A 57,047-nucleotide genomic window follows, 5' to 3' on the forward strand; every position below is an offset into this window, starting at 1 on the left:
GCTCCGCGAGGCCAAGCCGTGGGGCGGGTGGTACCTGGTGGGGGCCCGCTGGGTGGCGGTCAGCCAGAAGCCGACGCTGGAGTCGCTCCGCACGGACCTCGGCGGAGAGATCGTCCAGGGCGACCACCACGGCGGCGGGCACGGCGGCGGCCACAGCGGCGGGCACAGCTGAGCCCTGCGGCGCGGGCGCGCCGGCCGGACCTGTCAGCCGGGCGGGCCCTCCTCGCCGCGGACCAGCAGGACGCTCCAGCGCTCCAGGGCGGGGCCGGCGCGGGCCAGCACGCGCCGCGCGGCCAGTCCGCGGCCGATGACGCCCGGGTGCCACAGCGGGTGCCCGGGGCCGTCCACGACGACCCGGACGGCGGCGACCGGCAGCCCGCCGGCCCGCGCGGCGACGATGGCCGACTCCATGTCGGCGACGCGCGCGCCCCGCGCGGCCAGCACGGCCCGCTCCCCGCCGCGGACGACGTGGTCGGTGGTGACGAGGGGGCCGACCTGCGCGCTCAGCCCGTCCCTGATCAGCTCCCCGGCGAGCAGGCGCGGCGCGCTGCACGGCACCGCGGCGCCGCCGGGGCCGCGGATCTCGTCGGCGACGAGGACGTCGCCCGGCCGCAGCCGCTCGTCGAGCGCCCCGCCGAAGCCGACGGTGACGAGCGCGGCGCACGCGTCCGGCAGCCGGGCCGCGCGCCGCGCGCGGTACCCGACGACCACGACGGGCGTCCGGCTGAGCCCGCGCCGGACCGCGCGGGCCTCGATCCGCAGCGCGGCGCACACGACCGGGCCGACCACCGCGGCCTCCACGGCCCCGTCCCCGCTCACCGGGGCGCTGTCGGTACTCACCCGGCCAGCGAAGCACGGTGTCACCGGGTAGATCCAGCCGCGTCACCGCGCGGTACCACATTCGCGCCGGACGGATCCGCCTCGGGGAGGGTCCGGGCCGCCCGGCGCGCCCGTAGACTCCGCGGCATGACCTCCTTTCCCCTCCGGCGGAAGCTGGCCGTCCTCCCCCTCGTCCTGCTGCCGCTCGGCGCGCTGGCCGCGTGCGGCGGCGAGAACAGCAAGACGTCCTGCGGCGTCGACTCCTGCACGGTGACCTTCGACCGGGGCGTCGACGCGAGCGCGTCCGTCCTCGGCGTCAAGGCCGAGCTCGTGAAGGTGCAGGGCGAGACGGTCACCCTCAAGGTCGCGGGCCAGACGTTGACGGTGCCGGTGGGCGACGGCGAGCAGGCCGAGGGGTTCAACGTCTCGGTCCAGTCGGTCACCGCGGACAATGTGGTGGTGAAGATCTCCAACAGCGGCTGAGCCGGTCTAAGCTTCGTACATGCGTTCGATGAACACGGCGGAGCGGCGGGCCCGGCTCGCGCTCCGCCACCGGCTCGCCCCGCACGCCCGGACCGACGACGTCCTCGACATCGCGCGGTCCATGGTGGTGCTGCACGCCACCGATCCCGCCACGGTGTTCCTTTCCGTCGCGGCCCGCAGCGCCGGCGCCGTCCCCGCCGCGGTCGAGCGGGCCCTGTACGACGACCGCACGCTGCTGCGCATGCTCGCGATGCGGCGGACGATGTTCGTCGCGCCCACCGAGCTGGTGCCGGTGCTCCAGGCGTCCACGGCGAACGGGCTCGCCGTCAAGCAGCGCGCCGTCTACGCCCGGTTGATCGAGCGCGGCAGCGACATCCGGGACGTCCCGTCGTGGTTCGCCGAGGCCGAGGAGGCGGCGCACAAGGCGCTGCTGGCGCGCGGCGAGGCGACGGGCGCCCAGCTCAGCGCCGACGTCCCGCTCCTGCGGACGCAGGTCGACCCGGCGCCCGGCAAGTCCTACTCGCGGCCCACGAGCGTCACCACCTGGATCCTCGTCACGCTCGGCTGCGCGGGCCGCATCGTGCGGGGGCGGCCGAACGGGTCGTGGATCAGCAGCCAGTACAGGTGGTCGCCGGTCGAGGCGTGGCTGCCCGGCGGCGTCGCGGACGTCCCGGCCGCCGAGGCCCGCGCCGGGCTGGTCCGCCGCTGGCTGCGCGCGTTCGGCCCCGCCCCGGTCGCCGACCTCAAGTGGTGGACGGGCTGGAACGCCGGCGACGTCAAGAAGGCCCTCGCGCTCCTCGACGTCACCGAGGTCGACCTCGGCGGCGGCACCACCGGAGTCGTCCTATCCGACGACCTGGAGCCCGCGGCCGCGCCGGAGCCGTGGGCGGCGCTGCTGCCCGCGCTCGACCCGACGCCGATGGGCTGGCAGGAGCGCGGCTGGTTCCTCGGCGGGCACGGCCCGGCGCTGTTCGACCGCAACGGCAACATCGGCCCGTCGATCTGGTGGGACGGGCGCGTCGTCGGCGGCTGGGCGCAGCGCAAGGACGGCGAGATCGCCGTCCGCGTCCTGGAGGACGTCGGCGCCGACGCCGAGGCGGCGATCGAGCGGGAGGCGGCGCGCATGGCGGCCTGGTACGGCGACGTCCGCGCGACCCCCCGCTTCCGCACCCCGCTGGAGCGCGAGCTCACGTCCTGACCCGGCCGGGACCCTCAGTGCCCGGCCGCGGCGGCGCGGCGCTCGGCGGCGCCGCGGCGGACGAAGGCGACCGCGAAGCTCAGGCCCGCGAGCCCGCCGAGTCCGAGGGCGGCGAGGACGGCGAAGCCGAGGTAGGCGTCCACGGTGTCGTCCGGCGCCACCAGGATCGGGCCGTCCGCGCCGCGGCAGGTCAGCAGCCCCGCCCCGGTCACCGGCGCGGTGAACGTGGCCGTGTACCGGTGGGCGGGGCGCTCGGCCGCGCTCCAGGAGTTCTTGCGCGTCAGCCGGAGGGGCCCGGACCGCTCGCCCACCTCGACGCCGCAGCGGTAGGGCGTCGAGCCGCCGGTGCGGACGTAGAGGAAGTAGCCGTGGCCCTCGGAGAGCCTGACCCGCACCCCGGCGACCGGGTCGCCGGCCGCCGCCGGGCCGTCCGCGGCACGGGAGTCGTCCCACAGGAGCGCGAGCGCCGCCAGGAAGCCCGCCGCGGCCACGAGCACCAGGACGGCGGGCAGCGCGTACCAGCCCGCGCCCGGCGAGACGGGCCGCCGCTCCGGGGCCCAGGGGCGCCTCGCCTGCCCCGGCTCCGTGCGCGGAGGTCCCATCGGCGGGTTCGGCCCGGGCCACATCTCGTGTTCGCCCCCTGGGGGTCGGGTGGTGGGAGGGCAACGATTCCAGAGAACGCCGTCCACCGCCAAGGACGAGGCCCGGTAAGGGCCCGCTGACGGGCGGCCGGGGGCGCGTCGGTAACGTCGCCCCGAGACCGAGGAGGCGCGCGTGGCCACACCGTCCGGACTGGAACCGGGGACGTTCCCCCCGCAGACCGCCGAGCTGCGGGCCGCGGTACGGGAGTTCCTCGCGCGGACGCCGTTCACGGCCCGCTGCGACAGCTGGCTCACCGGCGCGGACCCCGGGTTCAGCCGGCGGCTCGGCGAGCGCGGCTGGCTCGGCATGACCCTGCCGGAGCGGTACGGCGGGCACGGGCGCTCCCCGCTGGAGCGGTTCGCGGTGATCGAGGAGCTGCTGGCGGCCGGGGCGCCCGTGGGCGCGCACTGGATCGCCGACCGGCAGACCGGGCCGGGCATCCTCGCGAACGGGACCGAGGAGCAGAAGACGCGGTTCCTGCCGGCGATCGCGCGCGGCGAGTGCTTCTTCGCGATCGGGATGAGCGAGCCCGACTCCGGGTCGGACCTCGCGTCCGTCCGCACCCGCGCCGTCCGCGCGGAGGGCGGCTGGCGGCTGCACGGCACCAAGGTGTGGACGAGCGGCGCCCACCTCGCCCACGCGCTCCTCGTCCTGGCCCGCAGCGCGCCGCGGACCGGCGACCGGCACGCGGGGCTGACCCAGTTCATCGTCCCGCTGCCGGACGAGCGGGTGGCGGTCCGGCCGATCCGGGGCCTGTCCGGCGAGCACCACTTCAACGAGGTCGTCCTCGACGGCGCGTACGTCCCCGACGCGATGGTGCTCGGCCGCCCCGGGGACGGCTGGCGGCAGGTCACCGCCGAGCTGGCCTACGAGCGCAGCGGCCCGGAGCGGCTGCTCAGCACGTTCCTGCTCGTCCGGCTGCTGCACGGCCGCGCGGACGGCCCGGCGGCGCGGCGCGCGCTCGGCCGGCTGACCGCGCGGCTGTGGTCGCTGCGGCAGGCGTCCCTGGCGGTCGCCGGCGCCCTCGACGCCGGGCTGACCCCCGACGTGCCCGCGGCCCTGGTGAAGGACCTCGGGACGCGGTTCGAGCGCGAGGTCGTCGAGGTCGTGCGGGAGCACGCGGGCGTGGAGCCCGACCCCGCCTCCCCCGACCCGCTGGCCCGCGCGCTGGCGGAGTCGGTCGTCCAGACGCCCGGGTTCACGCTGCGGGGCGGCACCAACGAGATCCTGCGCGGAATCGTCGCGCGCGGCCTGGGAGTGCGCTGATGGGGCTGCTGGAGGAGACCGCGAACGAGATCCTCTCCGGGGACGGGCCGTGGGCGGCGCTGGTGGAGTCGGGCCTCGCGCTCGCCGGGGTGCTGGAGGAGGCGGGCGGCAGCGGCGGGACCTCGGCGGACGCCGCCGCCGTGCTCCGCGCGTCCGGGTACCACGCCGTCTCCGTCCCCCTCGCCGAGACGGGCGGGCTCGCCGGGCGGCTCCTCGCCGACGCCGGGCTGCCGGTCCCGTCCGGCGTCCTCACGGCGGCCGCCGGCGACGTCCGGATCGGCGGCGGCCGGACGCTGACCGGGACGCTGCGGCGCGTTCCCTGGGCGCGCTCCGCGCACCGCCTCGCCGTCCTGGCGGACGGGTTCGTCGCGGTGGTCGATCCGGCGCGCGCGCAGATCACCGAGGGGGCGAACGTGGCGGGCGAGCCCCGCGACGACGTCGTCCTGTCCGGGGTCGAGGCGGAGGCCGTGGCGCCGTGCGGCGTCGACGCGGCGGAGCTGCGGCGGCGCGGGGCGCTGGCGCGGGCCGTGCAGCTCACCGGGGCGATGGCGCGGGCGCTCGACCTGTCGGTGCGCCACGCGGGCGAGCGCGAGCAGTTCGGGCGGCCGGTCGGGCGGTTCCAGGCCGTCCAGCAGATGCTCGCCGAACTCGCCGGCGAGGCCGCGGTCGCGGACGTCGCGGTCCGCGCCGCCGTGCGCGCCCCGGACGACCCGGTCGCGGTGGCCGCCGCCAAGGCGAACGCGTCCCGCGCGGCGGGCACGGTCGCCGCGATCGCGCACCAGGTCCACGGCGCGCTCGGCGTCACCGGGGAGCACGTCCTGCACCGGGTCACGCTGCGGCTCTGGTCCTGGCGGGACGAATACGGAAACGAGACCGCATGGGCGGACGAACTGGGCGCCTCGGCGGCCGCCGCACCCGATCCATGGGCGTTCATCACCGGCCCCTGACGGTTGCGGCCCCCGTCCGCGGTTACGTTGCTAGTCGGCAGTGAACCCCGGACGGAGGCGGCATGGCGCTTGGGCTCCCCCACCCGCGAGGGCTGTCGCGTTACACCGTCGAGCGCGACCTGCCGGCGGTCATGCCGGACGGCGTGACGCTGCTCGCCGACCGGTACGTCCCCAGCGGCGTCGAGCGCCCGCCCACCATCCTCGTGCGGACCCCCTACGGGCGGCGCGGACCGGCCGCCCTCGCCAACGGGCTCCCGTTCGTCCTGTTCGGTTTCCAGCTGGTCGTGCAGAGCGCGCGCGGGACGTCCGGCTCCGGCGGCGAGTTCGACCCGCTCGGCAGCGAACGCGACGACGGGCTCGCCACCGTCGAGTGGATGAAGCGGCAGCCCTGGTTCCACGGCACGTTCGCCACCTTCGGCCCCAGCTACCTCGGCTACTCGGCGTGGGCGATCGCCGCCGAGGCGGGGCCCGAGCTGAAGGCGATGTCGCTGCAGATCACCGCGTCGTCCTTCCGGGACGCCGCCTACGTGGGCGGGTCGTTCGCGCTGGAGTCCACGCTGTCCTGGACCGACCTCACGCACCGGCAGCAGCGGCCGCTCGGCATGCTGACCGCGCCGCTCACGTCCCGGCGGCGCGCCGTCCGGGCGGCGCGGTCCGGCCGCCCCCTCGCCGAGCTGGACGTGCTGGCCGGCGGCAGGCCCATGCGCTTCTACCAGGACCTCCTCGCCAACCACGCCGCCGCGCGCGGCTACTGGGACCGGCGCGACTTCAGCGGCGCCGTCGGCCGGGTCGCGGCGCCCGTCACCCTCCTCGGCGGCTGGTACGACGTGTTCCTGCCGTGGCAGATCAAGGACTACCTCGCGCTGCGCGCCACCGGCCACGACCCGTACCTGACCATCGGCCCGTGGTGGCACACCGACGCCCGGCACGGCCTGCCGAGCATCCGCGAGTCGCTCGCCTGGTTCCGCGCCCACCTGCTGGGCGACCCGTCCGGGCTGCGCCCCGACCCCGTCCGCGTCTACGTCACCGGCGCCCGCGAATGGCGGCACTACACCGACTGGCCGCCGCCGGGCGCCCGGCAGGTGCGCTGGCACCTGCACGCGGGCCCGCCGGACCGGCGCGGCCTCGGCGAGGACGGCCCGCAGGACCACCCGGCGAGCACCTACACCTTCGACCCGGCCGACCCGACGCCCGCGCTCGGCGGCCCCACCCTCCTCGGCAGCTCGCGTCCCGTCGACAACCGCCCGCTGGAGCGGCGCCCGGACGTCCTCGTGTTCACCTCGCCCGCCCTGTCCGCCGACCTGGACGTGATCGGCCCGGTCGGCGCCGACCTGTTCGTCCGCTCCGACCGCGAGCACACCGACTTCGTCGTCCGGCTCTGCGACGTCGCCCCGGACGGGACGTCCCGCAACGTCTGCGAGGGCGGCCTGCGCCTGCCCTCCCCCGCCGAGAAGCCCGCCGGCGCGGACGGCGTCCGCCGCATCGCCGTCGACCTGTGGCCCACCGGCCACCGCTTCGCGCGCGGCCACCGGGTCCGCGTCCACGTCACCAGCGGCGCCCACCCCAAGGTCGCCGCGAACCCCGGCACCGGCGCGCCCCTCGCCACCACCGCGACCCGCATGCTCAAGGCCCGCCAGGAGGTCTTCCACGACCCGGACCGGCCGTCCGCGATCATCCTCTCGTGCCTCTAGCGGCGGCGATCGCCGCAACGCCCCGGCGCCGCGCGCGCCGGCCCGCGGCCCCGGGTCAGAGGCGGGCGGCTATCGCCTTGGCGAAGCGGGCGGCGCTGCCGGGGCCGTGCTGGAGGTAGAGGTTGGGTTCGGTCAGTTCGAGTTCGATGATGAGCGGATCGCCGTCCGGGCCGGGGACGAGGTCGACGCGGGCGTAGAGCAGATCGCGGCCGCCGGGGACGGCCGCCAGGGCGCGGTGCGCGACATCGAGTTCGGCCCCGGTCGCGGCGGACGCGGTGACCCGGCCGCGCGTCGCGTCGCCGCGGACGGAGCCTTCGACGCCCGCGCCCGCGGTGAGGATCCGGGCCTTGCGCCCGGCGTGGCTGTACTCGCCGTCGCAGAAGACCAGGGCCGTCTCGCCGGCGGTGTCGACCGCGGACAGGTACGGCTGGACCATCGCCGTCCGGCCCGCCTCGCGCAGCGAGCGCAGGTGGGCGCGGGCCCGCTCCTCCTCCCCCGCCCCCCAGCGCGCCGTGTCGCCGGACCCGACGGACACCGCGGGCTTGATCACGTACTCGGGCCAGCCGGACGGGACGTCGTCGGGGTCCCAGAGGGTCGGGACGACCGGCAGCCCGGCGGCGGCGAGGTCGCGTAGGTAGCGCTTGTCGGTGTTCCAGCGGATGACCCCGGCCGGGTTCAGGACGCGCGGCAGGCGCTCCGCCCACGCCGTGAACTCGTCGCGCCGGGACGTGTAGTCCCACGTGGAGCGGACGACGACCAGGTCGTAGCGGGACCAGTCGGCGTCGCCGTCCCAGATGACGGGTTCGGCGGCGACGCCCAGGGCGGCGCACGCGGCGATCAGGGTCCGGACGTCGTCGCTTCCCTCGGGCAGCAGCGAACAGGTCGCGAACGCGATGGTCATGCGGGGGGCTTCCTTCTCAGCGGACGGGGCTGCCGGCCTCGCGCAGGGCCGTCTTGACCTCGGAGATCGTCAGCTCCCCGAAGTGGAACACGCTGGCGGCGAGGACGGCGTCCGCGCCCGCGGCCACCGCCGGCGCGAAGTGGGCCGCGGCCCCCGCGCCGCCGCTCGCGATCACCGGGACCGTCACCGTCTCCCGGACGCGGCGCAGCATCTCCAGGTCGAACCCGGCCTTGGTGCCGTCGGCGTCCATCGAGTTCAGCAGGATCTCCCCGACGCCCAGCTCCGCGCCGCGGCGGGCCCACCCGATCGCGTCGATGCCCGTCCCCTCGCGGCCGCCGTGCGTGGTGACCTCGAAGCCCGACTCCGTCCCGGCCGCGCGGCGCGCGTCCACCGACAGGACCACGCACTGCGATCCGAAGCGGTGCGCGGCCTCCCGCAGGAACTCCGGCCGCGCGATCGCGGCCGTGTTCACCGACACCTTGTCGGCGCCCGCGCGCAGCAGGCGGTCGACGTCCTCGACCGTGCGGACGCCGCCGCCGACCGTCAGCGGGATGAACACCTCCTCGGCGGTGCGGCGCACCACGTCGTAGGTGGTCGAGCGGTCGGCGCTGGACGCGGTGATGTCCAGGAACGTCAGCTCGTCGGCGCCCTCGGCGTCGTAGCGGCGCGCCAGCTCCACCGGGTCGCCCGCGTCCCGCAGGTTCTGGAAGTTGACGCCCTTCACGACGCGCCCGGCGTCGACGTCCAGGCACGGGATGACCCGCACGGCAACGGTCACTTCACGGCCTCCACGGTCACTTGACGGCCTCCAGGGCCTCTTCCAGCGTGAACGCCCGCGCGTACAGCGCCTTGCCGACGATCGCGCCCTCGACGCCGTCCGGGACGAGCCCGGCCAGCGCCCGCAGGTCGTCGAGCGAGGAGACGCCGCCGGACGCGACGACGGGCTTGGCGGTCCGCGCGCAGACCTCGCGGAGCAGCCCGGTGTTGGGGCCGCGCAGCGTCCCGTCCTTGGTGACGTCGGTGACCACGTAGCGGGGGCAGCCGTCGTCCTCCAGCCGGGCGAGGACCTCCCACAGGTCGCCGCCCTCCCGCGTCCAGCCGCGCGCGGCGAGCGTCGTGCCCCGCACGTCCAGCCCCACCGCGATCTTGTCGCCGTGCGAGGCGATGATCTTGCGGCACCACTCGGGGTCCTCCAGCGCGGCGGTGCCGATGTTGACGCGGGCGCACCCGGTGGACAGGGCCGCCTCCAGCGACGCGTCGTCGCGGATGCCGCCGGACAGCTCCACCCGCACGTCCAGCCGCCCGGTCACCTCGGCGAGCAGCTCCCGGTTGGAGCCGCGCCCGAACGCGGCGTCCAGGTCGACCAGATGGATCCACTCCGCCCCCGCCCGCTGCCAGGCGAGCGCCGCGTCGAGGGGGGCGCCGTAGGAGGTCTCGGTGCCGGCCTCGCCCTGCACCAGGCGGACCGCCCGGCCGTCGGCGACGTCGACCGCGGGAAGGAGCGTCAAAGTCATGCGGAAACCCTATCGAGGCAGATGGGACGGGGCGGTGGGGCGGTCTCAGGCCAGCGTGCCGAGCCAGTTGCGCAGCAGGTGCGCGCCGGCGTCGCCGGACTTCTCCGGGTGGAACTGGGTGGCGCACAGCGGGCCGTTCTCGACGGCGGCGACGAAGCGGTCGCCGTGCTCGGCCCACGTGACCAGCGGCGCCGGGATGGTGCCGGTCGGGTCGGCCGCCAGGTCCCAGCTGCGGGCGGCGTAGGAGTGGACGAAGTAGAACCGCGCGTCCGCGAGGCCGTCGAACAGGACGGAGCCCTCGGGGGCGTCGACCGTGTTCCAGCCCATGTGCGGGACGACCGGCGCGTTCAGCCGGTCGACCGTGCCCGGCCACTCGTCGCAGCCCTCGGTGGTCACGCCGTGCTCGATGCCCTTGCCGAACAGGATCTGCATGCCGACGCAGATGCCGAGGACGGGGCGCCCGCCCGCGAGGCGGCGGCCGATGAGCTGGTCGCCGCGGACCGCGCGCAGGCCCGCCATGCAGGCCGCGAACGCGCCCACGCCGGGGACGACCAGGCCGTCGGCGGCCAGCGCGGCGTCCCAGTCGGCGGTGACGGTCACCTCGGCGCCGGCGCGGGCCACGGCGCGCTCGGCCGAGCGCAGGTTGCCGGAGCCGTAGTCCAGGACGACGATCTTCGTCACAGCCACATCACGCCCCCGGCGAACACCAGCCCGGCGAGCACGAGCAGGATCAGCGCGCCGACCTTGATGCCCTGCTTGATGAAGCTGTAGACGCCGGCGAGCAGGAACACCGCGACGGCGAAGACCACGGCGTTGCCGTAGGTGAAGTGCAGGTCACCGATCTCCACGGCTACAGGGCCCCCTTGGTGGACGGGACGCCGTGCACCTTCGGGTCGAACGCCACCGCGTCGCGCAGCGCGCGGGCGAGGGCCTTGAACTGGGCCTCCACGATGTGGTGCGCGTTGCGCCCGTACGGGACGTGGACGTGCAGCGCCACCCGCGCGTTCGACACGAACGACTCGAAGACGTGCCGGGTCATCGTGGTGTCGTACTCGGGGCCGATCATCGGGGCCATGCCGTCCGGCTCGACGTGCACGAGGTAGGGACGTCCGGACACGTCGACCGTGACCTGCGCGAGCGCCTCGTCGAGCGGGATCGAGGCGTCGGCGAAGCGGCGGATGCCGACCTTGTCGCCGAGCGCCTCGCCGAACGCCTGGCCGAGCGCGATGGCGGTGTCCTCGATCGTGTGGTGGCTGTCGATGTGCAGGTCGCCGGCGGTCTTGACGGTCAGGTCGAACGACCCGTGCTTGCCGAGCTGGGCCAGCATGTGGTCGAAGAACCCCACGCCGGTCGCGACGTCGACCCGCCCCGTCCCGTCGAGGTCGATCTCGACGAGGACCTGGGTCTCCCCGGTCCCCCGCTCGACTCGTCCCTTGCGCGTCACAGACTCTCCTTCAATGCGGTGCGGAAGGCGGCCATCTCGTCCGGGGCGCCGACGCTGACCCGCAGCCACTCGGGCGGCCCCACCTCCCGGATCAGCACGCCGCGGCCGAGCAGGCCCTCCCACACCGCGCGGCGGTCCGGGAACGTCCCGAACAGGACGAAGTTGGCGTCGGAGTCGGCCACCCGGAACCCCTCGCCGCGCAGCCACGCGACGGTCTCGTCGCGCTCGCGGCGCAGGGCGCCGACGCCGCCGAGCAGCTCCTCGCCGTGGGCGAGGGCGGTGCGGGCGACGGCCTGGGTGACGGCCGACAGGTGGTAGGGCAGCCGGACGAGCAGCAGCGCCTCGATCACGGCGGGGTCGGCGGCCAGGTAGCCGAGCCGGGCGCCGGCCATCGCGAACGCCTTGGACATGGTGCGGGTGACGATCAGCCGCGGGTGGCCGTCCAGCAGCGTCAGCGCGGACGGCGTCTCGGCGCGGCGGAACTCCGCGTACGCCTCGTCGACGACGACCATGCCCGGCGCCGCCGCCAGCACCGCCTCGATCGCCGCCGGCGGCAGGGCGGTGCCGGTCGGGTTGTTCGGCGAGGTGAGGAACACGACGTCGGGGCGGTGCTCCTCGACGGCCGCGACGGCGCGTTCGGGTTCGAGGCCGAAGTCCTCGTCGCGGGAGGCGTCCACCCAGCGGGTGCCCGACACCGCGGTGATGATCGGGTGCATCGAGTAGGACGGCTCGAAGCCGAGCGCGGTGCGGCCCGGCCCGCCGAACGCCTGCAGGATCTGCTGGATGATCTCGTTGGAGCCGTTCGCCGCCCACACCCGGCCGGCGGTGAGCCCCGCGGCGGGCGTGTCGGTGTTCAGGAACGCGGCGAGGTCCGCGCGGAGCGCGGCGGCGTCGCGGTCGGGGTAGCGGTTCAGCGTCCCGGCGACGTCCATGACGGCCTCGCCGAGCGCCTTCACGAGCCGCCCGGACGGCGGGTACGGGTTCTCGTTGGTGTTCAGCGCGTACGGGACGTCCAGCTGGGGCGCGCCGTAGGGCGCCCGGCCGCGCAGGTCGTCCCGGAGCGGCAGGTCGTCGAGCGAGGTCACGAAGGGACCCCCCACTCGAAGCGCGCCTTCAGGGCGGCGCCGTGGGCGGGCAGGTCCTCGGCCTCGGCGAGCGCGACGACGCGCCCGGTGGCCTCGGCGAGGGCGTCCCGGTCGTACTCGACGACGTGCACGCCGCGCAGGAACGACTGGACCGACAGCCCGGACGAGTGGCAGGCGCACCCGCCGGTCGGCAGGACGTGGTTGGACCCGGCGAGGTAGTCGCCGAGCGAGACCGGCGCGTACCGGCCCACGAAGACCGCCCCGGCGTTGCGGACGCGGGCGGCGACCGCCGCGGCGTCGGCCGTCTGGATCTCCAGGTGCTCGGCGGCGTAGGCGTCGACGACCTTCAGGCCGTCCTCGACGCCGTCCACCAGGACGATGCCCGACTGCCGCCCGGCGAGCGCCGCGGTGATCCGCTCGGCGTGCCGGGCGCGGGCGACCTGCGCCTTCAGCTCGGTCTCGACCTCGTCGGCGAGCCGCGCCGAGTCGGTGACGAGGACGGCCGCGGCGAGCACGTCGTGCTCGGCCTGGCTGATCAGGTCGGCGGCGACCTCCACCGGGTCCGCGGTGTCGTCGGCGAGGATCGCGATCTCGGTCGGGCCGGCCTCGGCGTCGATGCCGATCACGCCCTTGAGCAGCCGCTTCGCGGCGGCGACGTACACGTTGCCGGGGCCGGTGACCAGGTCGGCGCGGGGGCACTCGGCGGTGCCGTGGGCGAACATCGCGATCGCCTGCGCGCCGCCGGCCGCGTACACCTCGTCCACGCCGAGGAGTGCGCAGGCGGCCAGGATCGTCGGGTGCGGCAGGCCGCCGAAGTCCTGCTGCGGGGGCGAGGTCACGGCGAGCGAGCCGACCCCCGCCTCCTGCGCCGGGACGACGTTCATGACCACGCTGGACGGGTACACGGCGCGGCCGCCCGGCACGTACAGCCCGACGCGGCCGACCGGGATCCACCGCTCGGTGACGGTGCCGCCCGGCACGACCTGCGTGGTGACGTCGGTGCGGCGCTGGGCGCGGTGCACGGCGCGGGCGCGGCGGACGCACTCCTCCAGCGCGTCCCGCACGGCGGGATCGAGGTCGGCGAGGGCCTGGTGGACGGCCTTCACCGGGACCCGCGCGCTCTCCAGCTCGACGCCGTCGAACGCCTTCGTGTGCTCCCGGACCGCCGCCGAGCCGCGATGGCGCACGTCCTCGCAGATGGGCCGCACCTTGTCCAGGGCGGCCTCGACGTCGAGTTCGGCGCGGGGCAGCACGGAGCGCAGGTCGCCGGGAAGCGAGCCGCGCAGGTCGATACGGGAAATCACGCGTCCAGTCTACGGAGTGCCGTCCGCCCCTCGCGCATCGTCTCAGCTCCCGAGACGCGGCGCGCCGCCCCGCGCCCGGGGCGCGCGTCAGGCGCCGAAGTCGCCGTCCAGCACGGTGACGGCCCTGCCCGACAGGGTCACCCGGTCGCCGCGCAGCGCGACGCCGACGCGCCCGCCGCGCGCGGACGCCTGGTATCCGGTCAGCGTGTCGCGGCCGAACCGCCCGGCCCAGTAGGGGGCGAGGGCGCAGTGGGCGGAGCCGGTCACCGGGTCCTCGCCGTCGCCGGGCAGGACGCGGGGCGCGAAGAACCGGGACACGAAGTCGTGCTCCGCGCCCGGGCCGGCCGCCGCCGTGACGATCACGCCGCGGGCGTCGATGCCGGCGAGGGCGCCGATGTCCGGGTCGGCCTTCCGCACGGCCGCCTCGTCCGCGACCTCCGCCAGCACGTCGTTCTGGACGTTGCGTCCCGCGCGGAGCACCGGCAGGCCGAGCGCCTCGGCGAGCCCCGGGGGGACGTCGGCCGGCGCGGCGGGCGCGGCGGGGAAGTCCATCGCCAGGCCCCCGTCCGCCTCCCGGGTGACGGTGAGGACGCCGCTCTTCAGCGTCCGGAACCGGATCGGGCGGTCGGGCGCGACCGTCCCGGTGCCGTAGAGGGCGTGCGCCGAAGCCAGCGTGGCGTGCCCGCAGAGGGCGACCTCCGTCAGGGGCGTGAACCAGCGCAGCTCGAAGTCCGCGCCGGCCCCGGAGGCATCGGCGAGAGGACGCACGAACGCCGTCTCCGAGTGCTTCATCTCGTTCGCGGCGCGCTGCATCCACTCCGGGTCGGCGGCGTCCTGGAGCAGGCACACCCCGGCCGGGTTGCCGGTGAACGGGCGGTCCGCGAAGGCGTCGACGACGAGCATCCTCATGGCGCCGACGCTACCGGCCGCCCCGTCCCCGCGGCAGGGCCAATCGGCGGGAATGGCCCGGTACCGGAAAGAGGATGACTCAGACTTCACAGTGTGAAAAATCGGCCCTTACCAAGATCATCGATATGGACGTACCCTGGCGGCGAGGGCGTCTTCCCGGCGGCGCCCAGGAGCGCGGGAGTGAGAGTGTGACCGAGCGGCTCGCCCTGTTCCCCTTGGGCACCGTGCTGTTCCCGGGGCTGGTGCTCCCCCTGCACCTGTTCGAGGAGCGCTACCGCCGGCTGATCGCCGACCTGCTCGAACGGCCCGAGCCCCGCGGGTTCGGCGTCGTCGGCATCGAGCTCGGCCACGAGGTCGGCGAGAGCGCCGCGCACCGGCTCGCCGGCGTCGGCTGCGTCGCCGAGCTGCGCGAGGTCTCCCCGCACCCGGACGGCCGGTACGACATCGTGACGGTCGGGGCCCGGCGGTTCCGGGTGAAGGAGCTCGACCGCTCCCGGCCCTACCTGCAGGGCGAGGTCGAGTTCCTGCCCGAGGAGGCCGGGGCCGACCCCGGCCCGGCGGCGGCGCGGGTCCGGCGGCTGTTCCGGCAGTACCGGCACCGGCTGCGCGCGGCGGGCGCGAACCCGTCCGACGAGGGCGAGCCGCCGGACGACCCGGTCGCGCTGTCCTACGCGATCGCCGCGTCCCTCGTCCTGGACGGGCACGACAAGCAGCGGCTGCTGGAATGCGAGGACGCGGCGCTCCGGCTGTCGGCCGAGCGGGAGCTGCTCGCCCGGGAGAACCGCATCCTGAACTTCCTGCCGACGATCCCCGCCGGGCAGTTCCTGGACGGGTCGTTCACCCCCAACTGAACCCCGAACCGAACCCCGGGCGGGGCGGCGGGCCGTGCGGCGGACCGGGCGGCACGGCAGACTTCCCCCATGAGCACCAAGGCCAAGGGCGGCGGGGGGACCCCGGCGACCGCCGCCGCGACGCGGGCGAAGATCGAGTACACGCTGCACGGCTACGAGGCCGACCCGAACGCCGGCTCCTACGGGGAGGCCGCCGCCGACGCCCTCGGCGTCCCGTACGGGCGGCTCTTCAAGACCCTCCTGGCGGAGGTCGACGGGCGGCTCACCGTCGGGATCGTGCCCGTGTCGTCCACCCTGGACCTCAAGGCGCTCGCGGCGGCGGCCGGCGGGAAGAGGGCGCGGATGGCCGACCCGAAGGACGCCGAGCGCGCCACCGGGTACGTCGTCGGCGGGATCAGCCCGCTCGGCCAGCGGCGGCGGCTGCCCGCCGTGATCGACGCGTCGGTGTCAGGGCTCGCGACCGTCTACGTCTCCGCCGGTCGGCGCGGACTCCAGATCGAGCTCGCCCCCGCCGACCTCGTCCGCCTCACCGGCGCCCGCGTCGCCGCGATCGCCCGGGGGTAGCCGCCGGACGGCGACCTCCAGCAGCCCGTACGCCGCCACGGCCGACACCGGCCAGAACACGAGGACGCCCCGGGCGCGCAGGTCGGCGACGCCGGTGACGGTCGTCCCGTCGCGCGCGTGCCGGACCGCGTCCTGGAAGTCGCCCAGGCCGACCATGTGGCCCGTCCGCCAGGCGAGGACGGCCGCGGCGCAGCCCCCGGCGGCCAGGCCGAGCAGCAGCGCGACGTCGTTGCCGCGCCCGCCCGCCAGATAGGCGGCGGCGCCGCACAGCACGCCCGCGGCGAGGGAGATCAGGGCGAACCGCGCGTCGACGCCGATCGGGCCCTGCCCTTCCGGCTCGGCCAGAAGCGGCTCACCCTGCACGATCACGTACGTCACCGCGGGCGAGATCCACGCCCACAGCAGGCCCGCGAGCGGGCCGAGCAGCGCGGCGACGGCGGCGGCGACGGCCCCCGTCACCCAGAGCCTCGTCGCGAAGAGCCTCCCGGTGGGTCGCCGCACCTCGTACGCTCCTAGATGTGAGTGCTCTGACAGCGAAAGCCTAGCCTGCCCGCTCCGGCCGATCGACTCTCGAAGGGTGTCCGATTCCCGCCCGCGACCGCCCCGACTACTGGGATAATGTGCCCGACATGTCCGGATTCAGTCCTGCGTTCGACCGCCTCGGCGCCGCACGTGCGGCCGTCGTCCTGCAGCAGCAGGAGACGCTCGCCGAGTTCCTGCCGCGCGAGGACTGGAGCGCCGACCTGACCGCCCGCACCTACGCCAGCGGCGGCGTCACGGTCCGCGTCTCGCTGCTCGGCAGCTACGCGGCCCACGAGCGCACCTGGCTGTGGGGGTGGGCGAACCCGCAGTTCGGCGACGCGCACCCCGCCGTCGCCCCGACGCTGGCCATCCGGGCGATCGGGGAGCGGCTCGGCATCCCCGAGTTCACCACCCCCGAGGTCGACCTGTCCTGGTACGAGGGTCCGGCCGGGCACGGCGGCGAGCTGATCGCGATGGCCGCCGGCGGCGTCCTCGGCGGCGCCGGCTACATCGGCGCCGGCTACGACGGCGGCTCCGCCTATCTGCACGTCGACGACCCGCAGGTCCCGGCCGCGCAGTGGGACCCGGTCCCGCTGCCCCGGCTCCTCGCCAGCGCGGCGAGCCTGTTCCCGCGCGAGCCGCGGCTGACGCTCGCCGGGTTCCTGTCGCACCACCGCGTCCCCTACCGGCCGGCCGACGAGCTGACCGAGGTCATGCTCCCCGGCGGCGGCACCGCCCGCGCCGCCTTCGACGGCCTCGGACGCCTCGTCGGCTGGAAGGCCGACCTGGCCCCCGCCGCCCTCGCCACCTGACGCCCCGCGATCCGTCCGCCCCCGTGCCGGGGCCGGGCCTCGGTTGCGTCACCGGCCATGAACCAACGGTCCGGCATCCGGCTCGGGCCGCACGCCGCCGGGCTCGACGGCGTCCGCGCGCCCGTACGGCGGGACGGCGTCAGCCGAGGCAGGACGGGCCGAGGAGCTGCTTCAGGTCGCCCATCAGCGCCGGGGACGGCGCCACGCGGAGCCTGTCGTCCAGGCGGACAACCGTGGTGCGCGGCCCGTTCTGCAGGTGCAGGTGCACCTCGGCCGTGCCGGGATGGGTGATCAGGACTTCCTTCAGGCGCGAGACCGTCGGGGGCGTGCAGCGGCCCAGCGGCAGGGTGACCGACAGCGGGCCGGTCGCGTCGGTGATGGTGAGGTCGGGCTGGGAGACCTCCATCGCGATGATCTTCGCGACGTCCTCGCGGCGGTCGAGGCGGCCCTTCACGATGAGGACGGCGTCCTCGGCGAGGAGCGTCGAGCACAGCTGGTAGGACGACGGGAAGCACATCACCTCGATGGACCCGGCGAGGTCCTCCAGCTGGAACATCGCCCACGAGTTGCCCTGCTTGGTGACCTTGCGCTGGAGGCCCGAGAGCAGGCCCGCCACGATCACCACCTGGCCGTCGGGGCGCTCGCCCTCGTTGAGGGACGCGATGGCGCAGTCGGCCTCGCGCTCCAGGATGTGCTCGACGCCGAGGAGCGGGTGGTCGGAGACGTACAGGCCGAGCATCTCGCGCTCGAACGCGAGGAGGGTGGTCTTGTCCCACTCCTCGGCCTCGGGGATCGCGACGGTGAACGCGTCCTCGCCGCCGTCGTCCTCCAGGGCGCCGAACAGGGAGTCCTGGCCGATGGCCTCCTTGCGCTTGATGTCGATGACCGAGTCGATGGCCGGCTCGTGCACCATCAGCAGCGCCTTGCGCTGGTGGCCCAGCTCGTCGAACGCGCCGGCCTTGATGAGCGACTCCACGACCCGCTTGTTGCACACCTGCGGCGGGACCTTGCTGAGGAAGTCGTTGAAGTCGGTGTAGGCGCCCTTCTCCCGGCGCGCCGCGACGATGCCGTCCACGACGTTGTGGCCCACGTTGCGGACGGCCGACAGCCCGAAGCGGATCTCGGTGTCGCCCAGCGGGGTGAAGTCGGCCTCGGAGGTGTTGACGTCCGGCGGCAGGACCTTCAGCCCCATCCGGCGGCACTCCGACAGGTAGAGGGCGCTCTTGTCCTTGTCGTCGCCGACGGACGTGAGCAGGCCCGCCATGTACTCGGCCGGGTAGTTCGCCTTGAGGTAGGCCGTCCAGTAGGACACCAGGCCGTACGCGGCGGAGTGCGCCTTGTTGAACGCGTAGTCGGAGAACGGGACGAGGATGTCCCACAGCGTCTTCACGGCCTCCTTGGAGAAGCCGTTGTCGATCATGCCCTGCTCGAAGCCGACGAACTGGGCGTCCAGCTCGGCCTTCTTCTTCTTGCCCATCACGCGGCGGAGCAGGTCCGCCTTGCCGAGCGTGTAGCCCGCCACCTTCTGCGCGATCGCCATGACCTGCTCCTGGTAGACGATCAGGCCGTAGGTCGTGTCGAGGATCTCCCGGAGCGGCTCCTCCAGCTCCGGGTGGATCGGGGTGATCTCCTGCTGGCCGTTCTTGCGGAGCGCGTAGTTGGTGTGGGAGTTCGCGCCCATCGGGCCCGGCCGGTACAGGGCGCCGACGGCGGAGATGTCCTCGAAGTTGTCGGGCTTCATCAGCCGCAGCAGCGACCGCATCGGCCCGCCGTCGAACTGGAACACGCCGAGGGTGTCGCCGCGCGCGAGCAGGTCGTAGGTCGGCTGGTCGTCCAGCGGCAGGCCGAGCAGGTCGACGTCGACGCCCTTGTTCTTCTTGATGCCCTTGAGCGCGTCGTCGATGATCGTCAGGTTCCGCAGGCCAAGGAAGTCCATCTTCAGCAGGCCGAGCGTCTCGCAGGTCGGGTAGTCGAACTGCGTGATGATCGCGCCGTCGGCGTCCCGGCGCATGATCGGGACGTGGTCGGTGATCGTCTCACCGGACATGATGATCCCGGCGGCGTGCACGCCCGTCTGGCGGATCAGCCCCTCCAGGCCCTGCGCCAGGTCCATGATCTGCTTGACGTCGGTCTCTTCCTCGTACAGCTTGCGCAGCTCGCCCGCCTCGCCGTGGCGCGGGTGCTTGTCGTCGAAGATGCCCGACAGCGGGATGTCCTTGCCCATGACGGCGGGCGGGAACGCCTTGGAGATCCGGTCGCCGAGCGCGTACGGGAAGCCGAGGACGCGGCCCGCGTCCTTGATCGCGGCCTTCGCCTTGATGGTGCCGAACGTGGCGATGAACGAGACCTTGTCGGCGCCCCACTTGTCGGTCGTGTACTTGATGACCTCGGCGCGCCGGTCTTCAGGGAAGTCGATGTCGATGTCGGGCATGGACGCGCGCTCGGGGTTCAGGAACCGCTCGAAGATCAGCCCGTGCGGGATCGGGTCGAGGTCGGTGATGCCCATCGCGTACGCGATCAGGGAGCCCGCGGCGGACCCCCGGCCGGGGCCGACCAGGATGCCGTTCTCCTTGGCCCACATGATGAAGTCGGCGACGACGAGGAAGTAGGACGGGTACCCCTTGCCGAGGATGACGCCCATCTCGTACTCGGCCTGCTCCTTGTACCCCTCGGGCAGGCCGTCCGGGAAGCGGCGCCCGAGGCCCTTCCAGACCTCCTTGCGGAACCAGCTCTCCTCGGTCTCGCCCTCGGGGACGGGGAAGCGGGGGCTGAGGTCGCGGTACTCGAACATGCCCGCCGGGTCGACCTTCTCGGCGACGAGCAGGGTGTTCCGGCAGCCCTCCAGCCAGATGTCGGACGCGTCGAGGGCGCGCATCTCGTCCGCCGTCTTCAGGTAGTAGCCGGACCCGTCGAACCGGAACCGGTCGGGGTCGGCGAGCTGCTTGCCCACCTGGACGCAGAGGAGCGCGTCGTGCGCGGTGGCCTCGGACTCGTGCGTGTAGTGCGAGTCGTTCGTGACGACCGGCGGGATGTTCAGCTTCTTGCTGATCTCGACGAGCCCGTCGCGGACGCGGCGCTCGATCTCCAGCCCGTGGTCCATCAGCTCGAGGAAGTAGTTGTCCTTGCCGAAGATGTCCTGGAACGTGGCGGCGGCCTTCAGCGCCTCGTCGAACTGGCCGAGCCGCAGCCTCGTCTGCACCTTGCCGGACGGGCAGCCGGTCGTGGCCATCACGCCCTCGGCGTGCTCGGCGAGCAGTTCCTCGTCCATGCGGGCGTACTTGAAGACGAAGCCCTCGGTGTACGCGCGGCTGGAGAGCTTGAACAGGTTGTGCAGGCCGGTCCCGTTCCGCGCCCACAGCGTCTTGTGGTTGATCAGGCCGCCGCCGGAGACGTCGTCGCGCTTCTGGCTCGGCTCCCCCCACTGGACCTTCTTCTTGTGGTAGCGGGACTCGGGCGCCAGGTACGCCTCGATGCCGATGATCGGCGTGACCCCGGCGGCCGTCGCCTGCCGGTGGAAGTCGTAGGCGCCGTGCATGTTGCCGTGGTCGGTCATGGCGATCGCCGGCATCTCCTGCCGGCCCACCTCTTCGAACATCTGCTTCAGCCGGGCGGCTCCGTCCAGCATGGAGTACTCCGTATGAACGTGCAGATGAACGAAAGAGTCGGCCATGTGCGCTGCGCCTCCTGCTCGTCGCATGCGACCGCCCGCGCGCCTGCGGCACACGGTGGCTTTATCGGTCCCGGGGGAAGATCGTCAACCCGGGCGGACGCCGGGCTGACGCGGTCCTGAGAGCCTAACCCGCCCCGGGCGTCCCACGCGCCCCGACTCGCCCGAACCCCGCGAACCCCGGGCGGCGGACCGCCGGCCGGGCGTCTCAGCAGGCGGGACGGCCGTCCGGAGCTTGGCACGCGGACGCGGCCGCGCATACGCTGGGCGCATGGAACGTCGCCCCATCAGGTTTACACCGCCGGCTCCGGGCGAGCCGGTCGCCACGGCGGCCTGAGCGACGACCCCGGAGCCGGCCGGAGGCGGAGCCCGTCGCGGGCCCGCCCCCTTCCGCCGACCAAGCCGATGATCAGGCGCGGCCCCGGGCACCGGTCCTCCCCCTGCGCGGCCCGCCGCAGCACGAGAGGGAACCCCCATGCCCGACCAGGTGCTCGACTCCGCCGAACTGCGCGTCGCGCTGCCGGACGCCGCCGCCGTCACGACCCTCGGCGGGGCCCGCGCCGCGATCGACGGCCTCGACGCCGCGATCGCCACCCTGCTGGAGCACCGCGCCGCCGTCGCGGCCGCCGTCCAGCGGCTGAAGCCGGTCGGCGGCTCCGCGGGCCGCGACCCCCGCCGCGAGCGGGAGATCGTGGCGGCCATGGCCGAGCGCGCCCCGTCCCTCGGCGCCGCCCGGCTCACGCCCGTCGTCAACGCGATCATCGAGGCCGGCCTGGACGCCGCCGAGAACCGATGAGCACGGCGGAGGCCGCGCCGGACGAGCGCGCGCGGGCCGCGGCCGTCCGGGACGGGCTGAGCGTCGGCATCGCCGTCGGCGTGTCCGGGCTCGCGTTCGGGGCGGCCGCGGTCACCGCGGGCCTCACCGTCGCGCAGGCGTGCGTGCTGAGCCTGCTGGCGTTCACCGGCGCGTCCCAGTTCGCGCTGGCCGGCGTGATCGGCGGGGGCGGCGGGCTGGTGGCCGGGACGCTCGGCGCCGTGCTGCTCGGCGGGCGCAACGCCCTGTACGGGCTGCGGCTCGCCGGGACGCTCGGCGTGCGCGGCCGGCGCCGCCTCGTCACCGCGCAGGTCGTCATCGACGAGACCGCCGCCGTCGCGACCGCGCAGCGCGACCCGGCGGCGGCCCGCGCCGGGTTCTACACCACCGCGATCACCCTGTACCTGGCGTGGAACGCCACCACGCTGCTGGGCGCCGCCGGCGCGGCCCGCCTGGGCGACCCCGACGCCGCCGGCCTGGACGTCCTCGGCCCGGCCGCCTTCCTGGCGCTGCTCTGGCCGCGGCTGACCGGCGGCGGAGGGGCGGTCCGGGTCGCCGCGGCGGCGGCCGTGATCGCGGTCGCGGCGACGCCGCTGCTGCCGCCCGGCGTGCCGGTCATGCTGGCCGCCGCCGCCGCGCTGCCCGCGCTGCTCGGCCGGAGGGGGACGCCGTGAGCGTGTGGATCGCGGTGCTCGCCACCGGCCTCGGCTGCTACGCGCTCAAGCTCGCCGGGCTCGTCGCGCCGCAGCGGATCCTGGACGACCCGCGCGTGCGCCGGTTCACCGACCTGGTGCCGGTGGCGCTGCTGACCGCGCTGATCGCCGTGCAGGCCCTCGCGGACGGCACGTCCCTGGACTTCGACCCCGCCCGCCTGGCGGGCCTGGGCGCCGCCGTCGCCGCGCTCCTGCTGCGCGCCCCGTTCCTGGCGGTGCTGGTCGCCGCCGCCGCCGTCACGGCCGGGCTGCGCCTGCTCGGGCTGTAGCCGCGCGCTCCGGCCGCGGCGGTCAGGACTCCGCTTCGACGATCTCCAGCGCGCGGGCCAGGTCGTCCGGGTACGGGCTCTCGAACTCCACCCACTCGCCCGTCGCCGGGTGCTCGAACCCCAGCCGGGCGGCGTGCAGCCACTGCCGCTTCAGGCCGAGGCGCGCGGCGAGCGTCGGGTCGGCGCCGTAGGCCATGTCGCCCACGCACGGATGCCGGAGCGCGGACATGTGCACCCGGATCTGGTGGGTGCGCCCGGTCTCCAGGTCGATGTCGAGCAGGGTCGCCGCGCGGAACGCCTCGACGGTGTCGTAGTGCGTGACCGACGGCTTGCCGCCCGCCACGACCGCGAACCGGCCGTCGCCCGCCGGATGCCGGTCGATCGGCGCGTCGACCGTCCCCCGGAACGGGTCGGGATGGCCCTGGACGAGCGCCCGGTAGCGCTTGTCGATGCGGCGTTCCTTGAACGCCCGCTTGAGCCGCGAGTACGCGACCTCGCTCTTCGCCACGACCATCGCGCCGGTGGTGTTGGCGTCCAGCCGGTGCACGATGCCCTGCCGCTCGGACGCGCCGCTCGTCGCGATCGTGTGCCCGGCGCCGAGCAGGCCCCCGAGGACGGTCTGGCCAGTCCAGCCGGTGGTGGGGTGGGCGGCGACGCCGATCGGCTTGTTCACCACGACGATGTCGTCGTCCTCGTACAGGACGCCCATCCCCGGGACGGGCTCGGCGACCGGCGCGGGCGGGGCGGGCGGCGGCGGGAGCGTGACCTCCAGCCAGGCGCCGGCGTGCAGCCGCTCGGACTTCGTGGCCACCTCGGCGCCGTCCACCAGGACGTCGCCGGCGGCGACGATGTCGGCGGCGCCGCTGCGCGACAGGCCGAACAGCCGCGCCAGGGCGGCGTCGATCCGCTCGCCCTCCAGGCCGTCCGGCACGTGGAGGCTGCGCACCTCCCCCATCAAGCCTTCTTCTCTTCGGGGGCGGGCGCGGGCGCGTCGTCCTCGGCGGGGGGCGCCGGCTCCTCGGCCTCGGCCCTGCCCGCTTCGTCTCTCTGGGGGCCGGCCTTCCCTGCCTCGGGCTCGGGCTCGGCCTCGCCGGGGTCGTCCTCCTTGCCGGTGATGCGCGTCCCGTCGACCTGGAGGCCGCGCGCCGCCAGCAGCACGGCGAGGACGCCGCCGCACACGATCGCCGAGTCGGCCAGGTTGAACACCGGCCAGTGCGGCAGCTGGATCCAGTCGACGACGTGGCCCTTCAGCGGCGCCGGGGAGCGCAGCAGCCGGTCGAGCAGGTTGCCGATCGCGCCGCCGAGCAGCAGGCCGAGGCAGAGCGCCCACGGCACGCTCCGCAGGTTGCGGGCGGTGCGCAGGATCGCCACCACCACGCCGCAGGCGATCAGGGTGAACACCACGGTGTAGCCCGTGCCGATCGAGAACGCGGCGCCGCTGTTGCGGGTCTCGCGCAGCGTCAGCAGCCCGCCGAGCAGCCGGATCGGCTCCCGGTCCTGCAGCGTCGCCACCACGATGATCTTGGACACGATGTCGGTGGCGACCGCGGCCAGGGCCACGGCGAGCAGCACGCCGACGCGGCGCGGCCGAGGAGATCCCGTGGATTCCCCGGCCTCGCCCTCTGGGTTCGTTGAGTCGCTCAGCGACGTTCCTCGCGTTGTTTGCATGTCACACACAGGGTCGCACGCGGGAAGACCTGAAGTCTCGCCTTGCCGATCGGCTTGGCGCAGGACTCGCAGGTTCCGTACGTGCCGGCGTCCATCCGCTGGACCGCCCGCTCGATCTGAGCGAGCAGGTCCTGTGAATTGTAGGCCAGGGCCAGCTCGTGCTCGCGCTCGTAGGTCTTGGCGCCCGCGTCGGCCTGGTCGTCGCCCGCCCCGTCGCTGCCGTCGCCCTCGGCGATCTGGCTGGCGGACGCGGCGATCTCCGCGCGCAGGCCCTCGATCTGCTCCTGCAGCCCGGCCCGCACCTCGGCGAGCTCCGGGGCCGTCCACCGGTGCTCGCCCTCGCGCACCGGCAGCTGCGCCGCCTTCGGCGCCTTGGGCGCCTTCGCCGGGGCCCGCCCGCCGCGCGGCTTCGCCTGCCCTCCCGGTTTCCCGGCGGGGCTCTTGGCCGCGGGCGCCTTGCCCCGGGGCCTGCCCGCCGCGGGCTTCGCGGCGGGCCTTTCGTCGGACCTCTCCGTGTCCCTTTCAGCGGGCCTTTCGGTGGGCGCCGTGCCCTTCGTCGCGCCGGCCATGTCGGCCTCCCTCGCGCTGATCGCCTCGACGGGCAGTGCGGGCAGCATTGGTCCCCCTTCTCGGGCGCGGTAAACAACCTGGGCCGTGGTACCGACCGCTTATGCCCGGTGGCCGATCGCCCGGAAACCCCGGTCCGGCGCAGGAGATCGCAAAGGAACGGCCGCCGCCGCCGGGCCGGGCGGCGGGAAACGGGAAGAGCGCGGGGCACGGGTGCGTTAAAGTTCGGGAGAGCAAGTTTCTCGGCAGGCCCTGATGGGGACACCTGCCGCCGAACGCGGCCATGAGCGACCCGGGGACGGTGCGAGCCCGGGGGCGAGCCCGGCGGTCTGATCACCCCGGAGCCGCCGGAAGAACCGCCCCGGACCTGGTCCGCGGGCGCAGTAGACCCGGCGGCCGAGACTCGAACGAAGCGGACCGTGCCGTCCCGGCGCGGTCAAGGAGGGTGGTACCGCGGGGCCGCGCGCCTCGTCCCTCCGGTCAACGTGGTCACGTCGATCCGGAGGTCCGCCATCGTGAGCCGAGCTTTTCGGCCCCTGCCCGCGCAGGTCGATCTGCCCGCCCTGGAGCGGGACATGCTGCGCCGCTGGCAGGAGGCCAAGGTCTTCGAGCGGTCGCTGGAGCGCACGGCGTCCGGCGACCCCTGGGTGTTCTACGAGGGGCCGCCCACCGCCAACGGCATGCCGGGCGTCCACCACGTCGAGGCCCGCGTGTTCAAGGACGTCTTCCCGCGCTTCAAGACCATGAAGGGGCACCACGTCCCGCGCAAGGCCGGCTGGGACTGCCACGGCCTGCCCGTCGAGGTCGCCGTGGAGAAGGAGCTCGGCCTCACCGGCAAGAAGGACATCGAGGAGTACGGCGTCGCGGAGTTCAACGCGCGCTGCCGCGAGTCCGTCCTGCGCCACGTGGACGCGTTCGAAGAGATGACCGAGCGCATGGGCTACTGGGTCAACACCGACCAGGCCTACCGGACGATGGACCCCGAGTACGTCGAGGCCGTCTGGTGGTCGCTGAAGCAGGTGTTCGACAAGGGCCTGCTGTTCCGCGACTTCCGCATCACCCCGTACTGCCCGCGCTGCGGGACGGGCCTGTCCGACCACGAGCTGGGCCAGCCGGGCGGGTACGAGACGGTGTCCAGCCCGTCGGTGTACGTGCGGATGCCCGTCACGTCGGGTCCGCTCGCCGAGATGGGCGCCGCTCTGCTCATCTGGACCACGACCCCGTGGACGCTGGTGTCGAACACCGCCGTCGCCGTCCACCCCGACGTCACGTACGTCGCGGCCCGGCCCGCCGGGTCGGACGAGGTGCTCGTCGTGGCCGAGCCCCTGGTCGAGCAGGTCCTCGGCGAGGGCGCCGAGCGGCTCGCCGCGTTCCAGGGCGCCGAGCTGGAGCGGACGACCTACCGGCGGCCCTTCGACCTGGTCGACATCCCCGACGCGCACTACGTCGTGCTCGGCGACTACGTCACCGTGGAGGACGGCACCGGGCTCGTCCACCAGGCGCCCGCGTTCGGCGGCGACGACATGACCGTCTGCAAGCGGTACGGGATGCCGATCGTCAACCCGATCGGGCCGGACGGGCGCTTCCTGCGCGAGGTGCCCCTGGTCGGCAACAAGTTCTTCAAGGACGCCGACGAGCCCCTCACCGACGACCTGCGCGCGCGCGGGCTGCTGTTCCGCGGCGGCCACTTCGACCACAGCTACCCGCACTGCTGGCGCTGCCACACGGCGCTGCTCTACTACGCGCTGCCCGCCTGGTACATCCGCACCACGCAGATCAAGGACCGGCTGCTGGAGGAGAACGAGAAGACCAACTGGTACCCCGAGACGGTCAAGCACGGCCGGTACGGGGAATGGCTCCGCAACAACGTCGACTGGTCGCTGTCCCGCAGCCGCTACTGGGGCACGCCCCTCCCGCTGTGGGTCTGCGGTGACGACGAGGACCACGTCACCTGCGTCGGGTCGCTGAAGGAGCTCGGCGACCTGGCCGGACGCGACCTGTCCGCGCTCGACCCCCACCGGCCGTTCGTGGACGACGTCACGTTCCCCTGCCCCGCCCGTGTCGGAGACGCGGGCACGTGCGGGTCGGAGGCGCGCCGCGTGCCCGACGTCATCGACGCCTGGTACGACTCCGGGTCGATGCCGTTCGCGCAGTGGGGCGCCCCCTACCGCAACAACGAGGTCTTCGAGAACTCCTACCCCGCCCAGTACATCTGCGAGGCCCAGGACCAGACCCGCGGCTGGTTCTACTCCCTCATGGCCGTCGGGACGCTCGTGTTCGACCGGTCGTCCTACGAGAACGTCGTGTGCCTCGGCCTGATCCTCGCCGAGGACGGCCGCAAGATGAGCAAGCACCTCGGCAACGTGCTGCGGCCCATCCCGCTGATGGACGAGCACGGCGCCGACGCGGTGCGCTGGTTCATGGCCGCGAGCGGGCTGCCCTGGGCGTCCCGCCGCGTCGGGCACGGCGCCCTGGAGGAGATCGTCCGCAAGGTCCTCCTCACGTACTGGAACACCGCGTCGTTCTTCGTCCTGTACGCGAACGCCGCGGAGTCGCAGGGCCGCGCCTGGACGCCGGACCGGCTGCCCGAGGCCCCCGCCCCGGCCGACCGGCCGCTCCTGGACCGCTGGGCGCTCGCCGAGCTGCACCGCACCGTCCGCGAGGTCGACGCCGCGCTGGAGGAGTTCGACACCGCGCGCGCGGGCCGCCGCCTCTCCCAGTTCGTGGACGACCTGTCGAACTGGTACGTGCGGCGGTCCCGGCGGCGCTTCTGGGAGGGCCCCGAGACCCCGGAGGGCTCGGCCGCGTTCGCCACCCTCTACGAGTGCCTGGAGACCCTCACCCGGCTGATGGCGCCGATCGTCCCGTTCATCACCGACCACGTCTGGGACGTCATCCGGCCCGCGGACGGGCCCGAGTCGGTCCACCTGGCCGACTGGCCCGCCGTCGACGAGGGCCTCCTCGACGAGGCCCTCACCGTGCAGATGGCGCTCGTCCGCCGGCTGGTGGAGCTGGGCCGCTCCGCGCGGGCCGCGAGCGGCGTCCGGACCCGCCAGCCGCTCGGCCGCGCCCTCGTCGGCGCGCCGGGCTGGTCCGCGCTGCCGGACCAGCTGCGGGCGCAGATCTCCGAGGAGCTGAACGTCCTCGGCTTCGAGGAGCTGTCCTCGATCGGCGGCGACCTGGTCGAGTACGAGGTCAAGCCGAACTTCCGGGAGCTGGGCAAGCGCTACGCCAAGGACACCCCGAAGGTGGCCAAGGCGATCACCTCGGCCGACCCGGCCGCCCTCGTGCGGGCGGTGCGCGCCGGCGGCGCCGAGGTGGAGGCCGCCGGGCTCGGCACGGTGCCCCTGTCGGCCGGCGACGTGATCGTCACCGAGCGGCCGCGCAGCGGCTGGGCGGTGGAGAGCGCCGCCGGCGAGACCGTCGCGCTCGACCTCACCGTCACGCCCGAGCTGCGCCGCGCGGGCCTGGTGCGGGAGGCCGTCCGGCTCGTCCAGGAGGGCCGCAAGGCCGCCGGGCTGGAGGTCACCGACCGCATCGAGCTGTGGTGGGAGGCCACCGGCACCGACCTCGCCGAGGCGCTGCGCGCGCACACCGGGGAGGTCGCCGCCGAGGTCCTCGCGACCGCGGTGAGCGAGGGCCGCCCGGCGGGCCTCACCGCCGCCCGCGACGAGGACCTCGGCCTCACCTACTACCTCCGCAAGGCGTGAGTCCCTCCGCCGCGCCCGGCCGGATCCGGGCGCGGCGGAGAACTTTTCCATGAGGGGTTCATCGCGACACATCTCGTTTGCGATGATGGTCCGGTGAGTTCTCCCGAACAGCCCTCCGGCTCCGACCGTCCGGCCCCGCCGTCACCCGCCAGCATGCGCGCGTCGGACGCCGACCGCGACGAGGTGGCCGACCGCCTCCGCGAAGCCCTCGCGGAGGGCCGCATCACGCCGGAGGAGCACGCCGAGCGCATCGACGCCGTCTACAGGGCCAAGACGTACGCCGACCTGGAACCCGTCCTCAGCGACCTGCCGGCCGAGCAGGCCCCGCGCCCCCGCGTCGACCTGCGCAAGGAGCCCGCGCTCGCGCCGCCCCCGCCGCAGTCGCCCAACCTCGTCGCGATCTTCTCCGGGGTGGAGCGCAAGGGGCGCTGGCTGGTCGAGCCCACCACCAACGTCTCCTGCGTGTTCGGCGGCGCCGACCTGGACTTCCGGCAGGCCGTCCTCAGCCGCGGCGAGGTGACCGTCAACGTCACCTGCGTCTTCGGCGGGGTGAACATGATCGTCCCGCCGGGGGTGCGGGTCGTCGGCTCCACCACCGCGATCTTCGGCGGGAGCGAGCTGCCGGAGGACGACACCGCGGACGCGGACGCGCCCGTCATCCGGATCACCGGGATGGTGCTGTTCGGCGGCGTCTCGGTGAGCCGCCGCGCGATCGGCGAGAAGAGCGGCGGCCGCGGTCGGCACCGGGACGTCCACGAGCTGCACCGCATGCACCACGAGGAGCGGCGGGAGCTCCACCGGGAGCACCGGGACGCCCGCCGGGAGCGGCTGCGGGAGCTGCGCGCGGAGCGGCACCGGGACCGCTGAGCCGACGGCCGCCGCCCGGGCCTCCGGGCGGCCGGCCGTCAGTCGCGGGCGTGCTCGCGGTCGGGCTGGCAGACCAGGCAGGGCGTGCAGCCCCGGGACTTCGCCTCCGTGCGGGACAGCGACTCCAGGTCGTCGGCCTCGTCGCCGATGTCCTCGATGAGGGCGCAGTCGACGCGGTGGTAGCGCTTGGTGCCGCTCAGGATGCGGACCTGCGGGCCCGCTCCGGCCGGCTCGCCCGCGGACTCGCCGCCGGACGGCTCCGGCTCGGACTCCGCGGACGGCTCAGGCTCGAACGCGTCCCGCTCGCCGGCGCCCTCGTCGGCGTGGCGCGGCTTCGGGGCCGCGGCGTCCGCGCCGGGGCGCGCGACCGGGCCCAGGTCGACGGTGACGTCCGGCGAGGCGGCCTCAGCGGGCCGCTCCCAGCCGGAGCGCGCCTCCGGCTCCGCGGCGGCGGACTCGGGCTCGGCGGCCGTCTCCGGCGCGCTGGGCGCCTCATCGGCGGTCTTGCCGAACAGCCCCGCCACGGGCATGTCGGTCATGGTCGGCCCGACCGGGCCGGGGGCGGGACGCTCCGCAGCGGCGGGCTCGTCCGTCCGCGGGATCTCGGCCGTCCGGTCGAGCGGGCCCGGCCGGTCGAACGGGCCGGGAGCGTCGAACGACCCCTGATCCTCGAAAGAGGCGGGGCCGTCGAAGGAGGCGGGCGCGGGGCGTGGCGCCGGCGCGGGCTTGGCGAGACCCGCCAGGCCGCTCTCGGAGCGCTCCGCGCCGGGCTCGCCGCCGGGGGACGCCGGCGCCGACGTCGCGGCGCGCGCCGCCAGCGCGGTGTCGGGCATGCAGGCGGTGCAGGGGCTGAACCCCTCCTCCTTGGCCTCGACGTAGGTCAGTTCCTCGGTGTCGCGCCCGGCGAGCTGCCGGCACGTGTCGAGGTGGTAGCGCTTGCGTCCGCGGACGACGAACACCATCGCGTCGTCGGGGACGTCGACGGGCGGAGCGGGCATCTCCAGCGCGTCGTCGGCCGGATCCCCGGCAGGGGGTGCGGCCGCCGGGGCACCCGTGGCGCCCGCGGTCTTCCCGGCCGGCGCCGGAGGCGCGGCCTTCCTGCGCTTGTCCTTCTTGGCCTTGGCCGTCTTCGAGCGGGCCGGCGTCGCCGAACCCCCGGGACCCCACAGCTCCTTGCGCCGCAGGAAGACCCCGATGGCCAGGCACAGCGCCGAGACGATGCTGACGGCGATCGAAATGTAGATCACGACCAGCGCGTCCAGGCCGAAGACCTGGGCGCTGTCTCCGTTGCCGGCGACGATCCCCGCCACCAGCAGGGCGATCGCCACCACGACGAGAACGCCACTCAGGATGATCACAGGGTCTCTCCCACTCGTTCGGACCGCTCGGCTACCGGCCGCGCGAAGGGCCCGGTGGCCGTCCCGCACGACCGCCCGGCATCACCGGGGTGGCGCCGCTGCCACGCCCGGCACGGGCATCGGGACGACACTATCGCCTGCGGGGGCCGCGTCAGCGCCTGTCGTGCGGCGGGTTGTCACCGCCCGCGTGGAACGCCCCCGTGGCCGAGTGCTGCACCTGCTGGCCGTGCTCGGCGGGCTGCGGGAACGTGCCCGGCGCGGGGGACGGACCGCCGGCGGCGCCGTTGCGGTTCTCACCGTGCGAAAGGCTGCTCTGCGGCCCCGTCTGCGGACCCTGGGGCGCGTTCTGCTGCGACTGGACGGGGGCCGCGCCCGGGACGGCGGCGAAGGCGCCGGTCTCGGTGCTGCCCGCCTCCAGGTCGCGGAGCTGGCCCTCCAGGTACACCTTCAGGCGGCTGCGGTACTCGCGCTCGAAGGCGCGCAGGTTGTCGACCTCGCGCTCGAGCTCCTCGCGCTGCTGCACGAGCGAGCCCATGACCTGGCGGTGCCGCTCCTGGGCGTCGCGGTCGAGGGCCTCGGCGCGCGAGCGGGCCTCGCTGACGATCTGGTCGGCCTGCCGGCGGGCCTTGCCGAGGATCTCCTCGGCCTCGCGGCGGGCGCGGCCGAGCGTCTCGTCGGCCTCCCGGCGGGCGTCGGCGATCGCCTGGTCGGCGGTCTGCTGCGCGAGCGCGAGGACGCGGGCCGCGGTGTCCATGTTGTCCTCGCCGGTGGGCGCGGCCGACATGCCGAGACCGCCGAGGACGGGCTCCGGCTCGGGCTGCTGCTGCGGCTCGGGGCGCGGCGGCTCGGGGATCTTCTGGACGTCCGGCTTCGGCTCCACGATGGGAGCGGCCATGGCGGGAACCTTGCCGCGAAGGCATTCGGCCAGCTTGGCCCGCAGCTCCTCGTTCTCCTGGATGAGGCGGTCGAGCTCCGCCTCGACCTCGTCGAGGAAGGCGTCCACCTCCTCCTCGTCGTACCCCGGCCTCAGCCTGGTGGTACTGAACTGCTTGTTCCGCACATCGGCGGGTGTCAGCGGCATGTCTCGTCTCCTTGGCGCGCTTGGAGTCTGTCCCTGAAGGACGGTATCCGATCGATCTAGGGACCGCCGAATACGGAGCCGACGACCATGATCAGGATCCAGACCACAAGGATGAGCACGGTGAAGCTGAGGTCCAGTGCAACGTTACCCAGCCGGACCGGCGGGATGAAACGCCTCAGCAGTTTCAGTGGCGGATCGGTGACGGTATAGGTCGCCTCGGCGATCACCAGCACCACCCCGGACGGCTTCCATTGGCGGGCGAACGACTGCAGGACCTCCAGCACCAGCCTCCCGATCAGGAAGAGGAGGAAGAAGTACAGGAGGTACGTCAGCACCTGTCCAGCGATGTTCACGGATACTCTCGCTTGTTGCTGTCAGCTCTGGTTGAAGAACCCACGTTCCGCCATCCGGGCCTTGTCCTCCGCCGTCACCTCCACGTTGGCGGGCGACAGGAGGAACACCTTGTTCGTAACACGCTCGATGCTCCCGTGCAGGCCGAATACGAGACCCGCCGCGAAGTCGACAAGGCGCTTGGCGTCGCTGTCGACCATCTCGGTCAGGTTCATGATCACCGGCGTGCCCTCCCTGAAGTGCTCCCCGATGGTCCTCGCCTCGTTGTAGGTCCTTGGATGCAGAGTAGTGATACGAGCGAGGTCGGTGGTACCGGACTCGTAGAGAGCCACGGAACGTCGCTCTATGGTCGACGTGGAGTGAGGGTCGCGATCCCGGTCCGCGGTCTCTTCCGCTCGGGTAAGCTGACCGCCGGATTCGTCCTCACGGCGACGGGTCTGACCGGGGTCGGTCTCGTCGTCGTAGACCTCGTACTCGTCGTAGTCGCCGTACTTGTCGTCGTAACGGTCGTCCTCCACAAGGCCGAGGTAGACCGCCATCTTGCGCATCGCGCTGGCCATACGCCCCTCCGTGTCCTGTGGCCGCGGCGCCGGGCGCGTCCGGTGCCGTCGTTGGACTGGTCCGTTGTGGCGACCCGCGTCCCGCCGGGTACCACTCGGGGGACATTACCTGACGATTGCCCGTCGGCCGCCGAGCAACGCCGTACCGATCCGCAGGTGTGTCGCGCCGCACGCGATCGCCTGCTCCAGATCGCCGCTCATACCCGCACTGACGATCCGGGCATCCGGATGGTTCCGCCTGATCTCCGCCGCCACCTCCGCGAGCCGGGTGAAGGCGGGCGCCGGGTCGGCGCCGAGCGGCGCGACGGCCATCACGCCGCCGAGCCGCAGCCCGGCCGCCCCGGCGATCCGGTCGGCGAGCCCCGGCGCCGCGTCCGGAGCCGCCCCGCCCCTCCCCTGCGCCGCCTCCTTCTCGTCCAGCGAGACCTGGACGAGGCAGCGCAGCGTGCGGCCGTCGCGGACGGCGGCGTCCGACAGGGCGGTGACCAGCCTGGAGCGGTCCACCGAGTGGACGACGTCGGCGTAGCCGGCGACCGCGCGGGCCTTGTTGGTCTGGAGCCGGCCGACGAAGTGCCAGGTGAGCGGGAGGTCGGCGCATTCGGCCGCCTTCGGCCGGGCCTCCTGGTCGCGGTTCTCGCCGACCTCGGTGAGGCCGAGTCCGGCCAGGAGCCGCACGTCGGACGCCGGGAAGGTCTTGGTCACCGCGATGAGCGTGATCTCGTCCTCGTCCCGGCCGACGGCGGCGCAGGCGGCGGCGATGCGGCCGCGGACCGCGGCGAGGCCCTCGGCCAGCTCGGCCGTCCGCTCCTCGGGGGTCACGCGTCTTCCCTGAGCCAGACGTATCCGGCGAAGCGGCCGGTGCGGCCCTCGCGGCGGTAGGAGAAGAGGCCGGCGTCCTCGATGGTGCAGCGCGGGTCGGCGTCGACGCCGGTCACCCCGGCGGACGCGAGCTGCTCGGCGACGCCGGCGCGGATGTCGAGGCCGGGCGTGCCCTTGGACGTCGTGGCGTGCGCGGCGGGCACGACGGCGGCGACCTCGTCCCGCATCCCGGCGGGGACCTCGTAGCAGCGGCCGCACGCGGCGGGCCCGATCGCGGCGGTCATCCGCGCGGGGTCGGCGCCCCGCTCGCACATCGCCTTCACCAGGGCCGGGACGACGCCGGCGGCCGTGCCGGGACGGCCGGAGTGGGCGGCGCCGACGACGCCCGCGGCGGGGTCGGCGAGGAGCACGGGCGCGCAGTCGGCGACGAGGACGGCGAGGGCGAGGCCCGGGACGGTCGTGACGACGGCGTCGACGGGGCCGGGGGCGACGGGGGACGTGACGAACGCGACGTCCGCGCCGTGCACCTGCCGCATGTAGACGGTGCGGCCGGGGTCGACGCCGAGCGCGGCGGCGGCGCGCCGCCGGTTGCCGAGCACGGCGGCGGGGTCGTCGCCGACCGCGCCGCCGAGGTTCAGTGAGTCGTAGGGGGGCCCGCTCACGCCGCCGGCGCGGCCGGTGAAGGCGGCGCCGACGCCGTCGCCCAGGGCGACGGTCGTGATCACTTCAGGAAGTCGGGGACGTCGAGGTCGTCGTCCTCGTCGAACACCACGGGACGGCGGCGCTGCCCGGAGGAGGCGGGGCCGCCGTCGTTCTCTCCCGCGTGCACGCGGGAGGAGGACTGCTCGGTGGGCTGGCGCGGCGCGGGGGCGCGCGACCCGGCGGACTCGCCGCCGTCCCGGTCGCCGGGCGGCCCGGCCGAGGTGCTCTCCGCGCGCGCGGGCTCGGCGCGGCCGGCCGCCCGTTCGTCGTGCCCCTGCGCGGGCGGCTGGGCGCGCTCGCCCTCCGGCCGCGCGGGGGCGGCCGGCGGCGCCGGCGCGGGCGGGTGCGGCGCGGCGGCGGCCTGCGCCACCGACTGCTGCGACGCCTGCTGCCCGGCGTGCCGGCTCTGCGCGCCCGCCGGCTCGGACCGCCCGACCCTGCTCGGGATCGGGTTGGCCGGGGCGGCGGGCGGCGGCGGCACCGGCCGGGGCGGCGGCGGGGGGAGCCGCTTGCTCTCCGGTTCGGGGACCGGTTTTGCGGGCCGGCCCTCGTCAAAACCCGCCGCGATCACCGTCACACGGACCTCGTCGCCGAGTGCGTCGTCGATGACCGCGCCGAAGATGATGTTGGCGTCCGGGGCCGCCGCGTTCGACACCAGCTGCGCGGCCTCGTTGATCTCGAACAGCCCGAGGTCGGAGCCGCCGGAGATGGACAGCAGCACCCCGTGGGCGCCGTCGATGCTGGCCTCCAGCAGCGGGCTGGAGATCGCCATCTCGGCCGCGGCCACCGAGCGGTCGTCGCCGCGCGCGGAGCCGATGCCCATCAGCGCCGAGCCGGCGCCGGACATCACGGACTTGACGTCGGCGAAGTCCAGGTTGATCAGGCCCGGGGTGGTGATGAGGTCGGTGATGCCCTGGACACCGGACAGGAGCACCTGGTCGGCGGCCTTGAACGCGTCCAGCACGCTGACCTGCCGGTCGGAGATCGACAGCAGCCGGTCGTTCGGGATGACGATGAGGGTGTCGACCTCGTCGCGCAGCGTCTCGATGCCGGCCTCGGCCTGCATCGCGCGGCGCTTGCCCTCGAAGCTGAACGGGCGGGTGACGACTCCTATAGTCAGCGCGCCGAGCGAGCGGGCGATGTTGGCGACCACGGGCGCGCCGCCGGTGCCGGTGCCGCCGCCCTCTCCCGCGGTGACGAACACCATGTCGGCGCCCTTGAGGACCTCCTCGATCTCCTCCCGGTGGTCCTCGGCGGCCTTGCGGCCGACGTCGGGGTTGGCCCCGGCGCCGAGGCCGCGGGTGAGCTCGCGGCCCACGTCCAGTTTCACGTCGGCGTCACTCATCAGCAGCGCCTGGGCGTCCGTGTTGATCGCGATGAACTCGACGCCCTTGAGACCCTCTTCGATCATCCGGTTGACGGCATTGACGCCGCCGCCGCCGATGCCGACGACCTTGATGACCGCGAGGTAGTTCTGCGGTGCTGCCACGACGAGGGGCCTTTCCGCTCTCTCTGACCGCCCTGCCCGGTCTGACCGACCGTGCCGCCGCGGTTTCCCGACCTGTGCACTGAGGCGGGGCCAAAACCCTCACCCTCAACTTGAGGCTTACAGTTATGTCAACCTGAAGACTGATACGGACAGTAGGGCGGCCTTACCGCCAGGGTCAACTAACCTCCCCCGAACTCCACCGGCGTGTCGCACCTGGCATGGGTTTGCCCTGGTTGGCGTCGGGCATCCGCTCGTTCCGCGGTCCGCGTGCACCGGCGTCCTCCTCCCTGTTCCGCATCCGTCCGGGTCGACCGTTCCAGCGTGCCCGATCGGGCGGCCGGAATCGCCCCGACACACGCACCCGGCTCACTTCGTCCGAATCACTTGGTCTTCAGGACCTCGGGGGAACTGATGTCGACGGTGCGGATGGCGCGGCCTGCGGCGGTGCGCCGCACGGCGTCCAGCAGCCTGATCTTCTCCCCTGCCCGCTCGGCGGCGCCCCACACCACCGTCTGCCCGTCCTTCATGTGCAGGGTCACCGTCTCCGGACCGGTCGCCGCCACCTCCGCCAGCCTGCCGCCCAGCCGTTCCGGCAGGGCGGACAGCACGGTGAGCGCCGCGCGGGTCGCCCGGTCGGACGGCCCCGGCGAGGCGACCGTCAGCGCGGGCAGCCCGGCCGGACGGGACTCCCCGTCGGCCACCGTCACCCCGTGCCGGTCGAGCAGGTGGTAGCGCCCGTCGCGCGCGAAGACCGCGATCGGCGCCCGCTCCCGCACGACGATCCGGACCGTCCCCGGCCAGTGCCGCTCGATCTTCGCCGACTCGACCTCGCGGAGCCGCTCGACGCGCTCGCCGATCGCGCCGGTGCGCAGCCGCGCCATCGGCGTGCCGAGGTCGATCCCGGCGGCGGCGACGATCCGGTCGCGGGGCGCCAGGCCGGCGCCCGTCACCTCGACGTGCCGCACCACCAGCAGCCGGGAACCGAGCAGCACCCACGTCACCAGGCCGAGCACGCCGACGACCAGCAGTGTGACGAAGACCGCCTTCCACCGGTTCGGACCGCCGCGCCCTTCGCCGGCCGCCCCCTCCTCGGAGACGGCGCGCCGGTCCGTCCGCGCCTCGGTCATGACCCAAGCTTGGCAGTCCGCCCGCCGCGCGCAGCCGACCGCCCCCGCGGCGGCGTGTCACGCGCGGAACCCGCGTGCGGAACCGGTGCGCGGAACCGGAGTCAGGACCCCGCCAGGCGCTCCAGGATCAGCGGCCCGAGCTGCGTCACGTCCCCGGCGCCCAGCGTGATGACGACGTCGCCCGGCCGGGCGAGGGACGCCGCGATGCCGGGCACCTCGTCCCGGACGGGCGCGTAGACGGTCTCCGTGCCGGCCGGGACGGCGTCGGCGACGAGGGCGCCCGTCACGCCGGGCTCCGGGTCCTCGCGGGCGCCGTACACGTCCAGGACGACCGCGACGTCGGCGAGGCCGAGCGCCGCGCCGAACTCGGCGGCGAAGAACCGGGTGCGGCTGTACAGGTGCGGCTGGAAGACCGCGATGATCCTGCCCCGCGTGCCCGACAGGGCGCCCTTCTCGCCCAGGTAGTCGCGGGTGGCGTCCAGGTCGGCGGTCAGCTCGGTCGGGTGGTGGGCGTAGCTGTCGAACACCTCGGCGCCGCCCGCCGCGCCCTTGCGCTCCAGCCGGCGCATCGCGCCGCCGAACGCGGCGAGGCCGGCCCGCACCGGCGCGTCGTCCATGCCGAGCGCCTGCGCGACCGCGATGACGGCGGCGGCGTTGAGCGCGTTGTGCCGCCCGGGGACGGCGAGCTCGACCGCGCCGGCGCCCTCGATCCCGAACCGGGAGCCGAGGCCGCGCGGGGTGAACCCGGTCACCCGCAGGTCGGCGCCCTCGGCCTCGCCGTAGGTCCGGACGGTGAGCCCGCGCGCCCGCGCCAGGTCGGCCAGCTCCATCGCGACCGGGTCGTCGGCGCCGGCGACGAGCGTCCCGCCCGGCTCGACCCGGTCGACGAAGCGGGCGAAGTTCTCCTTCACCATCTCGAAGCCGCCGTAGTTGTCGAGGTGGTCGGCCTCGACGTTGGTGACGACCGCGATGTGCGGCGTGTACATGAGGAACGAGCCGTCGCTCTCGTCGGCCTCGGCGACGAACACGTCGCCGGTGCCCTCGTCGGCGCCGAGGCCCGTGGTGACGAGCTGCCCGCCGATGCAGTAGGACGGGTCGGCGCCGGCGTGCTGGAGCGCGACCGTCAGCATCGAGGTCGTGGTCGTCTTGCCGTGCGTCCCGGCGACCGCGACGGCGCGCCGCCCCGCCATGAGGGACGCGAGCGCCTCGGAGCGGTGCAGGACGCGCAGGCCCCGGTCGCGGGCGGCCACCAGCTCGGGGTTGGCCTCCCGGATCGCCGTGGAGACCACCACGGTGTCGGCGTCGCCCACGTGGGCGGCGTCGTGCCCGACGAAGACCTTGGCGCCGAGGTCGCCGAGCTGGCCGAGCAGCTCGGAGTCGCGGGCGTCGCTGCCGGACACGGCCATGCCGCGGCGCAGCATGATGCGGGCGATGCCGGACATCCCGGCGCCGCCGATCGCGATGAAGTGGACCCTGCCGAGCTCGCCGGCGGGGACCACCTCCCCCGGGTCGATCAGGCTCATCGCGCGGCGCCCGCCGAGCGGACCACGTCGTACACCATGCGGGCGAGCGCGACGTCGGCGTCCCGGCGGCCCATCCGGCCGGCGGCCTCCGACATGTGCGCGACCCGGGCCGGGTCGGCGAGCACCGGCAGCAGGTTCCGGGCGATCCAGTCGGGCGACAGCTCGGCGTTGTCGACCAGCATGCCGCCGCCCGCCGCGACGATCGGCTCGGCGTTGAGGCGCTGCTCGCCGTTGCCGATCGGGAGCGGCACGTACACCGCGGGCAGCGCGACGGCGGCCAGCTCGGCGCAGGTCATCGCGCCCGCGCGGCACATGGCCATGTCGGCGGCGGCGTAGGCGAGGTCCATCCGGTCGCAGTAGGGGATCGTCACGTACTGCGGGCCGCCGGACGCGGGCTCGGGCTCCTCGGTGTTCTTCGGCCCGACGATGTGCAGCACCTGGATGCCCGCCTGCCGCAGGTACGGCGCGGCGGCCACCGCGGCCTGGTTCAGCGAGCGGGCGCCCTGCGAGCCGCCGAAGATCAGCAGCGTGGGCAGGTCGGGCAGCAGCCCGAAGTAGGAGCGGGCCTTGTCGCCCATCGCGAGCCGGTCGAGTGTGGCGATCTCGCGGCGCAGCGGGATGCCGACGAACGTCGGGTTCGGCAGCGGCGAGTCGGCGTGCGAGACGGCGACGTGCTCGGTGAACCGGGCGCCGAGCTTGTTGGCGAGGCCGGGCTTGGGGTTGGCCTCGTGCACGATGATCGGGACCTTGCGCTTGCGGGCCGCGAGGTAGCCGGGCGTGGCGACGTAGCCGCCGAAGCCGACCAGGATGTCGGCGCGGGCCTGGTCGAGGACGCCCGCCGCCGCGTTGATCGCTCCGCGCAGCCGGCCGGGGACCGACAGCAGCTGCGGCGTCAGCGTGCGCGGCAGCGGCACCGGCGGGATCAGCGCGAGCTCGTAGCCCCGCTGCGGGACGAGCCGGGTCTCCAGGCCGCGCTCGGTTCCGAGGCAGACGATCCCGGTGTTCGGGTCGTTGCGGCGCAGCGCGTCGGCGAGGGCCAGGGCGGGCTCGATGTGTCCGGCGGTGCCCCCGCCGGCCAGGACAACCCTCATGCTCGTTGACAACTCCTCAGCGTGGTCGAAAGGGGGGATTTCAACGCCGTGCCAGACCCAGCCAGCTTAGAGCCCTCACGACCGGTCCGGGGCCACGTGCGGAGAGTGCCTGCCGCGCGCCCGGCTCGCGTTTGGCGAAGGCGAGCAGCATCCCGAGCGCGAACAGGCTCGGGATGAGCGCCGACCCGCCGTAGGACACCAGCGGAAGCGGGATCCCCGTGATGGGCAGGACCCCGATGACGGCGCCGATGTTCACGATGGCCTGCACGACCAGCCACGCGGTGGCGCCCGCGGCGGCGAGCCGGGTGAACGGGTCCTTCACCCGCCGCGCGATCCGCAGGCCGGCGTAGGCGAGCATGCCGAACAGGCCGAGGACAACGAGGGTGCCGACGAGCCCGAACTCCTCCCCCACGATCGCGAAGATGAAGTCGGTCTCGGCGTGCGGGAGGTAGTCCCACTTGGCGCGCCCCTCGCCGAGGCCCGTGCCGAACAGGCCGCCCGACGCCACCGCGAACAGGCCCTGCGTGCCCTGGTAGTTGGTGGTGAGCTGGTTCCCGGACGGGTCGAGGAACCCGGTGAGGCGCTGCATCCGGTACGGCTCGACGACGATGAGGATCGACACGAGCAGGCACACGAGCCCGGCGATGCCGACGAACAGCCGTCCGGGCGCGCCGACGACCCACAGCAGCGAGAGGAAGATGGTGAGGAGCACCAGCGTGGTGCCGAGGTCGCTGCCCAGCATGACGAGCAGGACGAGGATCCCGGCGCCCGGCATCAGCGGGACGAGCAGCGGCCGCCACTCGGTGAGCTGGCCGAGCCGGTCCTTGCGGGCCAGCAGGTCGGCGCCCCACAGCACGAGCGCGAGCTTGGCCAGCTCGGACGGCTGGATCTGCACGGGCCCGAGGTCGACCCAGCGGGTGGCGCCGCCCGCGCTGCGGCCGAGCCCCGGCACGAGCACCAGCGCCAGGCAGACGATCGACAGCAGCACCAGCGGGTAGGCGAGCGCGCGGAACGTCCGCACCGGCAGCCGGGAGCCCAGCCACATGCCCGGCAGCCCGATCACCATCCACATGGCCTGCTTCTGGAACAGCGTGTACGCCGACCCCGTCGCCTGGAGCTGCTTCACGCTGGACGCCGACAGCACCATCGTCAGGCCGAGCCCGAGCAGCATCATCGAGCAGCCCAGCACCAGGTAGTAGGAGGTGAGGGGCCGGTCGAGCAGCCCGACGGCGGCGGCCACCTGCTCGCGCGGCCCCGGACGCCCGCCGCCCTCCTCCTCGGCCGCGGCGGTCACGGCTACGGGACGTCCCCGGCGGGGGACGTCCCGGCGAGCCGCTCCACGGCGGCGATGAAGGCGTCGCCCCTGGCCGGGTAGTTCGCGAACATGTCGAAGGACGCCCCGACGGGCGCGAGGAGGACGGTGTCCCCCGGGCGGGCGAGGCCCGAGGCTTCGCTGACGACGCGGTTCATGGCCCCAGTGTCGGTGTCGGAGACGTCGACGACCGGGACATCCGGGGCGTGTCGCGCGAGTGCCTCCGCGATCCGGTGCCGGTCGCGTCCCATGAGCACGACGCCGCGCAGCCGCCCGGCGCACGAGCGCACCAGGTCGTCGACGTCCAGGCCCTTGAGCAGGCCGCCGGCGATCCACACGACGGGCTCGTAGGCGGCGAGGGACGCGGCGGCGGCGTGCGGCTGCGTCGCCTTGGAGTCGTTGACGTAGGCGACGCCGGCGACGTCCGCGACGTGCTGGATGCGGTGCGGGTCGGGGACGAACGAGCGCAGCCCCTCGCGGACGGCCTCGGGCGGCGCCCCGAACGCGCGGGCCAGCGCGGCGGCGGCCAGCGCGTTCGCGACGTTGTGCGGCGCGTACGGGCGGACGTCGCCGAGCGCGGCCAGCTCCGCGGCGTGCCGCGCGGGGTCATCGGTGAACGCCCGGTCGACGAGGAGTTCGTCGACGACGCCGAGCTCGCCGGGGCGCGGCACCCGCAGGGTGAACCCGATCCGCCGGTCCACGCCCTCGGCGCGCTCGGCGAGCGCCGCGGACGTGTCGTCGTCGGCGTTGAAGACCGCGACGGTGCCCGGCGCGTAGATCTTGCCCTTGGCGCCGACGTAGGCGTCCATGGTGCCGTGCCAGTCGAGGTGGTCGGGGGCGACGTTCAGCACGACCGCCGCCTCCGGGGCGAGCGAGCTGGACCAGTGCAGCTGGTAGCTCGACAGCTCCACCGCGAGGACGTCGTACGGCTCGGCGTGCCGCTCCCCGGCGGACGACGCCCCGGCGCCCTCGACGACCTCCACGATGGGCGTGCCGACGTTGCCGACGGCGAGGGCCTTGCGGCCGGCGGCGGCGAGCATGCACGCCAGCATCCGGACGACGGTGGTCTTGCCGTCCGTCCCGGTGATGGCGAGCCACGGCGCCGCGCCGGGCCCGCGCAGCCGCCACGCCAGCTCGACCTCGCCGATGATCTCGATGCCCGCGGCGGCGGCCGCGGCGAGCAGCGGCGCGTCCGGCCGCCAGCCGGGCGAGGTCACGACCAGTTCCGTGCCCTCGGGGAGGCGCTCGCCGTCGCCGAGCCGGACCGCGGCCCCGCGGGCCTCCAGCTCGGCGGCGTGCCCGCGCTGCTCCTCGCCGTCGCGGGCGTCCACGGCGGTGACGCGGGCGCCGCGCCCGGCCAGCACGCGGGCGGCGGCGCGGCCGGACACGCCGAGCCCGGCCACGCACACCGGCAGGCCGTCCCAGGGCTCGCTCACTTCTTCGGCATCCATTCCAGGTAGAACAGGCCGAGCCCGGCCGCGGTGAACAGCGCGGACATCAGCCAGAAGCGCACGACGATCGTGGTCTCGGCCCAGCCGGACATCTCGAAGTGGTGCTGCAGCGGCGCCATCTTGAAGATCCGTTTGGGCTGCGGCATGAACTTGCCGGTCAGCTTGAACCCGCCGACCTGGATCATCACCGACAGGGTGATCATCACGATCAGCCCGCACAGGATGGCGAGCAGGAACTGGGTGCGGGTGAGGATCGCCAGGCCGACCAGCACGCCGCCGAGGGCCAGCGAGCCGGTGTCGCCCATGAAGATCTTCGCGGGCGGGGCGTTCCACCACAGGAAGCCGAACACGCCGCCGAGCACGGCCGCGGCGACCACCGCGAGGTCGAGGGGGTCGCGGACGCTGTAGCAGTTGGGGGCGAGGGCGGCGGCGCAGCTGTTGCGCAGCTGCCAGTTGCCGATGATCACGTAGGCGGCCAGCACCATGCCGGCCGGGCCCGCCGCGAGGCCGTCCAGACCGTCGGTGAGGTTCACGCCGTTGGACATGGCCGCGATGAGCAGCAGCGCCCACAGCACGAACAGGTACGGGCCGATCGAGGGGCCGAAGTCGCGCAGGAAGGACAGGCGGGGGTCGGCGGGGGTGACGTCGTAGCCGTTGGGGAAGTTGAGGGAGGCGACCGCGAACACGACGCCGACCAGGATGATCCCGATCATCTTCGCGCCGCTGCGCAGGCCGAGGCTGCGCTGCTTGAACACCTTGATGTAGTCGTCGACGAACCCGACGAGGCCGAGGCCGGTCATCAGGAACAGCACCAGGAGGCCGGAGATCGTCGGCTCGTCCCCGGTGGCGAGGTGCGCGGCGCCGTAGCCGACGAGCGCGCCGACGATGAAGACCGTCCCGCCCATCGTGGGGGTGCCGCGCTTCTTGAGGTGCGCCTCCGGGCCCTCGTCGCGGATCATCTGGCCGTAGCCGAGCCGGTTGACGATCCGGATCCACACCGGTGTGCCGACCATCACGAAGATCAGCGCGACGCCGGCCGCGATGATGATGTTGGTCATCGGGCGCCCTCCGCGAGGAGCGCCGCGGCCACCCGTTCCAGTCCCGCCACGCGAGAGCCCTTCACCAGCACGACGTCCCGCGGCCCGAGCCGCTCGCTGAGCGCGGCCACCGCCGCGCCGACGTCATCCACCTGCACGCACTCTCCCGTCCATGACCCCACTTGCCCGGCCCCTTCGGCCATCGCCGCCGCGTTCGCGCCGACCACGATGAGCCCGGCGATCCCGCTGCGCGCGACATGCTGCCCGATCTTGGCATGTTCCGCCACGGAAGAGGCGCCGAGTTCGGCCATCTCGCCCAGGACCGCGTACGCGCGGCGCCCGCGGGCCATGTGGACGAGCACGTCGAGCGCGGCGCGCGTCGAGTCGGGATTGGCGTTGTAGGCGTCGTTCACCACGGTCACCCCGTCGGCCCGTTCGGTGACCTCCATCCGCCACCGGCTGACCGGCACGGCCGCCGACAGCCCCTCGGCGATCGCGCCGGGCCCGAGGCCCGCGGCCCGCGCCGCGGCGGCCGCGGCGAGCGCGTTCGGGACGGCGTGCGACCCGTGCAGGCGCAGCGCCACCGGCGCCGTCCCCTCCGGCGTGACCAGGGTGAAACTGGCGCGGCCCTGCTCGTCGAGCGTCTCGCCGGCCGCCCGGACCACCGCGTCCGGCGCGCGGCCGAACGTGACGACCTCGCCCCGCGTGCGGGACGCCATCGCGGCGACGAGCGGGTCGTCGGCGTTGAGGACCGCGGTCCCGCCCGGCGGCACCGCCTCCACGATCTCGCCCTTGGCGCGGGCGATGTTCTCCCGGCCGCCGAACTCCCCGACGTGGGCGGTGCCGACGTTCAGCACCACCCCGACGTCGGGCCGCGCGATCCCGGTCAGGTAGGCGATGTGGCCGATCCCGCGCGCGCCCATCTCCAGGACGAGGTTGCGGGTCCCGGCGTCGGCGCGCAGCACGGTGAGCGGCAGCCCGATCTCGTTGTTGAACGAGCCCGGCGGGTACACCGTCGGCCCCGCCCGGCCCGCCAGCTGCCCGATGAGGTCCTTGGTGGAGGTCTTGCCCGCCGAGCCGGTGACGGCGATGACCGTCACGTCCGGGAGCCGCTCCAGCAGGCCCCTGGCGAGCCGTCCGAGCGCCTCCTGGACGTCCGGCACGACCACGCACGGCCCCGCCACGGGGCGCTGCGCGAGCACCGCGGCGGCCCCGGCGGCGAGCGCCCCGGCCGCGAAGTCGTGCCCGTCCGCGCGCTCGCCCTTGAGCGCCGCGAACAGCGCCCCGGGCGCCGCGGCGCGGGAGTCGACGACCACGGGACCGCTCACCACGACGTCCGGGGCCCCGGGCGGAGGCCCGTGCCGGGTCCCCCCCGTGATCTCCGCGATCGTCGACAGCGGAAGTGGGATCACGCCTGCGTCCCGTCCCCTCTAGTCCCTCGTGTCCGGCGCCGGAGGGCCGCGCGGACGACCTCGCGGTCGTCGAACGGATGCACCTCGCCCGCCGCGTTCTGCCCCTGCTCGTGGCCCTTGCCCGCGACGACGACGACGTCGCCGCGGCGGGCCCGGCCGACGGCCAGCCCGATCGCGGCGGCGCGGTCGGGCTCCACCACGATGTGCGCGCGCTCGGGCTGCGGCACCTTGAGCCCGCCCTCGACCATAGCGGCGAGGATCGCGAGCGGATCTTCCGACCTCGGGTTGTCGTTGGTGAAGTACGCCGCATCGGCGAGCCGGGCGGCGGCCTCGCCCATGAGCGGCCGCTTGCCGCGGTCCCGGTCGCCGCCGCAGCCGAGCACCACCGTGAGATCGCCCTCGGTGACGGGCCGCAGCGCGTTCAGCACGGCCTCGACCGCGCCCGGCTTGTGCGAGTAGTCGACCAGGGTGACGAAGTCCTGGCCCTCGTCGACGCGCTCCAGCCGGCCGGGCACGCCCGGCAGCGACGCGACGCCGCGGACGGCGGCCTGCAGCGGGATGCCGGCCTCGACCAGCGCGACGATCGCGGCGAGCGCGTTGGCGACGTTGAACGGCCCGGCGAGCAGGACCTCCGCGTCCGCCTCGATGCCGCCGGGCCCGACGACGCGGAACACGCTGCCGTCGGCGCCGACGCGCACGTCCTCGGCCCGCCAGTCGGCCGCCGGGTCGCCCGACGCCGAGAACGTCGTCGTCGGCACCGCGGAGATCGCCAGCAGTTCCCGGCCGTAGTGGTCGTCCAGGTTCACCACGCCCACGCGGGAGTACTCCGGCGTGAACAGCCGCGCCTTCGCGAGGAAGTAGTCCTGCATGGTGGGGTGGTAGTCGAGGTGGTCCTGGGAGAGGTTCGTGAACACCGCGACCTCGTAGCGGGCGCCGCCGACGCGGCCCTGCACGAGCGCGTGGCTGGACACCTCCATCGCGGCGGCGCCGACGCCGCGCTCGCGCATCATCGCCAGCAGCGCGTGCAGGTCGGTCGCCTCGGGGGTGGTCAGCGCGCTCGGCACCCGCTCGCCGCCGACCCGGATCTCGACGCCGCCGACCAGGCCCGTCTCGATCCCGGCCGCGCGCAGCCCCGCGTCGACGAGGAACACGGTGGTGGTCTTGCCGCTGGTGCCGGTGACGCCGATGAGGGTGATGTCGCGCCCCGGCTCGCCGTACGCCCACGACGCGGCGTCGCCGAGCCGCGCGCGAACGTCGGGCACCACGAGGACCGGCAGGCCCGCCGCGGCGGCCCGGTCGTACCCGCCGGGGTCGGTGAGGATCGCCGCCGCGCCCGCGTCGGCCGCCTGGCCGGAGAACTGGGCGCCGTGTGCGCGCGCGCCGGGCAGCGCCGCGTAGACGTCGCCGGGCAGCACCGCCCGCGAGTCGTGCGTGATCCCCGTGACCGACACGCGGTCCCAGCCGTCCTGCTCGATCCCGAGAAGCTCCGCCAGCCCGCTCAGCGGTCGGGCCGGATTTGTCGTCGGACGCATGGCTGTTCTTTCGGTGCGAGCGGAACGGGACCGCTGGGACACGGGTGGTGGGCTCACAGGCGAGGAGGGTACTCGCTGCGATCAGTCTCGGGCGTGGATCTGGACGATCGGCGGCCTGCTCCGCGTCGGCGGGATCTTCTGGGACTGGAGGGCGAAGCTCATCACGTCCCGGAAGACCGGTGCGGCCGCATCGCCACCATAGTGGCTGCCCCGCTTCGGGTCCCGCAGGACGACCTGCACGACGAGCTGCGGGTCGTCCGCCGGGGCGAACCCGGCGAACGACGCGGTGTAGCCGCCGCCCTCGTAGGTGCCGGTGCGCGGGTTGACGTTCTCGGCGGTGCCGGTCTTGCCCGCCACGCGGTACCCCTTGATCTGCGCCTTCGGGGCGGTGCCCTCGTCGGTGGTGACGCCCTCCAGCATGTCGCTGATCTGCCGGGCCGTCTTCGCGCTGATGACCTGCCTGCGCTGCGGCGCGGGCGCCGGCGTGAACGCGTCGTCCTCGCCGACGGTGCCCTCGACCAGGGTGGGCGCGACGCGGACGCCGCCGTTCGCGATGGTCGCGTACACGCTCGCCATCTGCACCGCGTTGACCGACACCGTCTGGCCGAACGCGATCGGGTACCGGTCGGTCCCCGACCACTTGTTCGGCGGCTGCAGCAGGCCGGGCGTCTCACCGGGCAGCTGCAGGCCGGTCTTCTGCCCGAAGCCGAACTCGCGCAGCGTCTGGTAGAGCCGCTGCTGGGAGATGCTCTCGCTGGCCATGATGGTGCCGACGTTGCTGGACTTGGCGAGCACCCCCTGGAACGTGAGCCGCTCCGTCGGGTGCGGGTGCGAGTCGTGGAACTCGACGTCGTACTTCTTGATCTTGTCGGGGACGGTGTAGGGCGTCAGCGGCGTGACGCCGCCGTGCTCCATCACCGCGGCGGCCGTGACGACCTTGCCGGTGCTGCCCGGCTCGTAGGCGTCCTGCACCAGCGGGCTGCCCCACAGGGACCGGGCGGACTCGCCGTAGCGGTTGGGGTCGAACCCGGGCGCGGACGCCATCGCGAGCAGCTTCCCGGTGCGCGGGTCCATGACGATCACGCTGCCGCCGGCGGCCTTGGTCGCCTTCACCTGCTTCTCGATCGCCTCCTGCGCCCGGAACTGCAGGTCGCGTTCGAGCGTGAGCCGGAGGCCGCGGCCCGGCACGGAGGGGCGCTTCTGGTCCTCGCCCATGGGGATGTGCTGGCCCTCCAGGCTGATCTCCACCCGCTGCCAGCCCGCGCGCCCGGCGAGCACGTCGTTCATCGAGCTCTCCAGGCCGGCCGCGCCCTTCCCCGTGTCGTTCACGAAGCCTATGACGCTCGCGGCCAGCGAATCGTTGGGGTATTCGCGGCGGTATTCCGGCAGAGTCCCGATTCCGGGGAAGTTCCACGAGGTGATGAGCCGGGCCTGGTCGGGACGGACGCCGTGCGCCAGGTACACGAACCGGGTGTCGGTCTTGCCGATCTGCCTCATCAGCGTCGCCGGGTTCAGGCCGAGCGTCGGGGCGAGCGCGTTCACGACCGCCTGCCGCCTGCCCGGCTCGATCAGCGACGGGTCGGCGTAGATGGCGCGCGCCTCCACCGTCATGGCGAGCGCGTTCCCGTCGGCGTCGGTGATGTCGCCGCGGACGGCGGGCAGCTTGATCTCCTGCATCCGCTGCCGCATCGCCTCCTCGGTGTACTTGCCGGACTCGATCGTCTGCAGCTGGACGAGGCGCCCGGCGAACAGCGACAGCACGAACGCGACGGCGAGCAGGCCGACGTTGAGCCGCTTCATCGGGTCGCGGCGGTGGAAGGGCACGCGGGGGCGCGGCCCGCGGCCCGGCGGCCGCGGGCCCGAGCCGCCCGCGCGGGCGCCGCGGGCCGCGCCCGCGCCGCTCTTGCGGGCGCCGGCGGCGGGCGGCTTCTTCCGCGCGGGCTTGGCGGCCGGGGCCTTGGGCGGCTCCTGGCGCGACGCCGCCCTCCGCTCGGTCCCCTTGCCCTCCGCTCCCTTGCGCCCTGTTTCCTTGCGCCCTGTTTCCTTGCGCGCCGTTTTCTCGGGCGCCGTCTTCTTGGGCTCGGCGCTCTTGCGCTCGGCGCCCTTGCGTTCCGCGGGCTTGCGCGGGGTCTCCCGGCGGGGGGAGCCGCCCGTCGCGCCGCCGGTGCCGGTGCGCGAGGGACGGCGGGGCGCGCCGCCCTTCTTGCCCGGCCGTCCCGCGCCGTCCGCCCGCGCGCCCGGGGAGCGCGGAGTGCCGCCGGTCTGATGCCCGGACGCGCGCGCCGCGCCCGGGCCGCTCTTGTCGTCCCGCCCGGCCGACCCCCGGGGCGCCCGGCCGTCCGGGCCGCGGCGCCGGCCGGGCGGAGGGCCGGGGGGCCCGGCTCCCGGCCGTTTCGTCACCGCGTCCCCCGCTCCCCGGTGCCGCGCCCCGTCACGGCGCCCCGCCTCCGGCCCGGGCGCCCGCGCCGGCGGACCCCGCCGCCGGGGCCCGGACGCCGTCGCCGGGCACCACGGTGCCGGGGACGCCGAGGACGCCCGCCGCGCCCGCCGACGCGGCGGCCGCGTGCGGGACGGGACGGATCGTGCCGCCGCTCGCCCGGCCGGTGTCGGGGTCGAAGAAGGCCGGGTCCTCGGCCTCCTTCATACCGAGCGCCCTGGCCTTCTGCGACAGCCCGGCCGGAGAGCCCTCGCGGGCGATGTCCTCCTCGTACGCCTGGCGCTGCTGCTCCAGGCGCTTGTTGCTCTGCTGGAGCCGCGTCAGCGTGAACGCGTCCTGGGCGAGGACGGTGTTCAGCAGCAGCAGGCTCACCAGGGCGCCGCCGAGCAGCCCGACGATGAGCAGCACGAACGGCGTGCGCGGCGCGGCCCGCTGGACCGCGGCCGGACGGGCCCGCGCGCTCTTGCGGGCCGCCGGCTTGGCGGCCGTGCCCTTGGACGCGGTCTTGACCGTGCTCTTGGACGCGGTCTTGACCGTGGTCTTGGACGCGGGCTTGACCGTGGTCTTGGCCGGGCCCTTGGGCGCGGTCTTCGGCTCGGTCTCGGCCGGCGCGCCGGGCGCGGGCTTCGCCGCCGCGGCCCGCGCCGCGCCCCTCGGCACAGTGGTCCTCTTCTTCGGCGCCTTGGTCGGCGGGCGCCTGCTCGTCGTCGTCATGTCGCCTCCCGGACCCGCTCCGCGGCGCGCATCCGCACCGATCCGGCCCGTGGGTTGGTCGTGGTCTCCTCGCCGGACGGCAGCTCGGCTCCGCGCGTCAGGAGCCGGAACCTCGGCTCGTGCTCGGGCAGCGGGACGGGCAGGTCCGGCGGGGTGGTGTCGGCCGCCTGGGCGGCGAGGACCTGCTTGGTGATGCGGTCCTCGAGGGAGTGGTAGGACAGGACGGCGATCCGGCCGCCGACCGGGAGCGCGCCCAGGGCGGCGGGCAGCGCCCGGCGCCAGCTGTCGAGTTCGCCGTTCACCTCGATGCGCAGCGCCTGGAAGGTGCGCTTGGCCGGGTTGCCGCCGGTGCGGCGGGTCGCGGCCGGGATGGAGGTGCGCACGAGGTCGGCGAGCCGGCGGGTGGAGTCCAGCGGGGCGCGCTCGCGCTCGCGGACGATGGCCGAGGCGATCCGCTGGGCGAACCGCTCCTCGCCGTACTCGCGCAGGATCCTGGCGAGCTCGGCGGGCGGGTAGCCGTTGACGACCTCGGCGGCGGTGAGGCGCTGGGTGCGGTCCATCCGCATGTCGAGGGGCGCGTCGTAGGAGTAGGCGAAGCCGCGGCCGGCCTCGTCGAGCTGCGGCGAGGACACCCCGAGGTCGAACAGGACGGCGTCCACCGCGCGGACGCGGAGCCGGCGCAGCACCGCCGGGATGCCGTCGTAGACGGCGTGCTCCAGCGTCACCCGGTCGCCGAAGGGCGCGAGCCGCCGCGCGGAGCGCTCCAGCGCGACGGTGTCGCGGTCGAGGCCGATGAGCCGGAGCCGCGGGACGGCGCGCAGCATCGCCTCGGCGTGGCCGCCCATGCCGAGCGTGCCGTCGAGGTAGACGGGGTCGCGGCCGGTGACCGCCTCCGCGGCGGGGACGAGCAGGTCCAGGACGCGGTCGAGCATGACCGGCACGTGGCCGCCGTCCTGCCCCCGGTCGCCGGCCGTGCGGTCGGCGCTCTCGGACGCGTGGTCGCCTGCGTCCATGCTTCACCCCCCTGTACTGCCACCTCGCTCGCGGACTTGTGTGGCATCGCCGGACCGGACCGTTTCCGTGCCCCCGGCGGCGGCCTCGCCCGGCCAGGTCCCCATCCGCTGCCCTAGAGGAAGATCACCGCGTTTCCGCGGGGGGTCGCCGCCTGGCACCGGGGAAGCTGCGCCAGCCGGCTCGGAGAGCGGCTGGAGACCTGGCCGAACGTGGGCCATAGCCGGTCAACGGACCGACGAGTCTTCGCTCAGAGGATCCCTGGCAACACCTCCTCGGAGACGTCGGAGAACGTCTGCTCCTCCTGCTCCAGGTAGGTCTCCCATGCCTGGGAGTCCCAGATCTCCAGACGCGTGTTGGCCCCGATGACCGCGCAGTCGCGGGTGAGCCCCGCGTACTTGCGCAGCGGCGGGGGAATCGTGACGCGGCCCTGCTTGTCCGGTACCTCGTCGGAGGCGCCGGCGAAGAAGACCCGGCTGTAGCCCCGGACCGCCTTCTCCGTGACCGGCGCGGCACGCAGAGCCTCGGTAATCCGCTGGAACTCCGCCATGGGGAAGACGTACAGGCAGCGTTCCTGGCCCTTCGTGATCACCAATCCCCCCGACAGCTCCTCGCGGTACTTCGCCGGCAGGAACAGTCGTCCCTTGTCGTCGAGGCGCGGCGAATGGGTGCCGAGGAACACCGGCCCCACCTCCCGCGCCGCATGGGGTGCTACCGCCCCCACGGCGCCCCACTCTACTCCACTCTTCCCCACCGTCAACAAGAAAAACACCTGCCGTGGGCGAATTCCACGAACGAAACCGCAGGTCAGCGGGGGTGGTGCGGAGTGGGGCCCAGCGGCCCCCGCTCCGCGTGCCGGACCGTCGCGGAACACCGCGGGACGTGTTTCCGCGGGCCGCGGCGGACGCCGGCCGATCGTGGTGGAGCGCAGGGGTGGAGCACGGTGGTGGAACGCGGTGGAGAAGCGCGGTGGAGGGCGGGCCCGCAGGGCCGGACGGCGTCCGCCGTCCGCACCGTGGAGCACAATGGGCTCGCGTTCCCCATGAACATCGCGACGGGCCTTCCGACGACGTACTGTCGGGTGGAACGGCTGAGGAGGGTTTGGTGGCAGTAGGTACGCACGGCGAGTCGTTCATGGAGACCGACCCCCCGGCACCCCGCCCTGCCCGCCGCCGCGCGTCGGGAGGCGAGGGGCCCGACCGCGGGCTCGACGGGCTCGCCCGCGTCGCGAACAAGATCCGCGACGCGGTGGAGTCGGTGATCGAGGGCAAGCCCTCGGCGGTGCGGCTCGCGCTCACGGTGCTGCTCGCGGAGGGGCACCTGCTGATCGAGGACGTGCCCGGCGTCGGCAAGACGATGCTCGCCAAGGCCCTCGCGCGCTCGGTCGACTGCTCGGTGCGGCGCGTCCAGTTCACCCCCGACCTGCTGCCGAGCGACATCACCGGGGTCAGCGCCTATAACCAGGAGCTCCGCGAGTTCGAGTTCAAGCCGGGGCCGGTGTTCGCCAACATCGTGGTCGGCGACGAGATCAACCGGGCGTCCCCGAAGACGCAGTCGGCGCTGCTGGAGTGCATGGAGGAACGCCAGGTCACGGTGGACGGCACCACCTACGCGCTGGAGCCGCCGTTCATGGTGATCTCCACGCAGAACCCGGTCGAGATGGAGGGCACCTATCCGCTGCCGGAGGCGCAGCGCGACCGGTTCACCGCCCGCATCTCGATGGGCTACCCCGACTCCGCCGCCGAGATGGAGATGCTCGACACGCACGGCCAGGCGTCCCCGCTCGACCGGCTCACCCCCGTCGCGCACGCCGCCGACGTCCGCGAGCTCATCGAGGTGGTGCGGCGCCAGCACGTCGCGCAGCCGGTGCGGCAGTACGCCATCGACCTCGTCGCCGCCACCCGCAAGCACCCCGACCTGCGGCTCGGCGCGTCCCCGCGGGCGACGCTGCACCTGGTGCGGGCCGCGCGGGCGTACGCGGCGCTCGACGACCGCGACTACGTCGTCCCCGACGACGTCCAGGACCTCGCCGTCCCCGTCCTCGCGCACCGGCTGCTGCCGACCGCGGAGGCGCAGGTGGAGCGGCGCCGCCCCGAGCAGGTCGTCGCCGACCTGGTCAAGCGGCTGCCGGTGCCCTCCCCCGGGAAGTGACCGGTGCGACGCGCGCTGGCCGGCCTCACCACGCGCGGGCGGTCCTTCGTGGCCGCCGGCGCCACCGCGATCGTGTGCGCGGTCGTCCTCGGCGAGCGCGACCTGCTGCGCGCCGGGGTGCTCGTGCTGGTGCTGCCGCTGCTCTGCATGCTCGCCGTGTCGCGGACCAGGTACCGGCTGGCGTGCGCGCGGCGGCTCGACCCGGCGCGGCTGCCGGTCGGCCGCGAGGCCCGCGTCGACCTGCGGCTGGAGAACGTGTCGCGGCTGCCCAGCGGGCTGCTGATGGTCGAGGACCGGGTCCCCTACGCGCTCGGCGGCCGGGCCCGGTTCGTGCTGGACCGGATCGAGTCGCACGGCTCCCGGCAGCTCGGCTACCGGATCCGGTCGGACGTGCGCGGGCGCTACCGCGTCGGGCCGCTGACGGTCCGGCTCGCCGACCCGTTCGGGATGGTGGAGCTGGTGCGCTCGTTCAGCCTGTCCGACACCCTCACGGTGACGCCGCGGATCGTCCCGCTGCCGCACGGCCGGCTGTCGGGCGCGTGGACGGGCGGCGGCGACAGCGTCGCCCGCGCGGTCTCCGCGGCGGGCGAGGACGACGTCGCGCCCCGCGAGTACCGGCACGGCGACGACCTGCGCCGCGTGCACTGGCGGTCCACCGCCCGGCACGGGGAGCTGATGGTGCGGCGCGAGGAGCAGCACTTCCAGAGCAGCGGGACGCTGTTCCTCGACACCCGCCGCGCGGCGCACTGGGGCGAGGGGCTGGGCGGCTCGTTCGAGCAGGCCGTGTCGGCGACCGCGTCGATCGGGGTGCACCTCGTCCGGACGGGGATGAGCCTGCGGTACTTCACCGACGCCGGTGAGGCGCTGCCGACCGCGCCGTCCGAGGGCGCGTTCGAGGGGCTGCTGCTCGACGCGCTCGCGGTGGCCCGCACGTCCAAGGGCGGTTCGCTGTCGGCGGGGCTGGCCGCGCTGCGCGGCGCCCGGGGCGGCGGCCGGGAGCGCGACGGGCTGATCGTCGCGGTGTTCGGCGCCCTGTCCGCCGAGGAGGCCCGCTCGGTGGCGGCGGTGCGGCGCGGCGCCGGGACCTGCGTCGCGGTGCTCGTCGAGGGCGGACCCGCGCAGGCGGACGGCGGCGCGGACGCCGGCGCGGCGGGCGGTGCGCAGGCCGCGGGGCTGCTGCGCGCGGCGGGGTGGCGGGTGCTGCCGGTCCGGTCCGCGGCGGAGCTCGCCCGAGCGTGGACGGCGGCCGGGAAGGCCGGCGAGGACTTCGTCAGGGACGGTGCATGAGGATCCGGATGACCGCCATGGCCGGGGCGGCGACGCTCACCGGCTCGCTCGGCCTCTACCCGCTGTTCGAGAGGGCCGGCTGGTTCTGGGCCGGGTTCGGCGCGGTGCTCGCGGTCGCGGGCGGCGGGCTGCTGGCCCGGCGGCTGCGGATGCCCGCCCTGATGAACCTCGTGTTCGGGCTGGCGGCGCTGCTGCTCTACCTCAATCTCGTGTACGCCGCCGGCAGGGCGTGGCTGGTGTTCATCCCGTCCCCGGACTCGCTGCACCACCTCGGGGACCTCTCCGGGGAGGGCTGGCGGGCCGCGAACCGGTACGCGGCGCCGGTCCCGCTGCTGCCCGGCATCGCGATGCTGACCGCCGCCGGGATCGGCCTGGTCGCGGTGCTGGTCGACCTGCTCGCCGTCCGGCTGCACCGCACCGCGCCCGCCGGGCTGCCGCTGCTCGCCATGTACAGCGTGCCGGCCGCCGTCCGCGAGGACGGGGTCGGCTGGCTGGCGTTCGGCGCCGGCGCGCTCGGCTTCCTCGGCCTGCTGATGGCCGACTCCCGCGAGAAGGTCGGCGGGTGGGGCCGCATGGTCACCACGCACAGCCGTCCCCGCGACGTCCCGATGGCGGGGGCGGAACCGCGTCCGGGCGAGGCGGCGGCGCGGCCCGACCCGGCGGCGCTGGCGGCGAGCGGCCGCCGGATCGCGGTCGGCGCGGTCGCCGTCGCGGTGCTGCTGCCGGCCGCCGTGCCGGGCCTGCAGCCGCGCGGCGTGTTCGGCCTGGGCGGCGCCGCCGGCGAGGGCACGCGGACGGTGACCACGCCCGACCCGCTCGTCAGCCTGAAGCGGGAGCTGACCCGGCTGGACGACTCGGTCGTCCTCACCTACCGGACCGACGACCCGGACGGCCCCGACTACCTGCGCCTCTACGCCCTCGACCGGTTCGACGGCGACCGGTGGACCTACAGCCCGCTGAAGAGCAGCTCCAAGGACAGGCTGGGCTACGGGCGGACGCTCCCGCCGCCGCCGGGGCTGTCCCTCGGACGCGTCCACAAGGTGACGACCAAGGTCGCTGTGCGGCCCGAGGTCCGGAACATGACGTTCCTGCCGGTGCCGTACGCGCCGACCAGCGTGTCGATCAAAGGCGACTGGCGGGTGCATCCGTCGTCGCTGATGCTCTACTCGCTGCGCGACTCGGCGGGCGGCCGCTCCTACAGCGTGGAGAGCGTGCGCGCCGACCCGACCAGCGGGCAGCTCGCCGCCGCGAGCGGCTACCCGGCCGACGTCGTCGCGCACTACACGGCGGTGCCCAAGAACATCCCGCAGGAGGTCAGGAGGCTCGCCGAGCAGGTGACGGCGGGGTCGGCGACCGCGCTCACGCAGGCGGTGCGGCTGCAGCGCTGGTTCACCTCCACCGGCGGGTTCACCTACGACCTGTCCGCGCGGGCGCCGCAGCACGGCAGCGACCTCGTCGACTTCCTGCTGCACAGCAAGCGCGGCTACTGCGAGCAGTACGCCGCGTCGATGGCGCTGCTGGCCCGGATCCTCGGCATCCCGTCCCGGGTGGCCATGGGGTACACGCCGGGCAGCGAGGTCAGGCCGGGCGAGTGGGTCGTCCGGTCGCGGGACGCGCACGCGTGGCCGGAGCTGTACTTCCAGGGCACCGGCTGGGTGCGGTTCGAGCCGACGCCGTCGGGGGCCGCCGGGCAGGGCACCGCCGTCGCGCCGTCCTACAGCCAGCCGGCCGTCAGCACCGGCGGCGACGACGACGGGGCGACCGGGCAGGCGCCGGACGCCTCCTCCCCCGACGCCGGGGCGACCGCCGCGCCCAGCACGGGCGCCCGGCACCGCGACGACGAGGGCGCCGGCGGCGCCACCGCCGCGCAGGACGACGAGGAGGGCGGGTTCTCCGCGACGCCGTGGCTGGCGGGCGCGCTGCTGGCGCTGCTGCTGCTGGCCGTCCCGATGACGCTGCGGAGGTTCACCCGGCGCCGCCGCTGGGCCGCGCTGGCCGCGCCGTCCGCGCCGTCGCCCGGGGCGCGGGCCGGGTCGCGGGCGGGGCCGCCCGGCCCGGCGTCCGGCGGCCCCGACGGGCGGCGGGCGCGGCGCCCCGACCCGGCGTCCGGGGCCCCGATCGGTGGACGGACCGGGGCGCCCGACCCGGCCCGGGCCGCGCACGCCGCGTGGCAGGAGATGCGCGCCGACGCGCTCGACCACGGGCTCGAATGGCGGGCGAGCGACTCCCCGCGCGCCACCGCGCGGCGCCTCGGCGAGCTGCTCGAACTGGACGCGGCGGGCGCGCAGGCCCTCACCCGCATCGCCCGCGCCGAGGAACTGGCCCGCTACTCCCGGTCCCGCTCCGCCGAGCCGGTGGAGCGGCTGCGCGCCGACGTGCGGACCGTCCGGGAGTCGTTCGCGGCGTCCGTGGGCCGCCGGGCACGCTGGCGCGCCCGCCTGCTGCCGCCCTCGACGGTGACCCAGACCCGCACCGTGCTGCGCACCGCCGGAGACCGCGCCCTGGACGCAGCCAACCGCCTGAACGACCTGCCCGCCCGCCTCCGCCGCAAGTAGACCCGGCGGGCACCCCCGGACACGCGTTCGTCCCGGCCTCCCCAAGGCCGGGACGATCATCCGTACCGGATGGTCACACCGAGCGGACGACGGCGCTCCAAACGCCGCACAACATCACTCCTGGGAAACGACCCCCAGACCCCCGACCCGCAGGACTGAACGCCACCCTCCGCCGAAGCCCCGCCCCAGACGTCGCAAAGCATCACCTCTGGGAACGACCCCCAGACTCCACCGCGCGAGACGGAGCGCCACCCTCCGCTCCGCTGGAGCCTGGAGCTCCGCTCAGTCGCCTTCGGTGCGGCGGCGCCAGCGCTCTTCCATGCGCTCCATGAAGCCCGCCTTGGCCGGGCGGGACGGGCGGCCGCCCGTGCTCCGGGCGGACTCGTTCCCGATGCCGGTCATCCGCTTCCAGCTCGTCAACGCCCAGACGCAGCACACCACCATCAGCAGGAAACCGGTCACGCTGATCGCGATGGTGACCGTGCCCTCGTTGATCACAAGACCGGCCATCAGGGCGCAGACTCCCACGACGAAGCCGAGGGCGGCCTTGACGATCCGGCGCTTGTAATGGACCTGGGGGTTGGTCGAGCGAACCGCGTGAGCGAACTTCGGATCCTCGGCGTACAGAGCCGATTCGATCTGTTCGAGCATGCGCTGCTCGTGCTCAGAGAGCGGCACGGCACCTCCCAACGACAGCTCCGCGACGGGGTATCCGATGCGGGACGCGAACGTCAACGGTGATATGCCCAGAATACGAGCACTGTCGAGCGTACGAAAGCGAACGGCCCGTCGAGGGCCCGGTGCCGGTCACCCCACAGCC

General features: G+C 74.6%; 53 protein-coding genes (1 of these 53 running past the window's edge). 17 read left to right on the forward strand and 36 right to left on the reverse strand.

Translation table 11 applies throughout. From position 1 onward, the window contains the following. Positions 1-172: the end of a hypothetical protein gene (locus ACA511_RS16305; protein ID WP_375025167.1), read on the forward strand. The gene continues 290 nt to the left of window position 1, outside the view; the window shows 172 of its 462 coding nt (coding positions 291-462); the start codon falls outside the window, past its left edge; its stop codon occupies positions 170-172. A 32-nt stretch (positions 173-204) separates the two neighbouring features. Here ACA511_RS16305 and ACA511_RS16310 read toward each other — a convergent pair whose 3' ends face one another. Further along, positions 205-840, reverse strand: coding sequence for a hypothetical protein (locus ACA511_RS16310; protein WP_375025168.1), 636 nt, complete (start codon positions 838-840; stop codon positions 205-207). 126 nt (positions 841-966) lie between these two features. Between ACA511_RS16310 and ACA511_RS16315 the strand changes: the two genes are divergently transcribed. Together ACA511_RS16315 and ACA511_RS16320 are read left to right on the forward strand one after the other, a co-directional pair. Beyond that, on the forward strand, positions 967-1,302 hold the full coding sequence (locus ACA511_RS16315) for a hypothetical protein (RefSeq protein WP_375025169.1): 336 nt from the start codon (positions 967-969) through the stop codon (positions 1,300-1,302). Positions 1,303-1,321: 19 nt separating this feature from the next. Beyond that, on the forward strand, positions 1,322-2,500 hold the full coding sequence (locus ACA511_RS16320) for a winged helix DNA-binding domain-containing protein (RefSeq protein WP_375025170.1): 1,179 nt from the start codon (positions 1,322-1,324) through the stop codon (positions 2,498-2,500). A gap of 14 nt (positions 2,501-2,514) precedes the next feature. Here the strand turns inward: ACA511_RS16320 and ACA511_RS16325 are convergent, their stop codons facing one another. After that, positions 2,515-3,102, reverse strand: a complete 588-nt coding sequence (locus tag ACA511_RS16325) for a hypothetical protein (RefSeq protein WP_375025171.1) — start codon at positions 3,100-3,102, stop codon at positions 2,515-2,517. A gap of 172 nt (positions 3,103-3,274) precedes the next feature. Here ACA511_RS16325 and ACA511_RS16330 point away from each other — a divergent pair, with 172 nt between their 5' ends. The 3 genes from ACA511_RS16330 to ACA511_RS16340 all read left to right on the forward strand — a co-directional run bounded on the left by ACA511_RS16330 (position 3,275) and on the right by ACA511_RS16340 (position 7,046). Then, complete coding sequence (locus ACA511_RS16330; protein ID WP_375025172.1) at positions 3,275-4,408, forward strand: acyl-CoA dehydrogenase family protein; 1,134 nt, start codon at positions 3,275-3,277, stop codon at positions 4,406-4,408. Next, positions 4,408-5,355, forward strand: coding sequence for an acyl-CoA dehydrogenase family protein (locus tag ACA511_RS16335; protein ID WP_375025173.1), 948 nt, complete (start codon positions 4,408-4,410; stop codon positions 5,353-5,355). The genes ACA511_RS16330 and ACA511_RS16335 overlap by 1 nt, the downstream gene beginning before the upstream one ends. Before the next feature lie 62 nt (positions 5,356-5,417). After that, positions 5,418-7,046, forward strand: coding sequence for a CocE/NonD family hydrolase (locus tag ACA511_RS16340; RefSeq protein ID WP_375025174.1), 1,629 nt, complete (start codon positions 5,418-5,420; stop codon positions 7,044-7,046). Between the two features lie 55 nt (positions 7,047-7,101). Here the strand turns inward: ACA511_RS16340 and ACA511_RS16345 are convergent, their stop codons facing one another. From ACA511_RS16345 to ACA511_RS16385, 9 genes are all read right to left on the reverse strand, one after another. Continuing rightward, positions 7,102-7,947, reverse strand: a complete 846-nt coding sequence (locus ACA511_RS16345; RefSeq protein ID WP_375025175.1) for a RimK family alpha-L-glutamate ligase — start codon at positions 7,945-7,947, stop codon at positions 7,102-7,104. Positions 7,948-7,963: 16 nt separating this feature from the next. After that, a complete protein-coding gene (hisF, locus tag ACA511_RS16350) occupies positions 7,964-8,725 on the reverse strand; it encodes an imidazole glycerol phosphate synthase subunit HisF (protein WP_375025176.1) in 762 nt (253 codons plus the stop codon). A gap of 16 nt (positions 8,726-8,741) precedes the next feature. Beyond that, positions 8,742-9,461 (reverse strand): bifunctional 1-(5-phosphoribosyl)-5-((5-phosphoribosylamino)methylideneamino)imidazole-4-carboxamide isomerase/phosphoribosylanthranilate isomerase PriA, encoded by a 720-nt coding sequence (priA, locus tag ACA511_RS16355; RefSeq protein ID WP_375025177.1) that lies wholly within the window; start codon positions 9,459-9,461, stop codon positions 8,742-8,744. A gap of 45 nt (positions 9,462-9,506) precedes the next feature. Then, on the reverse strand, positions 9,507-10,142 hold the full coding sequence (gene hisH / locus ACA511_RS16360) for an imidazole glycerol phosphate synthase subunit HisH (RefSeq protein WP_375025178.1): 636 nt from the start codon (positions 10,140-10,142) through the stop codon (positions 9,507-9,509). Continuing rightward, complete coding sequence (locus tag ACA511_RS16365; protein WP_375025179.1) at positions 10,139-10,309, reverse strand: hypothetical protein; 171 nt, start codon at positions 10,307-10,309, stop codon at positions 10,139-10,141. Before ACA511_RS16365 ends, hisH begins: the two co-directional genes overlap by 4 nt. 2 nt (positions 10,310-10,311) lie before the next feature. Further along, entirely contained in the window at positions 10,312-10,905 is a 594-nt protein-coding gene (hisB, locus tag ACA511_RS16370) for an imidazoleglycerol-phosphate dehydratase HisB (RefSeq protein WP_375025180.1), read from the reverse strand. Beyond that, on the reverse strand, positions 10,902-11,990 hold the full coding sequence (locus ACA511_RS16375; RefSeq protein WP_375025181.1) for a histidinol-phosphate transaminase: 1,089 nt from the start codon (positions 11,988-11,990) through the stop codon (positions 10,902-10,904). Before ACA511_RS16375 ends, hisB begins: the two co-directional genes overlap by 4 nt. Further along, on the reverse strand, positions 11,987-13,294 hold the full coding sequence (hisD, locus tag ACA511_RS16380) for a histidinol dehydrogenase (protein ID WP_375025182.1): 1,308 nt from the start codon (positions 13,292-13,294) through the stop codon (positions 11,987-11,989). The genes ACA511_RS16375 and hisD overlap by 4 nt, the downstream gene beginning before the upstream one ends. Before the next feature lie 87 nt (positions 13,295-13,381). Next, positions 13,382-14,203: a PhzF family phenazine biosynthesis protein gene (locus ACA511_RS16385; RefSeq protein ID WP_375025183.1), complete on the reverse strand. Its 822-nt coding sequence runs from the start codon at positions 14,201-14,203 to the stop codon at positions 13,382-13,384. Between the two features lie 188 nt (positions 14,204-14,391). Here ACA511_RS16385 and ACA511_RS16390 point away from each other — a divergent pair, with 188 nt between their 5' ends. Continuing rightward, positions 14,392-15,054, forward strand: coding sequence for an LON peptidase substrate-binding domain-containing protein (locus tag ACA511_RS16390; RefSeq protein WP_375025184.1), 663 nt, complete (start codon positions 14,392-14,394; stop codon positions 15,052-15,054). Between the two features lie 69 nt (positions 15,055-15,123). Next, a complete protein-coding gene (ybaK, locus tag ACA511_RS16395) occupies positions 15,124-15,618 on the forward strand; it encodes a Cys-tRNA(Pro) deacylase (RefSeq protein ID WP_375025185.1) in 495 nt (164 codons plus the stop codon). Here ybaK and ACA511_RS16400 read toward each other — a convergent pair. Then, complete coding sequence (locus tag ACA511_RS16400) at positions 15,502-16,119, reverse strand: hypothetical protein (protein WP_375025186.1); 618 nt, start codon at positions 16,117-16,119, stop codon at positions 15,502-15,504. The two genes, ybaK and ACA511_RS16400, sit on opposite strands and share 117 nt — an antisense overlap. A gap of 128 nt (positions 16,120-16,247) precedes the next feature. On the opposite strand from ACA511_RS16400, the gene ACA511_RS16405 reads away from it, so the two are divergent. Further along, the gene (locus ACA511_RS16405; RefSeq protein WP_375025187.1) at positions 16,248-16,952 is read left to right on the forward strand and encodes a DUF6882 domain-containing protein; all 705 of its coding nucleotides are present in this window, start codon (positions 16,248-16,250) and stop codon (positions 16,950-16,952) included. Between the two features lie 139 nt (positions 16,953-17,091). Here the strand turns inward: ACA511_RS16405 and dnaE are convergent, their stop codons facing one another. Beyond that, positions 17,092-20,622: a DNA polymerase III subunit alpha gene (dnaE, locus tag ACA511_RS16410; RefSeq protein WP_375025188.1), complete on the reverse strand. Its 3,531-nt coding sequence runs from the start codon at positions 20,620-20,622 to the stop codon at positions 17,092-17,094. A gap of 472 nt (positions 20,623-21,094) precedes the next feature. On the opposite strand from dnaE, the gene ACA511_RS16415 reads away from it, so the two are divergent. From ACA511_RS16415 to ACA511_RS16425, 3 genes are read left to right on the forward strand one after another with little or no spacing between them, the layout of a single operon-like run. Next, on the forward strand, positions 21,095-21,415 hold the full coding sequence (locus ACA511_RS16415; RefSeq protein WP_375025189.1) for a chorismate mutase: 321 nt from the start codon (positions 21,095-21,097) through the stop codon (positions 21,413-21,415). After that, complete coding sequence (locus ACA511_RS16420; RefSeq protein ID WP_375025190.1) at positions 21,412-22,107, forward strand: AzlC family ABC transporter permease; 696 nt, start codon at positions 21,412-21,414, stop codon at positions 22,105-22,107. Before ACA511_RS16415 ends, ACA511_RS16420 begins: the two co-directional genes overlap by 4 nt. Continuing rightward, positions 22,104-22,415, forward strand: coding sequence for an AzlD domain-containing protein (locus ACA511_RS16425; protein WP_375025191.1), 312 nt, complete (start codon positions 22,104-22,106; stop codon positions 22,413-22,415). The genes ACA511_RS16420 and ACA511_RS16425 overlap by 4 nt, the downstream gene beginning before the upstream one ends. Positions 22,416-22,437: 22 nt before the next feature. Here ACA511_RS16425 and ACA511_RS16430 read toward each other — a convergent pair whose 3' ends face one another. From ACA511_RS16430 to ACA511_RS16440, 3 genes are all read right to left on the reverse strand, one after another. Continuing rightward, positions 22,438-23,370 (reverse strand): RluA family pseudouridine synthase, encoded by a 933-nt coding sequence (locus tag ACA511_RS16430; protein ID WP_375025192.1) that lies wholly within the window; start codon positions 23,368-23,370, stop codon positions 22,438-22,440. Continuing rightward, positions 23,370-23,987, reverse strand: coding sequence for a signal peptidase II (gene lspA / locus ACA511_RS16435; RefSeq protein WP_375025193.1), 618 nt, complete (start codon positions 23,985-23,987; stop codon positions 23,370-23,372). The genes ACA511_RS16430 and lspA overlap by 1 nt, the downstream gene beginning before the upstream one ends. Positions 23,988-24,055: 68 nt before the next feature. Beyond that, the gene (locus tag ACA511_RS16440) at positions 24,056-24,436 is read right to left on the reverse strand and encodes a TraR/DksA family transcriptional regulator (protein ID WP_375025605.1); all 381 of its coding nucleotides are present in this window, start codon (positions 24,434-24,436) and stop codon (positions 24,056-24,058) included. A gap of 729 nt (positions 24,437-25,165) precedes the next feature. On the opposite strand from ACA511_RS16440, the gene ileS reads away from it, so the two are divergent. Continuing rightward, the gene (ileS, locus tag ACA511_RS16445; RefSeq protein WP_375025194.1) at positions 25,166-28,360 is read left to right on the forward strand and encodes an isoleucine--tRNA ligase; all 3,195 of its coding nucleotides are present in this window, start codon (positions 25,166-25,168) and stop codon (positions 28,358-28,360) included. Between the two features lie 93 nt (positions 28,361-28,453). After that, a complete protein-coding gene (locus tag ACA511_RS16450) occupies positions 28,454-29,227 on the forward strand; it encodes a DUF1707 domain-containing protein (RefSeq protein ID WP_375025195.1) in 774 nt (257 codons plus the stop codon). A gap of 38 nt (positions 29,228-29,265) precedes the next feature. On the opposite strand, the gene ACA511_RS16455 is transcribed toward ACA511_RS16450, so the two are convergent. From ACA511_RS16455 to mraZ, 19 genes are all read right to left on the reverse strand, one after another. Continuing rightward, positions 29,266-30,585: a hypothetical protein gene (locus ACA511_RS16455; protein WP_375025196.1), complete on the reverse strand. Its 1,320-nt coding sequence runs from the start codon at positions 30,583-30,585 to the stop codon at positions 29,266-29,268. A gap of 151 nt (positions 30,586-30,736) precedes the next feature. Beyond that, positions 30,737-31,666, reverse strand: a complete 930-nt coding sequence (locus ACA511_RS16460; RefSeq protein ID WP_375025197.1) for a DivIVA domain-containing protein — start codon at positions 31,664-31,666, stop codon at positions 30,737-30,739. Positions 31,667-31,722: 56 nt separating this feature from the next. Then, on the reverse strand, positions 31,723-32,019 hold the full coding sequence (locus ACA511_RS16465) for a YggT family protein (RefSeq protein ID WP_375025198.1): 297 nt from the start codon (positions 32,017-32,019) through the stop codon (positions 31,723-31,725). Positions 32,020-32,040: 21 nt separating this feature from the next. Continuing rightward, complete coding sequence (locus tag ACA511_RS16470; protein WP_375025199.1) at positions 32,041-32,577, reverse strand: cell division protein SepF; 537 nt, start codon at positions 32,575-32,577, stop codon at positions 32,041-32,043. 105 nt (positions 32,578-32,682) lie between these two features. Continuing rightward, a complete protein-coding gene (locus ACA511_RS16475) occupies positions 32,683-33,396 on the reverse strand; it encodes a YggS family pyridoxal phosphate-dependent enzyme (protein ID WP_375025200.1) in 714 nt (237 codons plus the stop codon). After that, positions 33,393-34,121, reverse strand: coding sequence for a peptidoglycan editing factor PgeF (pgeF, locus tag ACA511_RS16480; RefSeq protein WP_375025201.1), 729 nt, complete (start codon positions 34,119-34,121; stop codon positions 33,393-33,395). The genes ACA511_RS16475 and pgeF overlap by 4 nt, the downstream gene beginning before the upstream one ends. Beyond that, a complete protein-coding gene (ftsZ, locus tag ACA511_RS16485) occupies positions 34,118-35,587 on the reverse strand; it encodes a cell division protein FtsZ (protein ID WP_375025202.1) in 1,470 nt (489 codons plus the stop codon). The genes pgeF and ftsZ overlap by 4 nt, the downstream gene beginning before the upstream one ends. Positions 35,588-35,967: 380 nt before the next feature. Continuing rightward, positions 35,968-36,714, reverse strand: coding sequence for a cell division protein FtsQ/DivIB (locus ACA511_RS16490; RefSeq protein ID WP_375025203.1), 747 nt, complete (start codon positions 36,712-36,714; stop codon positions 35,968-35,970). A gap of 101 nt (positions 36,715-36,815) precedes the next feature. Beyond that, entirely contained in the window at positions 36,816-38,237 is a 1,422-nt protein-coding gene (murC, locus tag ACA511_RS16495) for a UDP-N-acetylmuramate--L-alanine ligase (RefSeq protein WP_375025204.1), read from the reverse strand. Next, positions 38,234-39,328 (reverse strand): undecaprenyldiphospho-muramoylpentapeptide beta-N-acetylglucosaminyltransferase, encoded by a 1,095-nt coding sequence (gene murG / locus ACA511_RS16500; RefSeq protein WP_375025205.1) that lies wholly within the window; start codon positions 39,326-39,328, stop codon positions 38,234-38,236. The genes murC and murG overlap by 4 nt, the downstream gene beginning before the upstream one ends. Before the next feature lie 40 nt (positions 39,329-39,368). Continuing rightward, positions 39,369-40,622 carry a putative lipid II flippase FtsW gene (gene ftsW, locus ACA511_RS16505; RefSeq protein WP_375025206.1) on the reverse strand — a complete coding sequence of 418 codons (1,254 nt, stop codon included), beginning with the start codon at positions 40,620-40,622 and terminating at the stop codon, positions 39,369-39,371. Between the two features lie 2 nt (positions 40,623-40,624). After that, a complete protein-coding gene (gene murD / locus ACA511_RS16510) occupies positions 40,625-42,091 on the reverse strand; it encodes a UDP-N-acetylmuramoyl-L-alanine--D-glutamate ligase (protein ID WP_375025207.1) in 1,467 nt (488 codons plus the stop codon). After that, positions 42,073-43,149 carry a phospho-N-acetylmuramoyl-pentapeptide-transferase gene (mraY, locus tag ACA511_RS16515; RefSeq protein ID WP_375025208.1) on the reverse strand — a complete coding sequence of 359 codons (1,077 nt, stop codon included), beginning with the start codon at positions 43,147-43,149 and terminating at the stop codon, positions 42,073-42,075. The genes murD and mraY overlap by 19 nt, the downstream gene beginning before the upstream one ends. Next, a complete protein-coding gene (murF, locus tag ACA511_RS16520; protein WP_375025209.1) occupies positions 43,146-44,540 on the reverse strand; it encodes a UDP-N-acetylmuramoyl-tripeptide--D-alanyl-D-alanine ligase in 1,395 nt (464 codons plus the stop codon). The genes mraY and murF overlap by 4 nt, the downstream gene beginning before the upstream one ends. Then, positions 44,537-46,072 (reverse strand): UDP-N-acetylmuramoyl-L-alanyl-D-glutamate--2,6-diaminopimelate ligase, encoded by a 1,536-nt coding sequence (locus ACA511_RS16525; RefSeq protein ID WP_375025210.1) that lies wholly within the window; start codon positions 46,070-46,072, stop codon positions 44,537-44,539. The genes murF and ACA511_RS16525 overlap by 4 nt, the downstream gene beginning before the upstream one ends. Before the next feature lie 81 nt (positions 46,073-46,153). Next, the gene (locus ACA511_RS16530) at positions 46,154-48,472 is read right to left on the reverse strand and encodes a penicillin-binding transpeptidase domain-containing protein (RefSeq protein ID WP_375025211.1); all 2,319 of its coding nucleotides are present in this window, start codon (positions 48,470-48,472) and stop codon (positions 46,154-46,156) included. 31 nt (positions 48,473-48,503) lie between these two features. Continuing rightward, entirely contained in the window at positions 48,504-49,223 is a 720-nt protein-coding gene (locus ACA511_RS16535; protein ID WP_375025212.1) for a hypothetical protein, read from the reverse strand. Further along, on the reverse strand, positions 49,220-50,236 hold the full coding sequence (gene rsmH / locus ACA511_RS16540) for a 16S rRNA (cytosine(1402)-N(4))-methyltransferase RsmH (RefSeq protein WP_375025213.1): 1,017 nt from the start codon (positions 50,234-50,236) through the stop codon (positions 49,220-49,222). Before rsmH ends, ACA511_RS16535 begins: the two co-directional genes overlap by 4 nt. 248 nt (positions 50,237-50,484) lie before the next feature. Beyond that, entirely contained in the window at positions 50,485-50,916 is a 432-nt protein-coding gene (gene mraZ / locus ACA511_RS16545; RefSeq protein ID WP_375025606.1) for a division/cell wall cluster transcriptional repressor MraZ, read from the reverse strand. Between the two features lie 452 nt (positions 50,917-51,368). Between mraZ and ACA511_RS16550 the strand changes: the two genes are divergently transcribed. Genes ACA511_RS16550 through ACA511_RS16560 form a run of 3 tightly spaced genes read left to right on the forward strand, consistent with a single transcriptional unit; the run spans position 51,369 to position 56,227 of the window. Then, the gene (locus tag ACA511_RS16550; RefSeq protein ID WP_375025607.1) at positions 51,369-52,385 is read left to right on the forward strand and encodes an AAA family ATPase; all 1,017 of its coding nucleotides are present in this window, start codon (positions 51,369-51,371) and stop codon (positions 52,383-52,385) included. A gap of 3 nt (positions 52,386-52,388) precedes the next feature. Beyond that, positions 52,389-53,672: a DUF58 domain-containing protein gene (locus ACA511_RS16555; protein ID WP_375025214.1), complete on the forward strand. Its 1,284-nt coding sequence runs from the start codon at positions 52,389-52,391 to the stop codon at positions 53,670-53,672. Further along, complete coding sequence (locus ACA511_RS16560) at positions 53,669-56,227, forward strand: DUF3488 and DUF4129 domain-containing transglutaminase family protein (RefSeq protein WP_375025215.1); 2,559 nt, start codon at positions 53,669-53,671, stop codon at positions 56,225-56,227. Before ACA511_RS16555 ends, ACA511_RS16560 begins: the two co-directional genes overlap by 4 nt. Positions 56,228-56,509: 282 nt before the next feature. Here ACA511_RS16560 and ACA511_RS16565 read toward each other — a convergent pair whose 3' ends face one another. Beyond that, entirely contained in the window at positions 56,510-56,905 is a 396-nt protein-coding gene (locus tag ACA511_RS16565; protein ID WP_375025216.1) for a DUF3040 domain-containing protein, read from the reverse strand. Positions 56,906-57,047: the final 142 nt, after the last annotated feature.

The organism is Actinomadura sp. GTD37 (assembly GCF_041951365.1).
Lineage (GTDB): Bacteria > Actinomycetota > Actinomycetes > Streptosporangiales > Streptosporangiaceae > Spirillospora.

Coding starts and splice junctions, on each gene's coding strand:
- ACA511_RS16315 (WP_375025169.1), top strand. CDS start 967: ATGACCTCCTTTCCCCTCCGGCGGAAGCTGGCCGTCCTCCCCCTCGTC.
- ACA511_RS16320 (WP_375025170.1), top strand. CDS start 1,322: ATGCGTTCGATGAACACGGCGGAGCGGCGGGCCCGGCTCGCGCTCCGC.
- ACA511_RS16325 (WP_375025171.1), bottom strand. CDS start 3,102: ATGGGACCTCCGCGCACGGAGCCGGGGCAGGCGAGGCGCCCCTGGGCC.
- ACA511_RS16335 (WP_375025173.1), top strand. CDS start 4,408: ATGGGGCTGCTGGAGGAGACCGCGAACGAGATCCTCTCCGGGGACGGG.
- ACA511_RS16340 (WP_375025174.1), top strand. CDS start 5,418: ATGGCGCTTGGGCTCCCCCACCCGCGAGGGCTGTCGCGTTACACCGTC.
- ACA511_RS16345 (WP_375025175.1), bottom strand. CDS start 7,947: ATGACCATCGCGTTCGCGACCTGTTCGCTGCTGCCCGAGGGAAGCGAC.
- priA (WP_375025177.1), bottom strand. CDS start 9,461: ATGACTTTGACGCTCCTTCCCGCGGTCGACGTCGCCGACGGCCGGGCG.
- ACA511_RS16385 (WP_375025183.1), bottom strand. CDS start 14,203: ATGAGGATGCTCGTCGTCGACGCCTTCGCGGACCGCCCGTTCACCGGC.
- ybaK (WP_375025185.1), top strand. CDS start 15,124: ATGAGCACCAAGGCCAAGGGCGGCGGGGGGACCCCGGCGACCGCCGCC.
- ACA511_RS16405 (WP_375025187.1), top strand. CDS start 16,248: ATGTCCGGATTCAGTCCTGCGTTCGACCGCCTCGGCGCCGCACGTGCG.
- dnaE (WP_375025188.1), bottom strand. CDS start 20,622: ATGGCCGACTCTTTCGTTCATCTGCACGTTCATACGGAGTACTCCATG.
- ACA511_RS16415 (WP_375025189.1), top strand. CDS start 21,095: ATGCCCGACCAGGTGCTCGACTCCGCCGAACTGCGCGTCGCGCTGCCG.
- ACA511_RS16420 (WP_375025190.1), top strand. CDS start 21,412: ATGAGCACGGCGGAGGCCGCGCCGGACGAGCGCGCGCGGGCCGCGGCC.
- ACA511_RS16430 (WP_375025192.1), bottom strand. CDS start 23,370: ATGGGGGAGGTGCGCAGCCTCCACGTGCCGGACGGCCTGGAGGGCGAG.
- ACA511_RS16460 (WP_375025197.1), bottom strand. CDS start 31,666: ATGCCGCTGACACCCGCCGATGTGCGGAACAAGCAGTTCAGTACCACC.
- ACA511_RS16470 (WP_375025199.1), bottom strand. CDS start 32,577: ATGGCCAGCGCGATGCGCAAGATGGCGGTCTACCTCGGCCTTGTGGAG.
- ACA511_RS16490 (WP_375025203.1), bottom strand. CDS start 36,714: ATGACCGAGGCGCGGACGGACCGGCGCGCCGTCTCCGAGGAGGGGGCG.
- murC (WP_375025204.1), bottom strand. CDS start 38,237: ATGAGCCTGATCGACCCGGGGGAGGTGGTCCCCGCCGGCGAGCTCGGC.
- murG (WP_375025205.1), bottom strand. CDS start 39,328: ATGAGGGTTGTCCTGGCCGGCGGGGGCACCGCCGGACACATCGAGCCC.
- murD (WP_375025207.1), bottom strand. CDS start 42,091: ATGGATGCCGAAGAAGTGAGCGAGCCCTGGGACGGCCTGCCGGTGTGC.
- mraY (WP_375025208.1), bottom strand. CDS start 43,149: ATGACCAACATCATCATCGCGGCCGGCGTCGCGCTGATCTTCGTGATG.
- ACA511_RS16525 (WP_375025210.1), bottom strand. CDS start 46,072: ATGCGTCCGACGACAAATCCGGCCCGACCGCTGAGCGGGCTGGCGGAG.
- ACA511_RS16535 (WP_375025212.1), bottom strand. CDS start 49,223: ATGACGACGACGAGCAGGCGCCCGCCGACCAAGGCGCCGAAGAAGAGG.
- rsmH (WP_375025213.1), bottom strand. CDS start 50,236: ATGGACGCAGGCGACCACGCGTCCGAGAGCGCCGACCGCACGGCCGGC.
- ACA511_RS16550 (WP_375025607.1), top strand. CDS start 51,369: ATGGAGACCGACCCCCCGGCACCCCGCCCTGCCCGCCGCCGCGCGTCG.
- ACA511_RS16560 (WP_375025215.1), top strand. CDS start 53,669: ATGAGGATCCGGATGACCGCCATGGCCGGGGCGGCGACGCTCACCGGC.